The sequence below is a fragment of the Aerococcus sp. Group 1 genome (assembly GCF_000193205.1).
GTDB lineage: Bacteria > Bacillota > Bacilli > Lactobacillales > Aerococcaceae > Aerococcus > Aerococcus urinae_A.
The window spans coordinates 980,416-1,038,086 of the sequence record NC_015278.1; the positions used below are offsets into that span (position 1 = coordinate 980,416).

General features: G+C 40.2%; 50 protein-coding genes, 2 other RNA genes and 1 pseudogene (1 of these 53 running past the window's edge). 43 read left to right on the forward strand and 10 right to left on the reverse strand.

Annotation, left to right across the window (positions count from 1 at the left end; translation table 11 throughout):
• Nucleotides 1-1,935, reverse strand: the 5' portion of a protein-coding gene (locus HMPREF9243_RS04520) for a cation-translocating P-type ATPase (RefSeq protein ID WP_013669860.1). Its footprint begins 810 nt before the window's first position; the window shows 1,935 of its 2,745 coding nt (coding positions 1-1,935); its start codon is at nt 1,933-1,935; the stop codon falls past the left edge of the window.
• 341 nt (nt 1,936-2,276) lie between these two features.
• Here HMPREF9243_RS04520 and HMPREF9243_RS04525 point away from each other — a divergent pair, with 341 nt between their 5' ends.
• Nucleotides 2,277-4,427: a Tex family protein gene (locus HMPREF9243_RS04525; RefSeq protein WP_013668946.1), complete on the forward strand. Its 2,151-nt coding sequence runs from the start codon at nt 2,277-2,279 to the stop codon at nt 4,425-4,427.
• Nucleotides 4,428-4,520: 93 nt separating this feature from the next.
• Nucleotides 4,521-4,964, forward strand: coding sequence for a SprT family protein (locus HMPREF9243_RS04530; RefSeq protein ID WP_013669975.1), 444 nt, complete (start codon nt 4,521-4,523; stop codon nt 4,962-4,964).
• A gap of 49 nt (nt 4,965-5,013) precedes the next feature.
• Here HMPREF9243_RS04530 and HMPREF9243_RS04535 read toward each other — a convergent pair whose 3' ends face one another.
• On the reverse strand, nt 5,014-5,982 hold the full coding sequence (locus tag HMPREF9243_RS04535) for an L-lactate dehydrogenase (protein WP_013669217.1): 969 nt from the start codon (nt 5,980-5,982) through the stop codon (nt 5,014-5,016).
• A 449-nt stretch (nt 5,983-6,431) separates the two neighbouring features.
• On the opposite strand from HMPREF9243_RS04535, the gene HMPREF9243_RS04540 reads away from it, so the two are divergent.
• The 4 genes from HMPREF9243_RS04540 to HMPREF9243_RS04555 all read left to right on the forward strand — a co-directional run bounded on the left by HMPREF9243_RS04540 (nt 6,432) and on the right by HMPREF9243_RS04555 (nt 11,933).
• Complete coding sequence (locus tag HMPREF9243_RS04540; RefSeq protein WP_013669965.1) at nt 6,432-7,622, forward strand: acetate/propionate family kinase; 1,191 nt, start codon at nt 6,432-6,434, stop codon at nt 7,620-7,622.
• A gap of 196 nt (nt 7,623-7,818) precedes the next feature.
• Nucleotides 7,819-9,330, forward strand: coding sequence for a glycerol kinase GlpK (glpK, locus tag HMPREF9243_RS04545; RefSeq protein ID WP_013668610.1), 1,512 nt, complete (start codon nt 7,819-7,821; stop codon nt 9,328-9,330).
• 24 nt (nt 9,331-9,354) lie between these two features.
• On the forward strand, nt 9,355-11,193 hold the full coding sequence (gene glpO, locus HMPREF9243_RS04550; protein WP_013669448.1) for a type 1 glycerol-3-phosphate oxidase: 1,839 nt from the start codon (nt 9,355-9,357) through the stop codon (nt 11,191-11,193).
• Between the two features lie 32 nt (nt 11,194-11,225).
• The gene (locus tag HMPREF9243_RS04555; RefSeq protein ID WP_013669280.1) at nt 11,226-11,933 is read left to right on the forward strand and encodes an MIP/aquaporin family protein; all 708 of its coding nucleotides are present in this window, start codon (nt 11,226-11,228) and stop codon (nt 11,931-11,933) included.
• Nucleotides 11,934-12,030: 97 nt separating this feature from the next.
• On the opposite strand, the gene HMPREF9243_RS04560 is transcribed toward HMPREF9243_RS04555, so the two are convergent.
• From HMPREF9243_RS04560 to HMPREF9243_RS04565, 3 genes are all read right to left on the reverse strand, one after another.
• Nucleotides 12,031-12,507, reverse strand: coding sequence for a universal stress protein (locus HMPREF9243_RS04560; RefSeq protein WP_013669804.1), 477 nt, complete (start codon nt 12,505-12,507; stop codon nt 12,031-12,033).
• A gap of 138 nt (nt 12,508-12,645) precedes the next feature.
• A non-coding RNA gene (gene ssrS / locus HMPREF9243_RS10255) (6S RNA) lies at nt 12,646-12,828 on the reverse strand.
• Nucleotides 12,829-12,922: 94 nt separating this feature from the next.
• Nucleotides 12,923-14,197, reverse strand: a complete 1,275-nt coding sequence (locus HMPREF9243_RS04565) for a replication-associated recombination protein A (RefSeq protein ID WP_013669437.1) — start codon at nt 14,195-14,197, stop codon at nt 12,923-12,925.
• Nucleotides 14,198-14,337: 140 nt separating this feature from the next.
• On the opposite strand from HMPREF9243_RS04565, the gene HMPREF9243_RS04570 reads away from it, so the two are divergent.
• The 27 genes and pseudogenes from HMPREF9243_RS04570 (at nt 14,338) to HMPREF9243_RS04705 (ending at nt 41,959) form a co-directional block, all read left to right on the forward strand.
• The gene (locus tag HMPREF9243_RS04570; RefSeq protein ID WP_013669131.1) at nt 14,338-15,462 is read left to right on the forward strand and encodes a cysteine desulfurase family protein; all 1,125 of its coding nucleotides are present in this window, start codon (nt 14,338-14,340) and stop codon (nt 15,460-15,462) included.
• Nucleotides 15,463-15,493: 31 nt separating this feature from the next.
• Nucleotides 15,494-15,841: a DUF1831 domain-containing protein gene (locus HMPREF9243_RS04575; RefSeq protein WP_013670078.1), complete on the forward strand. Its 348-nt coding sequence runs from the start codon at nt 15,494-15,496 to the stop codon at nt 15,839-15,841.
• 197 nt (nt 15,842-16,038) lie between these two features.
• Nucleotides 16,039-17,163, forward strand: coding sequence for a tRNA 2-thiouridine(34) synthase MnmA (gene mnmA / locus HMPREF9243_RS04580; RefSeq protein WP_013670103.1), 1,125 nt, complete (start codon nt 16,039-16,041; stop codon nt 17,161-17,163).
• A 277-nt stretch (nt 17,164-17,440) separates the two neighbouring features.
• Nucleotides 17,441-19,906, forward strand: a complete 2,466-nt coding sequence (locus tag HMPREF9243_RS04585; RefSeq protein ID WP_013669470.1) for an ATP-dependent RecD-like DNA helicase — start codon at nt 17,441-17,443, stop codon at nt 19,904-19,906.
• 236 nt (nt 19,907-20,142) lie between these two features.
• Nucleotides 20,143-20,961: a formate/nitrite transporter family protein gene (locus tag HMPREF9243_RS04590; protein ID WP_013668525.1), complete on the forward strand. Its 819-nt coding sequence runs from the start codon at nt 20,143-20,145 to the stop codon at nt 20,959-20,961.
• 319 nt (nt 20,962-21,280) lie between these two features.
• Nucleotides 21,281-23,932: an alanine--tRNA ligase gene (gene alaS / locus HMPREF9243_RS04595; RefSeq protein WP_013669948.1), complete on the forward strand. Its 2,652-nt coding sequence runs from the start codon at nt 21,281-21,283 to the stop codon at nt 23,930-23,932.
• A gap of 62 nt (nt 23,933-23,994) precedes the next feature.
• A complete protein-coding gene (locus tag HMPREF9243_RS04600; protein WP_013669229.1) occupies nt 23,995-24,258 on the forward strand; it encodes an IreB family regulatory phosphoprotein in 264 nt (87 codons plus the stop codon).
• A gap of 2 nt (nt 24,259-24,260) precedes the next feature.
• Nucleotides 24,261-24,683, forward strand: coding sequence for a Holliday junction resolvase RuvX (ruvX, locus tag HMPREF9243_RS04605; protein ID WP_013669760.1), 423 nt, complete (start codon nt 24,261-24,263; stop codon nt 24,681-24,683).
• A 1-nt stretch (nt 24,684) separates the two neighbouring features.
• Nucleotides 24,685-24,981: a DUF1292 domain-containing protein gene (locus tag HMPREF9243_RS04610; protein WP_049776749.1), complete on the forward strand. Its 297-nt coding sequence runs from the start codon at nt 24,685-24,687 to the stop codon at nt 24,979-24,981.
• Between the two features lie 339 nt (nt 24,982-25,320).
• Entirely contained in the window at nt 25,321-26,355 is a 1,035-nt protein-coding gene (gene mltG / locus HMPREF9243_RS04615; protein ID WP_269208282.1) for an endolytic transglycosylase MltG, read from the forward strand.
• An 82-nt stretch (nt 26,356-26,437) separates the two neighbouring features.
• Complete coding sequence (greA, locus tag HMPREF9243_RS04620; protein WP_013670092.1) at nt 26,438-26,917, forward strand: transcription elongation factor GreA; 480 nt, start codon at nt 26,438-26,440, stop codon at nt 26,915-26,917.
• A gap of 668 nt (nt 26,918-27,585) precedes the next feature.
• Nucleotides 27,586-28,910 (forward strand): annotated as a pseudogene (locus HMPREF9243_RS04630) (branched-chain amino acid transport system II carrier protein).
• Nucleotides 28,911-29,115: 205 nt separating this feature from the next.
• On the forward strand, nt 29,116-30,168 hold the full coding sequence (gene sctE, locus HMPREF9243_RS04635; protein WP_013668606.1) for a type III secretion system translocon subunit SctE: 1,053 nt from the start codon (nt 29,116-29,118) through the stop codon (nt 30,166-30,168).
• Nucleotides 30,169-30,416: 248 nt separating this feature from the next.
• Nucleotides 30,417-30,779, forward strand: coding sequence for a DUF2187 domain-containing protein (locus HMPREF9243_RS04640; RefSeq protein WP_013669914.1), 363 nt, complete (start codon nt 30,417-30,419; stop codon nt 30,777-30,779).
• Between the two features lie 258 nt (nt 30,780-31,037).
• Complete coding sequence (locus tag HMPREF9243_RS04645) at nt 31,038-32,006, forward strand: beta-ketoacyl-ACP synthase III (protein ID WP_041706034.1); 969 nt, start codon at nt 31,038-31,040, stop codon at nt 32,004-32,006.
• 56 nt (nt 32,007-32,062) lie between these two features.
• Nucleotides 32,063-32,290 carry an acyl carrier protein gene (locus HMPREF9243_RS04650; protein ID WP_013668481.1) on the forward strand — a complete coding sequence of 76 codons (228 nt, stop codon included), beginning with the start codon at nt 32,063-32,065 and terminating at the stop codon, nt 32,288-32,290.
• Nucleotides 32,291-32,331: 41 nt separating this feature from the next.
• The gene (gene fabK / locus HMPREF9243_RS04655) at nt 32,332-33,285 is read left to right on the forward strand and encodes an enoyl-[acyl-carrier-protein] reductase FabK (protein ID WP_013669647.1); all 954 of its coding nucleotides are present in this window, start codon (nt 32,332-32,334) and stop codon (nt 33,283-33,285) included.
• Between the two features lie 112 nt (nt 33,286-33,397).
• The gene (fabD, locus tag HMPREF9243_RS04660; protein WP_315861766.1) at nt 33,398-34,333 is read left to right on the forward strand and encodes an ACP S-malonyltransferase; all 936 of its coding nucleotides are present in this window, start codon (nt 33,398-33,400) and stop codon (nt 34,331-34,333) included.
• 1 nt (nt 34,334) lies between these two features.
• A complete protein-coding gene (fabG, locus tag HMPREF9243_RS04665) occupies nt 34,335-35,066 on the forward strand; it encodes a 3-oxoacyl-[acyl-carrier-protein] reductase (protein WP_013669924.1) in 732 nt (243 codons plus the stop codon).
• A gap of 33 nt (nt 35,067-35,099) precedes the next feature.
• Nucleotides 35,100-36,344 carry a beta-ketoacyl-ACP synthase II gene (gene fabF, locus HMPREF9243_RS04670; protein ID WP_013669127.1) on the forward strand — a complete coding sequence of 415 codons (1,245 nt, stop codon included), beginning with the start codon at nt 35,100-35,102 and terminating at the stop codon, nt 36,342-36,344.
• Entirely contained in the window at nt 36,344-36,826 is a 483-nt protein-coding gene (gene accB / locus HMPREF9243_RS04675) for an acetyl-CoA carboxylase biotin carboxyl carrier protein (RefSeq protein WP_013670054.1), read from the forward strand. Before fabF ends, accB begins: the two co-directional genes overlap by 1 nt.
• Nucleotides 36,827-36,925: 99 nt before the next feature.
• Nucleotides 36,926-37,384 carry a 3-hydroxyacyl-ACP dehydratase FabZ gene (fabZ, locus tag HMPREF9243_RS04680; protein WP_013669679.1) on the forward strand — a complete coding sequence of 153 codons (459 nt, stop codon included), beginning with the start codon at nt 36,926-36,928 and terminating at the stop codon, nt 37,382-37,384.
• A 12-nt stretch (nt 37,385-37,396) separates the two neighbouring features.
• Nucleotides 37,397-38,800, forward strand: a complete 1,404-nt coding sequence (gene accC / locus HMPREF9243_RS04685) for an acetyl-CoA carboxylase biotin carboxylase subunit (protein ID WP_013668817.1) — start codon at nt 37,397-37,399, stop codon at nt 38,798-38,800.
• Nucleotides 38,801-38,812: 12 nt separating this feature from the next.
• Nucleotides 38,813-39,694, forward strand: coding sequence for an acetyl-CoA carboxylase, carboxyltransferase subunit beta (gene accD, locus HMPREF9243_RS04690; protein ID WP_013668972.1), 882 nt, complete (start codon nt 38,813-38,815; stop codon nt 39,692-39,694).
• Complete coding sequence (accA, locus tag HMPREF9243_RS04695; protein ID WP_013669031.1) at nt 39,684-40,493, forward strand: carboxyltransferase subunit alpha; 810 nt, start codon at nt 39,684-39,686, stop codon at nt 40,491-40,493. The genes accD and accA overlap by 11 nt, the downstream gene beginning before the upstream one ends.
• Before the next feature lie 130 nt (nt 40,494-40,623).
• Nucleotides 40,624-41,571 (forward strand): hypothetical protein, encoded by a 948-nt coding sequence (locus HMPREF9243_RS04700; protein WP_013668673.1) that lies wholly within the window; start codon nt 40,624-40,626, stop codon nt 41,569-41,571.
• Nucleotides 41,552-41,959 carry a ribonuclease HI family protein gene (locus HMPREF9243_RS04705; protein WP_041706042.1) on the forward strand — a complete coding sequence of 136 codons (408 nt, stop codon included), beginning with the start codon at nt 41,552-41,554 and terminating at the stop codon, nt 41,957-41,959. The genes HMPREF9243_RS04700 and HMPREF9243_RS04705 overlap by 20 nt, the downstream gene beginning before the upstream one ends.
• Before the next feature lie 128 nt (nt 41,960-42,087).
• Here HMPREF9243_RS04705 and HMPREF9243_RS04710 read toward each other — a convergent pair whose 3' ends face one another.
• A complete protein-coding gene (locus tag HMPREF9243_RS04710) occupies nt 42,088-43,641 on the reverse strand; it encodes an FMN-binding protein (protein WP_041706045.1) in 1,554 nt (517 codons plus the stop codon).
• Between the two features lie 302 nt (nt 43,642-43,943).
• Between HMPREF9243_RS04710 and HMPREF9243_RS04715 the strand changes: the two genes are divergently transcribed.
• The 7 genes from HMPREF9243_RS04715 (at nt 43,944) to HMPREF9243_RS09890 (ending at nt 51,983) form a co-directional block, all read left to right on the forward strand.
• Entirely contained in the window at nt 43,944-44,588 is a 645-nt protein-coding gene (locus HMPREF9243_RS04715; RefSeq protein ID WP_013668614.1) for a TetR/AcrR family transcriptional regulator C-terminal domain-containing protein, read from the forward strand.
• 138 nt (nt 44,589-44,726) lie between these two features.
• Nucleotides 44,727-45,611 (forward strand): mechanosensitive ion channel family protein, encoded by an 885-nt coding sequence (locus HMPREF9243_RS04720; protein ID WP_013669974.1) that lies wholly within the window; start codon nt 44,727-44,729, stop codon nt 45,609-45,611.
• A 113-nt stretch (nt 45,612-45,724) separates the two neighbouring features.
• Nucleotides 45,725-47,542 carry an FAD-dependent oxidoreductase gene (locus tag HMPREF9243_RS04725; RefSeq protein WP_013669255.1) on the forward strand — a complete coding sequence of 606 codons (1,818 nt, stop codon included), beginning with the start codon at nt 45,725-45,727 and terminating at the stop codon, nt 47,540-47,542.
• Nucleotides 47,543-47,730: 188 nt separating this feature from the next.
• Complete coding sequence (locus tag HMPREF9243_RS04730; protein ID WP_013669577.1) at nt 47,731-48,993, forward strand: hypothetical protein; 1,263 nt, start codon at nt 47,731-47,733, stop codon at nt 48,991-48,993.
• Nucleotides 48,994-49,164: 171 nt separating this feature from the next.
• On the forward strand, nt 49,165-50,640 hold the full coding sequence (locus tag HMPREF9243_RS04735) for an alpha-amylase (protein ID WP_013668851.1): 1,476 nt from the start codon (nt 49,165-49,167) through the stop codon (nt 50,638-50,640).
• 25 nt (nt 50,641-50,665) lie between these two features.
• Nucleotides 50,666-51,460 carry an inositol monophosphatase family protein gene (locus tag HMPREF9243_RS04740; RefSeq protein WP_013669409.1) on the forward strand — a complete coding sequence of 265 codons (795 nt, stop codon included), beginning with the start codon at nt 50,666-50,668 and terminating at the stop codon, nt 51,458-51,460.
• 172 nt (nt 51,461-51,632) lie between these two features.
• A complete protein-coding gene (locus tag HMPREF9243_RS09890; protein ID WP_013668781.1) occupies nt 51,633-51,983 on the forward strand; it encodes an AmiS/UreI family transporter in 351 nt (116 codons plus the stop codon).
• Nucleotides 51,984-51,986: 3 nt separating this feature from the next.
• Here HMPREF9243_RS09890 and HMPREF9243_RS10260 read toward each other — a convergent pair.
• A protein-coding gene (locus HMPREF9243_RS10260) for an IS3 family transposase (RefSeq protein WP_101560582.1) occupies nt 51,987-53,413 on the reverse strand; the annotation gives its coding sequence in 2 pieces (ribosomal slippage) (nt 51,987-52,903 and nt 52,903-53,413; 1,428 coding nt in all).
• Nucleotides 53,414-53,451: 38 nt separating this feature from the next.
• On the opposite strand from HMPREF9243_RS10260, the gene HMPREF9243_RS10265 reads away from it, so the two are divergent.
• Nucleotides 53,452-53,814, forward strand: a complete 363-nt coding sequence (locus HMPREF9243_RS10265; protein WP_081456637.1) for an AmiS/UreI family transporter — start codon at nt 53,452-53,454, stop codon at nt 53,812-53,814.
• A 134-nt stretch (nt 53,815-53,948) separates the two neighbouring features.
• Here the strand turns inward: HMPREF9243_RS10265 and HMPREF9243_RS04760 are convergent, their stop codons facing one another.
• From HMPREF9243_RS04760 to gpsB, 3 genes are all read right to left on the reverse strand, one after another.
• On the reverse strand, nt 53,949-55,091 hold the full coding sequence (locus HMPREF9243_RS04760; protein ID WP_013668593.1) for a class I SAM-dependent RNA methyltransferase: 1,143 nt from the start codon (nt 55,089-55,091) through the stop codon (nt 53,949-53,951).
• 103 nt (nt 55,092-55,194) lie between these two features.
• An RNA gene (gene rnpB, locus HMPREF9243_RS10270) (RNase P RNA component class B) lies at nt 55,195-55,550 on the reverse strand.
• Between the two features lie 65 nt (nt 55,551-55,615).
• The gene (gene gpsB / locus HMPREF9243_RS04770; protein WP_013669532.1) at nt 55,616-55,981 is read right to left on the reverse strand and encodes a cell division regulator GpsB; all 366 of its coding nucleotides are present in this window, start codon (nt 55,979-55,981) and stop codon (nt 55,616-55,618) included.
• Between the two features lie 217 nt (nt 55,982-56,198).
• Here gpsB and HMPREF9243_RS04775 point away from each other — a divergent pair, with 217 nt between their 5' ends.
• Together HMPREF9243_RS04775 and prmA are read left to right on the forward strand one after the other, a co-directional pair.
• Nucleotides 56,199-56,696, forward strand: coding sequence for a hypothetical protein (locus HMPREF9243_RS04775; protein ID WP_013668805.1), 498 nt, complete (start codon nt 56,199-56,201; stop codon nt 56,694-56,696).
• A gap of 15 nt (nt 56,697-56,711) precedes the next feature.
• The gene (gene prmA, locus HMPREF9243_RS04780) at nt 56,712-57,662 is read left to right on the forward strand and encodes a 50S ribosomal protein L11 methyltransferase (protein WP_013668980.1); all 951 of its coding nucleotides are present in this window, start codon (nt 56,712-56,714) and stop codon (nt 57,660-57,662) included.
• Nucleotides 57,663-57,671: the final 9 nt, after the last annotated feature.

A 57,671-nucleotide genomic window follows, 5' to 3' on the forward strand; every position in this document is an offset into this window, starting at 1 on the left:
GATATCGGCTTGTTTTAGGGAAGGCGCATCGTTAACCCCGTCACCGGTCATGGCAACGACTTTATTATGGGTTTTTGATTGCCATGCTTTAACAATCCGAACCTTGTGTTCAGGAGCTACCCGGGCGTAAACAGAGAATTGTTCGACCTTATCGGCTAACTCTTCATCGGAGATGGTATCCAAGTAAGCTCCGGTAGTTACAGCACTTTCGTCATTGCTGTCTTCAATAATACCTAAGCGTTCAGCAATGGCTGCAGCAGTGATTTGGTGGTCACCAGTAATCATCACGGTCCGGATACCTGCATCTTTGGCAGTTGCAATGGAAGCTTTGGCTTCTGGACGTTCAGGGTCAATTTCTCCGACCATACCAGCATAAATTAACCCTCGTTCATGTTCTTCACTGGTATATTCAGGAGCTTCTTGGTCTAAGAATTTAAAGGCCATTGCTAAAACACGGAGGGCTTGACGAGCCATGCTGTCATTAGCCTCTAAGAGTTTTTGACGGTAGTCTTCCGTCATTTCCTTGATTTCGCCACTGTCATAGTAATAATCACAGTTAGCAATCAAGACATCAGGAGCCCCTTTAGTCATCACGGTAAATTGACCTCTATCTTGGTGGTCAGGTGCAGTTGGATGGACGGTAGTTGACATTTTACGTTCTGAATCAAAGGGAATTTCGCCAACCCGGGGTTGTTCACTTAATAATGCTTTGACATCAAAGTCCTTATCGAGAGCAAATTGAATCATAGCGGTTTCGGTTGGGTCACCAGAAAGATCGCCATGATTGCTTAGGGTGGAGTCATTATCCATGACCATCACCTTAAAGACCGGTTCCTTGAAATCAATTTGGTCAGAAGCATCGTGGAGTTCACCATTATAGTATACCTTTTCGATGGTCATCTTGTTTTGGGTTAAGGTACCGGTCTTATCGGAACAGATCACTTCGGTTCCCCCTAAGGTTTCCACTGCTGGAAGTTTTCTTACTAGGGCATTGCGGTCAGCCATTTTTTGGGTACCTAAGGCTAAAATAATGGTTGAAATCGCTGGTAAGCCTTCAGGTAGGGCAGCAACAGCAATGGAGATTGAGACCAGTAACATTTCAACCCAGTCATAAGTTTCCATAAAGAGGCCAATCACGAAAATTAAGACAGCGATAATAACAATAGCCCAAGTCAAGAACTTGGTCAGGTCATTCATATCTTCTTTAAGTGGGGTTAATTTTTCGTCGGATTCTTCAATCATGGTTGCGATATGGCCCACTTCGGTATCCATAGCAGTCGCCACCACGATCCCTTGACCACGGCCATAGGTTACATTCGTTGATGAGAAGGCCATGTTTAAGCGGTCCCCTAAAGCGGCGTCTTCCGGAACGGTTTCTAGGGATTTAGTTACCGGGACCGATTCACCGGTTAGGGCAGCTTCTTCAATTTGTAAGGAATTGACTTCAGTTAAGCGCAGGTCTGCAGGAACGACATCGCCAGCTTCTAAGACGACAATATCGCCTACAACGATTTCGCGTGAGTCAATTTTGATCGAGTCGCCATCACGAATCACATGGGCTTGGGGGGATGACATATCCTTTAAGGAAGCAATGGCGTCTTCCGCCTTGTTTTCTTGGATAACTCCCAAGACGGCATTAATTAATACCACTGCTAGAATAATAACAGCGTCCACCATGCCTTCAACACCTTCAAGCACAACAGATAGAGCTGCTGCAATTAAAAGGATAATAATCATGGCATCTTTGAATTGATCAAAGAATTTTTGTAGGGTGGTCCGGTTTTCCCCTTCTTGAATCTCATTAGGACCATTTTTTTCTAAGCGGGATTTAGCTTCGGATGAGCTTAACCCACTTTGCCGTGAGGTTTGTAGAGTATTTTCTACTTGGTCAACTTCTTGAACAAAGAAATTACTCTTATCACGAGTTTCTACCATCAAATTCACTCCTCCAATATAAATATTTATCATAGTAGTAAAAAAGACTTATACTACATTTCTGTAGCATAAGTCTCACCATTTAAGATAGCACCAGCAGGGCCTCTGCTTGATTACTGTTGTTGATACTATCGCAGCGAACTGCTGGTTACTCCCTTATGTGCTTTTACACTAAGCTATGCAATTATTATAAGCTAAAGGTTCCTTTATTTCAATTGCCAGCTCTAGAGAAAGTCTTGAATGATTGGGCTTAGTTTCTCAATGATCGCTAGAGCTGATAAAAGCCATGGACAAGAAGGGTAAGTCAAGTTATAGTAAATAGGTTGAAAAGGGGGAGCTTTATGACTAATCAATTAATCGAAAAGTTGCAGCAAGAACTGCCCGATTATAAAAGCTATCAAATTGAAAATGTAATTACTATGCTTAATGAAGGGAATACGGTACCCTTCATAGCCCGCTACCGTAAAGAGCGAACCGGTTCCTTAGATGAAGTAGCCATTCAATCGATTCAGGAGGCCTATGAATACCAAGAACATTTAGAAGAACGTAAAGAGACTATTATTAAAGCCGTTGATGAGCAGGGCAAATTAACCGATGCCTTAAAGAAGGAAATTCTAGAAGCCGACCAATTACAGGCCTTGGAAGACTTATATGCTCCCTATAAGAAGAAACGACGGACTAAGGCCACTAAGGCAAAAGAGCAGGGTTTAGAGCCCCTAGCGGACTGGTTGAAGACAAACCCACTCTCCGGATCGATTGAAGAAGAAGCTGAAAAATATATCAATGACCAGGTAGATTCGGTAGAAGCAGCCCTAGCCGGAGCCCACGAGATCCTGTGTGAATGGATTAGTGAAGTGGCTAAGTATCGGTCCCATAGCCGGCAATATGTCTGGAAAAAAGGCTATTTAGCTAGTAAAAAGCGGTCCCAAGCCGAAGATGAAAAAGAAACCTATGCGATTTATTATGACTTTGCTGCCCCGCTTAGTGAGCTCAAATCTTACCAGGTCCTAGCGATTAACCGGGCCGAAAAAGAAAAAGTGGTCAGCGTTTCTTTAGATATTAAGACCGAGCCATTGATACAAGCAATCAGTACTGATTTAATTGCTAAAGATTCAATCGCTGTTCCTCTGCTAGAAAAGGCTATCGAAGATAGTCTGGATCGTTTCCTTTTACCGCAAGCCTTTCGTGCCATTCGTACCCAGGTCACAGAAGCGGCAGAAGACCACGCCATCGATAATTTTAGTGAAAACTTACAAAATCTTTTGATGCAACAGCCTTTAAAGGATCAAGTAGTCCTGGGATGGGATCCAGCCTATCGTACGGGCTGCAAGCTGGCCGTATTAGATGAAACTGGTCAGGTTTTGGACAAAACCGTGGTTTATCCTACCCCGCCACATAATAAAAAGGAAGCTGCAGCAAAGACGGTCACAGACTTGATTGAAAAATATCAAATTGGTATTATTGCGATTGGTAATGGGACAGCCAGCCGAGAATCGGAAGAATTTGTCGCCCAAATGATTCAAGATAATCAGTTAAGTTGTCGCTATACCATAGTTAGCGAAAGTGGTGCCTCAGTTTACTCAGCTAGTGAAATTGCTCGTAAAGAATTTCCTGATTATCAAGTAGAAGAACGCTCAGCAGTAAGTATTGGTCGTCGCTTGCAGGATCCTCTGGCAGAATTGGTAAAAATTGACCCTAAAGCAATCGGTGTGGGCCAGTACCAGCACGACGTGAACCAGACCAAACTGAATGACCAATTAGATTTTACTGTTGAATTAGTAGTTAACCGGGTGGGAGTGGAGCTAAATACTGCTTCTGCCTCTCTCTTAAGCCATGTCGCTGGTTTAACCAAGACGGTCGCTAAGAATATTGTGACTTATAGAAACGAAAACGGAAAATTTGAATCCCGTAAGGACCTACATGATGTTCCCCGTTTGGGACCAAAAGCCTTTGAACAAGCAGCTGGTTTTTTACGGATTGCAGAAGGAAAGAATATCCTCGATAATACTGGTATCCACCCTGAGTCTTATGCCGTAACTGAAGCCATCCTAGCTGCTGATAACATTGACCAGAATACTATTAGAGATGATGACATCCATTTAAAAATTAAAAATTGGAATATTAATCGCCTTTGCCAAAAGTATGATATAGGTCGAGAAACCCTAAAAGACATCCAAAAAGCGCTCTTAGTTCCAGGGCGTGATCCTCGTAGTCAAGTGGCAGGCCCAGTGCTGCGCCAGGATGTCGTCCAACTGGAAGACCTCAAGCCAGGTATGGCTTTACAAGGGACAGTTCGTAATGTGGTCGATTTTGGCGCCTTTGTTGATATCGGGGTTAAGCAAGATGGCTTGGTCCATATTTCAAAAATGAGTCATCATTTTGTCAAAGATCCCCAAGCTGTCGTTGTGGTGGGAGATATCGTTGATGTATGGGTGGATTCCGTTGACGTTCAAAAAGGGCGCATTGGGCTAACGATGTTAAAGCCTCAATAACATTTTGATAGGTTAAAATGTTTCTTTAAAGAATGATTCCTTACTAATCAAGAAGGCTTGTTCATCAATAATTTTCTTAGAAAGGAAAGTACAGTGAAAGAGCAAGATTTAGAAAACTTAGTTAGAGAAATTGCGGCCCAAAATTTTGCTTTTTCCTTTCATGGGCAGGTGACTTGGAATCAGCGTTTGCGTACGACAGGAGGGCGTTTCATTCCTCGCCAAGATCGTTTAGAATTCAATCCCAAAGTCATAGAAATTTTAGGGAAAGATACTTTAATAGGAATCATTAAGCATGAGCTCTGTCATTACTATTTATTTCATAGGGGGCAGCCTTACCAGCATAAAGATAAGGCCTTTAAAGACTTACTTAAATCAGTTGATGGCTTACGCTTTACCCCAGCTTTAGGAGATAGTGCTCCCAGATATATTTATCGTTGTAAGCGCTGCGGTCAAAAATATTATCGTCAGCGAAGGATGAATATAAAAAAATACGCTTGTGGGAAATGTCGAGGGCCCATAAGTCTCATCAATCGCTAAAAAAGAGCGTTGGGAAAACCCAGCGCTCTTTTAACTGCTTTGTGAGTCACTACTTATCTTCTAGTTTTGCAAAGGAATCTTCGATAATCTTACGCATCGCATTGGCTGAATTATCCATGAAACCTTGTTCACGTTCGGTTAATTCTAATTCAACCACTTGTTCAATCCCTTGACTACCTATAATCGCAGGGGTACCAATATAGATATCGTCTTGTTGGTAGTTATCTTCAAGCAGGGCTGAAACGGGTAGGGTAGCTCGCTCATTATTCAAAATAGCCCGACAGATACGGTTGATACAACTACCAATCCCATAATAGGTAGCTCCTTTACCGTTAATAATGTCATAGGCCTTATTTCTTACATAGTCGGTGATTTCATCTTGACGAGCTTGTTGATCAAGGCGGTTATCGCTGGTAGCAAATTTCTCAATGGGTTGGCCACCAACAAGAACGTGAGACCATGCACCAAATTCTGTATCACCATGCTCACCGAGGATATAAGCTGTCACATCACGGGGATCAACATCTAGGGCCTTGGCAATTTCAACTCTAAAGCGGGCGCTATCGAGTGAGGTGCCGGTCCCGATTACTTTTTCACTCGGGAAACCAGAGAATTTCCAAGTGGCGTAAGTTAAGATATCAACTGGATTGGAAGCAACTACAAAAATCCCATCAAAACCGGAGTCGACCACTTGACCGACCATGTCTTTGAAGATAGGTAAATTTTTGTCGACTAAGTCGAGACGGGTTTCTCCACCTGGTTTTTGAGGAATACCAGCAGTAAAGACAACAATATCGGCATCCTTACAGTCTTCGTAGGTCGCTTGGAATATGTGTTTACGCGGAGAGAAAGGCGTAGCGTCTTCTAAATCAAGAACATCACCATAGACCTTGTCCTGATTGATATCGATGATACCTAGTTCACGGCCAACACCAGTAATGACATTGTGGTAAGCAAAAGCTGAGCCGACAGAACCATCACCGATTAAAATAATTTTAGCATCATGAATTTCTGACATACAATTCCTCCTATCATGAATTTGTGAATAATATAGCTATATATTATCTAAAATGGTTAACCTACACTTATAATGTAACCGTTTGCAGAATTTTTTACAAGTTTATTTAACTTTTTTATTATTTCTTTCTCAGAATAATGAAAAATACTTTAGCGAGAGCTTGCTCACTTAAGCTATAGAGGCTGCCTTCTTGCTGGATATTGAGCGCTTACCGTCTAGGCAAAATTTCCTTTATTTTCAGGCGGACTTATTTGCCAATTTCAGGCCTAATCGTTATAGTAAACGTGTAGGAAAGCTATTTTTCCTATAATCTAGGCAAATCTGCTATAAGTGTTTAGCTATTGTTCTAGGAGATATTTACTAGGGCAATTCCTGTATTTATAGTAATGTAAGCGCCTATTTTATGATAAAATAAGCTTGTGTAAAATATCTAAAAAAGGAGTTCATATATGTCTAAAGTATTTGCTTTAAATGCTGGATCATCCAGTTTAAAATTTTCTATTTATGAAATACCTAGTGAAGAAGTTGTTTCTTCTGGCGTCATTGACCGTATTGGTCTAGGTGATTCCAATATTACCATTAAATATAATGGTGAAAAACATCAAGATGTTCAAGATGTGATGGATCATGACCAAGCAACGAAAACTTTATTAGATAAGTTAGAAAGCTTAAATATTATTGAAGATTACGATGAAATTGCTGGTACCGGACATCGTGTCGTAGCCGGTGGTGAAAAATTCAAAGAATCAGCTCTGATTGATGAAGAAGGTCTCAAAGCCATCGAAGAACTTAGCGAATATGCACCACTTCATAACCCAGCTGAAGCACAAGTTATCCGTGCTTTCCAAGAATTACTTCCTGGCAAGCCAGCAGTTGCTGCATTCGATACTTCATTCCATACAACTATGCCTGAAAAAGCATATCTTTATGGAACTCCTTATGAATACTATGAAAAATATGGTGCGCGTCGTTATGGGGCTCACGGCACCTCACATAAATACGTTTCTCAACGTGCCGCAGAATTAATGGGTAAACCAGTGGAAGATGTTAATATCATTACCTGTCACATTGGTAATGGGGCTTCAATTACTGCTGTTCAAGGGGGCCAATCCATTGACACGTCCATGGGCTTCACCCCAGTAGCTGGTGTAGTTATGGGAACTCGTTCAGGTGATGTGGATCCTTCCTTACTGGAATTTGTTATGCGCAAAGAAAATCTCAATATGGAAGAAATGCTTTCTGTTCTTAATAACAAATCTGGTTTATTAGGAGTATCGGGCGTATCTTCAGACATGCGTGACGTTGAAGCAGCTGCTGACCAAGGTAACGAACGGGCAAAAATTGCCTTAGAAGTTTATGTCAATGCGGTGAAACGTTATATCGGATCTTACTTATTTGAATTAAATGGGGCAGATGCTATTGTCTTTACAGCTGGTGTGGGGGAAAATTCTCCAGAATTCCGTCAAGCAGTCCTAGAAAACACGGATAAACTTGGTATTGAATTAGATAAGGAACGTAACGAATCTGTTGAAGAAGGTTTAATTTCAACCGATGATTCTAAAGTGAAAGTCTTTGTTATTCCAACAGATGAAGAATTAATGATCGTTCGTGATACAGTTCGTTTAGGAAATATTAAATAAACAAAAGGACTTCAAGCAAGTGGCTCAGGCTGCTTGCTTTTTATTGTCTCTTAAAAAACATTATTGTCTTTAAAGTTTACTTTTATTGGGCTTTCATAAGAAAATTCCAGTGATAAAAACAATTTACTGTACAAAATGTAATCGCTTTCACTATAATGACCTTAGTTGGTGTTTTCAGCTAAAAGGAGGCTGTGAAATGGAAGAATACATTTTAGCAATAGACCAGGGAACAACAAGTACACGAGCTGTGATTTATAATCACCAAGGGGAAAGTATCGGTTCCTATCAAAAGGAGTTTGACCAAATCTTTCCTAAGCCTGGTTGGGTGGAACACAATGCCAATCAAATTTGGAACTCTGTCCAGTCAGTCATTGCCGGAGCCTTTATTGAGACGGGAATTAAGCCGCGTCAAATCAAAGGAATTGGGATAACCAATCAACGGGAAACGACGGTAATTTGGGACAAGGAAACTGGGCGTCCTATTTATAACGCCATTGTCTGGCAATCGCGTCAAACTAGCAGTATAGCTGACCAACTCATCGCTGATGGCCATAAAGACATGATTCAAGAGAAAACAGGTTTGGTGGTTGACCCTTATTTTTCAGCGACTAAAATTCGTTGGATCTTAGACCAGGTCGATGGCGCTCAAGAGCGAGCAGAAAATGGAGAATTACTCTTTGGGACCATTGATACATGGATCGTCTGGAAGTTAACCGACGGTGCTGTCCATGTGACGGATTATTCGAACGCTAGTCGGACGATGTTGTTCAACGTTAAGGATTTAGAATGGGACCAGGAAATCTTAGACTTATTAAATATCCCGCGTGAACTCCTGCCTGAAGTCAAATCCAATTCAGAAGTTTACGGCAAAACGATTCCTTTCCACTTTTATGGTGCGGAGGTTCCGATTGCTGGAATGGCGGGGGACCAACAAGCTGCCTTGTTTGGTCAACTTGCTTTAGAGCCAGGTATGGTGAAAAATACCTACGGCACGGGTGCCTTTATCATTATGAATATGGGGTCTGATTTTCAAGTCTCAGAGAACAATCTGTTGACCACTATCGCCTACGGAATGAATGGAGAAGTCACTTATGCCCTAGAAGGGTCGATTTTTGTGGCCGGCTCAGCGATCCAATGGCTCAGAGACCAAATGGGTTTGATTGAGGACTCCCCTCAGTCAGAAGACCTGGCTAAACAATCTAAAGATGATGATGAGGTTTATGTGGTTCCCGCCTTTACTGGCCTCGGAGCACCCCACTGGGATTCCAGGGCACGGGGAGCCGTATTTGGTCTCACTCGGGGAACGAACCGCAATGACTTTGTTAAGGCAACTTTGCAGTCTTTAGCCTATCAGACTCGGGATATTATCGATACCATGGAAGTAGATACAGGTATTGATATTAACCTATTAAAAGTGGATGGCGGAGCTGCTATGAACGATTATCTCATGCAATTCCAAGCGGATATTCTAGGTATTGAAATTGCTCGGGCTAAAAACCTAGAAACTACTGCCTTAGGTGCCGCATATTTAGCTGGCTTAGCAGTGGACTTTTGGAAAAATACTGATGAATTGAAGAGCTTACAAAGTACTGGACAAAACTTTACCCCTTCAATGAATAATGCCCATAAAGAACAACTTTATCGTGGTTGGAAACAGGCAGTGAAAGCCACCCGGGTCTTTACAGCAGATGAAGAAGAAAGAGACTAAAGCTTATGATGGAGGTATTATCAGATGACATTTTCTGTTAAAAATAGACAACAAGCTCTGACCAAATTACAAGAACGTACCCTAGATTTATTGGTTATTGGTGGCGGAATTACTGGAGCAGGGGTAGCCTTGCAAGCAGCAGCGAGTGGTTTAGAAACCGGTTTAATCGAAATGCAAGATTTTGCGGAAGGCACCAGTAGTCGGTCCACCAAGCTAGTCCACGGTGGTATCCGCTATTTAAAAAACTTTGATGTGGAAGTGGTTGCCGATACGGTTAGTGAACGGGCAGTCGTTCAACAAATTGCCCCTCACATTCCTAAACCTGACCCGATGGTTATTCCCATCTACGATGAAGAGGGCGCTACTTTTACCATGTTTCGCTTGAAAGTAGCTATGGACCTCTATGATTCCTTAGCTGGGGTGAGCGATTCTAGCTATGCCAATACCGTTCTATCCAAAGAAGAAGTTCTCCAACATGTGCCAGGTTTAAAAGAAGAAGGCTTACAAGGTGGGGGCCAATATCTAGACTTTAACAATAGCGATATCCGTTTAGTGATTGAAAATATTAAAAGAGCCCACCAAGATGGTGCCCTAGTGGCTAGTCGAGTAGAAGCGATCGGCTATCTTTACGACCAAGAGGGCAAGATCAATGGCGTAAAGGCACTGGATCACTTAAGTAATGAAAGCTTTGATATTCATGCCCGCTATGTCATTAATACGACCGGACCATGGAGTGATGAAACCCGCAATCTCGATGAAGAAGACAACCGTATCGAAATGATGCGTCCTACTAAAGGGATTCACCTGGTTATCGATGCCAGCCGCCTAAAAGTCAGTCAGCCTGTTTACTTTGATTCGGGTTATGATGACGGACGGATGATCTTTGTCATCCCGCGGGAAGATAAGACCTATTTTGGGACGACTGATACCGACTACACAGGCGATTACAAACATCCTCAAGTAGAAGAAGATGATGTTAACTATCTCATAGGTGCTGTCAACAACCGCTTCCCTGAGGCTAAGATAAGCATCGATGATATTGAGTCCTCCTGGGCCGGTTTAAGACCCCTAATCGCTGGCAACAGTGCCTCTGACTATAATGGTGGAGACTCAGGTAAAATTAATGACCAAAGCTTTGAGGATTTAATTGCTGTGGTTAAGGGTTACTTAAATGAAGAAAAAACACGAGACCAAGTGGAACGTACTGTCGCTAACTTGGAAGGTTCTCTATCAGAAGAAACTCTAGACCCTTCTCAAGTATCACGGGGGTCTAGTCTAGAACGTGATGATAACGGACTAATTACCCTAGCCGGTGGAAAGATTACCGACTACCGTAAGATGGCTGCCGGGGCTATGGAAAAAATTATTAAGCTCCTCAAAGAGGAATACGATAAATCCTTCCGCCTAATTAATTCAAAAACCTATCCTGTTTCTGGTGGGGAAATTAATCCGGCTAATATCGAAGGTGAGTTCTCCTCTTATGCTCAAATGGGGGTAAAAAGAGGTTTATCTAAGGAAGAAGCTTATTATCTAGCAGCCTTTTACGGATCTAATGTGCCTAAGGTATATGCCTTAATTGACCAAGTGCCAGAGATTGAAGGCTTGTCTTTAGCTGAAACCATCATGCTCTACTACGCTTTAGAAGAGGAAATGGTTCTTACCCCTGTTGATTACTTTTTACGTCGGACCAACTACATGCTCTTTATGCGTGACCGCTTAGACCACTTACTTGAACCAGTCGTTCAAGCCATGAGTGATTATTTTGACTGGGATGATCAAAGTCGTCAAGCTTACCAAAAGGAATTAGAAGAAGCACTGGCCAAAAATGACCTAGTTGACTTAAAGAAGAAGGCTAATGGCTAATAAGATAAGGATTTGATAGAGGAGGAAGTAGGATGGCGACAGAAGTTATCGGTGAGTTTTTAGGGACACTCATTCTGGTCCTTTTAGGGGATGGGGTTTGTGCTAATGTCAATTTAGCACGGACCAAGGGACACAATGCTGGCTGGTTAACCATAACAATTGGCTGGGGCTTGGCGGTTATGGTGGCTGCCTATGCTTCAGGTTATTTAAGCCCTGCCCATCTTAATCCAGCAGTGACTATTGCCTTTGCGATTGAAGGTTCGACACCATGGCCCTCAGTGCCCGCCTATATTATTGGGCAAATGCTAGGTGCTTTCTTAGGGGCAGTGATTTTATGGCTTCATTATCGGGATCATTTTAATGTAACAGAAGATCCTGACATGATATTAGGAAGCTTTGCTACCGCTCCTGAGATTTATGCACCAGCTAACAATTTAATCAGTGAGGCGATTGGGACCTTTATTTTAACTTTTGGAATCATGTCCTTTGCTCAAAATGACCTAGCTCCTGGTTTGTCTACTGCCTTGGTAGGAGGATTGATTGTCAGTATCGGGGCTTCCTTAGGAGGACCGACGGGTTATGCGATTAATCCAGCCCGCGACTTAGGGCCTCGAATTGCCCATGCGATTTTACCAATCCGTCATAAAGGTGATTCAGACTGGTCATACGCTTGGGTACCTGTTGTCGGGCCAATTATTGGTGGTGTGCTAGCTGCCATTGTCTTTCAGTGGATCCCCTAATGATTAGTAATAATATTTATAAGGAAAGATTTCATAAGCAGTAAAAAAGGCCTCACTTCAAGGTGTGAGGCCTTTTAATTACTGCTGGCTTTAGTTTTTATGCTTTTTTGCCTTTTTCATGTTTAACATTGTCTAAGTCAGTTCTTACCACTAAGACATCACAATTAGCGTTACGGATGACGTATTCTGAAACAGAACCAATGAAGAGGCGTTCCACAGCGTTTAGTCCCGTTGCACCAATCATGATTAAATCAGCATGGTATTCTTTAGAAAGTTCTTTAGCAATTTGAACCTTTGGTGAACCATAATCAATGACGGTTTGGATTTCTTTTACGCCTTTTTCCGATGCATATTTCTTGTAGTCATTAAGTAATTCTTTAGCTTGTTTGACTAATTCATCGGATAGGGTGCCTTCGTAACCAGTAGTTGTTTGAATCGAGCGTGTATCAACGATATGAGTAATGATTAATTCAGCGTCATTACGTAAGGCAACTTCTACTGCTTTTTTGAAGGCTAATTCAGCTTCATCGGAACCATCCACAGGTGTCAATATATGTTCGTAATTCTTATACATAAGGATCCCTCACTTTCTTTTTCTCACTATAGCTATTATAGCATGAAAGCGGATAAAAAATTAACTTTAAATAATATTCCTATTGAAAAAACCTAGGCTTTCACACCTAGGTTAAAAAATAATTCGATTATTTTTATGTAAGCCTCCAATGATACCGTGGAAATTCTATCTGTCTGAACCCGCGATATAGCAGGTGGGTTCCGGTATCCAACTTCAGTTGTCCACGTAATAGAGGCGTAACATCCATTGGAGCTCGCAGATCCCTAGATAGTAGTTGTTCGGTCAGCACATTTAAAAGATGCACGCATATCTTAGAGAACTTACATTACTATAAATTTAGCATGTCTAGGGCTTTTTGGCAAGCAAGAAAGCTTGAAGTGACAACATTTCATACTGGACTTATCGCTTATAAAAATTATTTTTGCCTTTCTCGCATTTGCCGCATTTGCTCTAAGGCTTGCTCATATTTGCCTGTTTGGCAGGCTTGGTAGTATTGCCTGTCAGACAAGGTTTCTGGTAAGTAATCTTGAGCAATCCAATGGTTGGGGTAATCGTGGGGGAACTTGTAAGCAATTCCTCTTCCCAATTTCTTAGCACCACTGTAGTGGGCGTCACGGAGATGTTTGGGGATGACGCCAGCTTTTCCTGAACGAATATCTGCTAAGGCTTGATCAATGGCCTGAATGGCTGAATTGGATTTAGGGGATAGGGACAGGTCAATAATGGCGTGAGCCAAAGGAATCCTGGCTTCCGGCAGTCCAATTTTCTGGGCAGCTTGGCAGGCAGTGACCGCCCGCTGACAGGCTTCGGGGTTAGCCAAGCCAATATCTTCATAGGCGCATACCATTAAACGCCGGCAGAGGCTGTTCAAATCACCAGCTTCAATTAAACGGGCGGCATAATGAAGGGCAGCGTTGACATCACTGCCACGAATACTTTTCTGAAAGGCAGACACCACATCATAGTGCATGTCACCATCTTCATCATGGTCAAAGGCCTTCTTTTGTAAACATTCCTCTGCTACGCTTAAGTCGATCAGAATTTGGCCTTCAGCATTCTCCTCAGTTGATAAAGCCGCTAGTTCTAATGCATTGAGAGCTGACCGTAAATCGCCATTGGAGTAATTGGCTAAGTAGTCCCTGGCCTCATTACTTAATTGAATAGGGTACTTGCCGAGGCCCCGTTCTTTATTTTCGAGGGCATGGTCAATAGCTACTTTGATTTGATCAGCCTCTATAGGGTGAAGCTCAAAAATCTGTGCCCGCGAGCGGATAGCAGGATTGATATTGATATAAGGGTTTTCGGTCGTTGCCCCGATCAGAATCAATAGCCCGCTTTCTAAATGCGGGAGGAGAAAGTCTTGTTTTGTTTTATCCAGGCGGTGAATTTCATCTAACATTAAAATAAGACTGCCGGAAAACTTTGCTTCAGCCACGACTTCTTGTAAGGCCTTTTTATTATCTGTTGCCGCATTCAATTGCCGAAAACTTAACTTAGTGGAACCGGCAATAGCGCTAGCTATTGATGTTTTACCAATACCAGGAGGACCGTATAAAATCATTGACCTTAACTGCTTCGCTTTAACCATCCGCCAGATGATTTTACCGGAGCCAACTAGGTGTCCTTGACCAACAACTTCTTCTAGGGTCTTCGGGCGCATTCTGTAGGCTAGGGGGGCTTGTTTATTCACACTGAAACTCCTTTCTAAGTGCTTGATAACGTCAATCAGTATAACACATCCGTTTTTAAAAAGAGCGCTTTTGGCTTTTCCTCTGTTGTCTAGGACCAGATAGTGATACAATAGTGAAAAACAAGGGGGTAAGCGAACGAATGATCTATCTTGATTATGCAGCAACCACACCGATGACCCAACCAGTTATTGAGGCCATGAACCAGGCCATGCGTGAAAATTATGGCAATGCATCAAGTACCTACCGAATTGGTCGCCAATCACATGAGCAATTGACTCGAGTAAGAGAGAATATAGCGGAGACGATTAATGCTCAGGCCGACGATATTATTTTTACCAGTGGGGCAACAGAATCGACTAATAGTGCCCTGATACAAACCGCAAAACGGTTAGCAAAGCAAGGCCGTCATATTATTACCACCGAAGCTGAACATCCTTCAAGTTACAAGACGGCAAAATATCTGGAAAAACAGGGCTTTGAAGTAACTTTTCTGCCTTTCGATGAATATGGTCATATCTCAATTGATGAGTTGAAGGCAGCTATCAAAGATGATACCATTATAGTTTCGATTATCGCAGGGAATAACGAAGTCGGCTCTGTCCAAGATATCCAAGCTATTGGAGACATTTGCCAAGACCACCACTTATTCTTCTATACAGATGTGGTCCAAGCCTATCTCAACGTCCCTATTGATGTTGAAGCCATGCATATCGATGGCTTATGCGTCTCCGCCCATAAATTCCATGGGCCCAAAGGGGTAGGATTCCTCTATTACCGTAATGCAGTGAGTGATTTTACTCCTTACTTAAGAGGGGGAGGCCAAGAACATGGCCATAGGGCCGGTACTGAAAATGTGCCTGGAATTGTGGCCATGGGTAAGGCCATTGAAATCGCCTACCGGGCTAGGAATGACCATCATCAAAAGCTGCTGAATTTAAGGAAATATTTTCTTAAAGAAGCCAAAGAACGGGGCCTAGATTTCAAAATCAATGGTCCTAAGGAAGCTGAACTAGCCCATATTTTAAATATCTATTGGCCTAATCATCCTAGTGATCAAGTACTGATTAAATTAGATTTAAAAGACGTTTATGTATCGGCTGGGTCAGCCTGCTCAGCTGGGTCGCTAGAACCGAGTCGGATTTTAGTGTCGATGTTTGGGGAAGCAAGTCCCCGGATCAGTCAAAGCATTCGTATATCATTCGGTCAGCTGACCACAATTGAAGAAATCGATAAATTCTTAGACATTTTGTTAAGCATTGCTTAGTAATAGTGTAAACAAATTAAGGAGGAATGAAATGGCTTTTAAAGAAAAAGAACAATTAAAAGGGAGTCAAAAAACCTATCAAGTCCATCCTAACTGCAAGGCATATACTTTGCGGGACTATGGATTTACTTCTACTAAGGTAGGTAATTATCAAATTGAAATTCCTATTCGTCCAGAATTTCAAGCCAGTCACTATCTCTTATTAAAAGTTCAAATTGATAAATCAGTGGATAAATTGCAAATGAACGTCACTAATAAGACGGGGCTGAAGGCAGTTAATGTTTACCAAAATTCCGACATGGCAGATTTAGCTAAACGCTTAGAGGAAATTTTAGCTGATTTAGTTGAAAATCAAGTCTTAGCAATCAATGAAGACTAAAAATGGATATATAATCATTCTCAAAACTCAAGGACATTTGAAGATTTAATAAAAATTCAATCAAATGACTTGAGTTTTTTATGTAAATTGGTATGATTACTACCTGGATAAGGCGTTTGAGGCCTATCTAAGATTATCAACACAACAAAACGTGCGACCTTCAATCGTAAATTTTGTTTAAGAAAGATGGTGATGTTGTGAATGATAAGAAAAATAAAAAAGTTGTTTTAGGCATGAGCGGGGGAGTCGATTCCAGTGTTTCTGCGCTCTTACTGAAAGAACAGGGATATGACGTCATTGGTATCTTTATGAAGAATTGGGATGACACTGATGAAAATGGTGTTTGTACAGCAACCGAAGATTACCGGGATGTACAAGCTGTAGCTAGTCAGATAGGTATTCCTTATTATTCAGTCAACTTTGAAAAAGAATATTGGGACCGGGTCTTCGAATACTTCCTCGATGAATATCGTCATGACCGTACCCCCAATCCAGACGTCATGTGTAATAAAGAGATTAAATTCAAGGCCTTCCTCGATTATGCTTTGGACTTAGGAGCAGATTACGTGGCTATGGGCCACTACGCTCGGGTGAGAACAAATGACCAAGGCGAAGTGGAGTTGCTTCGTGGGGTTGATAGTAATAAGGATCAAACCTACTTCTTAAACCAACTGTCACAAGAACAATTACAACACGCGCTATTTCCAATTGGCGAATTAGAGAAATCGGAAGTGCGAAAAATTGCCGAAGATCATAATCTAAAGACGGCCCATAAAAAGGACTCCACCGGGGTCTGTTTTATTGGTGAGCGCGACTTTAATGCCTTCCTTTCCAATTACTTACTAGCTAAACCGGGTTTAATGAAAACCTTAGACGGCCAAGTAATGGCTGAACACCATGGGCTGATGTATTATACCATCGGTCAACGTAAGGGCTTGGGAATCGGAGGAACCAAGGTTGGTAATAATGAACCTTGGTTTGTTATCGGGAAGAATCAGGCTAAAAATGAACTCTATGTCGGCCAAGGATACCACCATCCCTTGCTTTATGCTGACTACTTATTAGCCAGTGAAGTTTCCTTTACCAGTGACCATTTCCCACCTGAAGACTTTACCTGCACCGCTAAGTTCCGTTACCGGCAAAAAGATATCCCAGTGAAAGTCAGCTTTTTGTCTGATGATCACTTAAGGGTAGACTTTGAAGAGCCAGTTCGGGCTATTACACCAGGACAGTCGGTAGTTTTCTACAAAGATGAAGTTTGTTTAGGGGGAGCAACCATTGACGCTGCCTATAAGGATGATAAAAAGTTACAATACCAATAATAAAATAGATTAATCATTTCTAAAAGCAGGCTATAAATTAGGATGATTTAAAGATACAGCTGTAACTCGTTTTTGGCTTATCCAGGAAGACCTTATCTAACTTGGAGGCTAGAAGCTAAGATACAGCTTTTTTCTTTATTAAGGGTGTGAAAGAGCGAAAATGGTATAGTTATTTTAATAGAAGAAAGGCGAGCAGAAGGCAGACTGGGGGGGAGGATAACTCCACTGAAATTCTGTGATATAATAGCCAAAGATTATGACTAGGAGGGATAAGGGAATGGCAGCTACAGAAGATTATTTCATCGGCGAGGTTGAAGCTACCTTTTTTTCTAATCCAGATAATTATTATCGGGTGATGCGGATTACGGTTGATGATACCAACACCCTTTACTCCGAAAAAAATATTGTCGTGACTGGAAATTTTGGGACTATTCAAGACGGAACCACATACCAATTCTTCGGTAACTTGGTTGACCATCCTAAGTACGGGGTACAATTTAAAGTCTCTCATTATGAAGGGATAAAAATTACCAGTAAAGATGGATTAATCAAATATTTATCCAGTGATGAATTCCCTGGAATTGGAAAAATACTGGCTGAACGTGTGGTCAATACCTTAGGTGAGAAGACCATTGACTTAATTGTAAATCAACCCGAACGTTTGAAAGAAGTTAAGGGCCTGACGAAAAATAAACAGCAAATGCTACATGAGAAAGTAAAGGCTAATCGTGGCAATGAGGATACCTTTATTCAATTATCGGAGATGGGTTTTTCCAACCATTTAGCAGGGAAGATCTATGCTAAATACCAAGATGAAGCGGTTGAATTGATTAAAGAAAACCCCTATTTCTTGGTTAAAAATATTCAGGGTTTTGGTTTTCAAAAGGCTGATTTACTGGCTCAACGTTTAGACTTTGCCTATGACTCGCCTTTACGCATCCAAGGGGCGATTACTTTTTCATTAGAAACAATTTGTTATAGCAATGGGGATACTTATGTTAAGAAGGAAGAACTATTCCACCAGGTTCTCAATCTATTAAATAAAAGCCAAATGAATCTACAAATGGTTGACATGCAGCAAGTGGCTGATAGCTTGAGCGACTTGGTAGATACCAATGAAGTGATTGCGACTGAAGAGGGTTATTTTCTTCCTAGTCTCTATTATGCAGAGAAGGGGATTGTTAAACGTTTAAAACGTATCAAGAATGAAAGAACTCAGCCTAAATATGAGAATGATAATTTGGCTAATGAAATAGAGGAAACCGAAGCAAAATTAGGTATTCAATATGGACCCGCTCAAAGGAAGGCAATTATCGAAGCCCTAGAAGAGAAATTATTTATTCTTACCGGGGGACCGGGTACGGGAAAAACCACCGTTTTAGAAGGGATCATTGATATTTATTGCCGGTTAAATAATATCCGCCTAGGGGATTATGATCCAAGTGACTTTCCTATTCGTTTGGCAGCACCAACTGGACGCGCTGCCAAGCGGATGAGTGAAACTACTGGCCTAGTAGCAACCACTATTCACCGTTTAATAGGTCTCACCGGTGAAGAAGATGAAAATAATATCATAACTTCTGATAAAGAGACTATTGAAGGGGACTTACTGATTATTGATGAAATGTCCATGGTAGATACCTGGTTATTCTTTCAGTTATTAGAAGCGGTTCCTGATGATATGCAAATTATCTTGGTAGGGGATAAAGATCAACTGCCCTCAGTTGGTCCAGGACAAGTGCTTTCTGACCTCTTGAGAAGTCAGACAATCACCTGGCGTGAGCTCGACGAAATATTTCGTCAAGATGCTAATTCAACTATCACTCTATTGGCTCATGATATAAAAAATGGGCAAATGCCAGTCGATCTGACCCAAAATAAGGCTGATCGGTCATTTTTCCGGGTGGATTATTTCCACTTAGCTGATTTTATCGCAGCGGTGGCTAAACGCGCTCTTGAAAAAGATTATGATGTTAAAGATATTCAAGTTTTAGCTCCCATGTATAAGGGTCAGGCCGGCATCGATCAGATTAACCAGAAATTGCAGGAAAGCTTAAATCCAAATACTGATGGAAGTAAGCGCCAACTTAGCCACTTCAACCGTCTTTTTCGCTTAGGTGATAAGGTCTTACAGTTGCAAAATCATGCTGAAATGAATGTTTTTAACGGGGATATGGGAGAAATCGTGGCGATATTCTTTGCCAAGGAAACGACCAGCCAAAGCGATGAAATAGTGGTTGATTTCGACGGCAATGAGGTCACATACAACCGGCAAGATTTTAACCAGTTAACCTTGGCGTATTGCGTCTCAATTCATAAATCGCAGGGAAGCGAATTTCCTATCGTTATCCTCCCCTTAATCAGCCAATACCAACGCATGTTGCAACGCAATTTGCTCTATACAGCGATCACCAGAGCTAAGCAATCCTTAATTCTCTGCGGTGAAGTCCAAGCCTTCCAATCTGCCATTCAAACCCAGGCCAGCCAACGCCATACTAACCTTTACCGCTCCCTACTTGAAGAAGACGAATTACTTCCTAAACTGAACTCGCAGCCAAGTGAAGTAAGTCCTAGTCAGGATCAAAGTACCAGGTCTCAAGGAGATGAGTCAGGGGGCCAACAAGGGGATCTTGAAAACTCGGGAATGAATGTAAAAGTCGATTGGTTAACTCCTGCCTTACTTGAAAGTGGTCAGATCGATCCTTTAATTGGTATGGATGGCATCAGCCCCTATGATTTTTAAGGAATGAAATCAGCCATCATTTTTTCTCTTTTACTGCCCACGTGCAAAAAGTACCCTAAAAAGCCTAGTTAAAGCAGATAGAGGCTAAATTTGCTGATCCTGAGTTTATAAATACTAATAAATTTATTCAAATATTGCAAAAATCTTGTTTATTTCTTAAAATATCGATAAAATGTGAGTATTGGATATATTTAGTTAGGCTAGAAATTTAGCTCATATAGAAAGGACTGACGGCAATGGCTTATATTAATGGCAAGCGCCCTGAGAAAGGAATTCTAGGCCCTTTAACTTTTGATAATGTGGAGAAGAAGACAGAACTTTTTGATAAAAGTTTTTGGAGATACGCGCTAAGGAGTGTATACGCCACTTTATTCTTAACTTTTGGGACAGCAATCGCTATGATGACCGCCCAACAAGCGAACTTAGTAGCGCCAGGTTTAGGGAAATTTACTTTTGCCTTCTTTTTTGCATGGTCATTGGTACTTATTATTTATATGAATGGTGAATTAGCGACTGCTAATATGAACTTTTTGGTAGTTGGAGCACGAAAAAAATACATCAGCTGGCAAAAGGCTTTTACGATTTTAATGGTTTGTGTTTTATTTAATTTTATTGGTGGCCTTGTTTGTGCTTATATTTTCTCAAAAACCACGATTTTCCAAGATTTACCTGCTGATCATTATTTATTTACAGCAGTTTCAGGAAAATTTGTTAAATCAGCGCTTACCATTTTTATTGAGGGAATTTTAGCTAATATTATCGTTAATAGTGCAGTGGTTGCTAGCAATCGGATGGTCAACGCTGATGGCCGGGTTTATGCGATTATCTTTATTATTTTTATTTTTGCCTTCTTAGGTTACGAACACGTGATTGCTAACTTTGTTTCCTTCCCATTAGCTTTCTTCTCCAATGGAGGCCCTGTTGACGGGATGACCTTGGCTAATGTGCTTAAGAACTTTGTCTTTACTTTCTTAGGTAACCTTGTTGGTGGTGGCTTTGTCATTGGCTTTGTTTATTCCTGGTTAGGAGATAAAGAAACTTCCTATGTAGACTAATTTTCTTATTCGCTAGGAATCATTAATAGTTGACAAATGAAAATTAAAAAGCGTATAATAAATTCGCTTAAATGATTGAAAAGGCCATGTTTCTATTTAGCTTATAGAGAGAGTGCATCTGTGGTGAAAGCACTCAGTAATAGAAATGCTCCCTTTTGACAATGCAAATGAAAATTTGCCGCTACTCGCGTTATCCAGTATGTAATGAAGACATAATATCGCACGTTGATGTTATAAATGAGGTGGTACCGTGCTACGGCGCCCTCATCTAATAACATCAGGGTGCTTTTTTTATTTTATTAGGAGGTTTTAACACATCATGAAGAAATTAACGGGTGAAGAGATACGCCAAATGTGGATAGATTTTTGGAAGGGCAAGGGACACGATATCTACCCTAGTGCTTCCTTAGTTCCAGACAACGATCCTACTTTACTTTGGATGAACTCCGGGGTTGCTGCCCTAAAACATTACTTAGATGGGTCAGAAGTGCCGGAAAATCCAAGAATTGCTAATGCGCAAAAATGTATTCGGACTAACGATATTGAAAATGTTGGAGTGACCGCTCGTCACCAAACCTTCTTTGAAATGCTCGGTAACTGGTCAGTAGGGGATTACTTTAAAGAAGAGGTTATTCCTTGGGCTTGGGAATTCTTAACTGATGAAAAATGGTTAGGACTTGATCCAGAACTACTCTATATGACCTACTATCCTGATGACGATGTTTCCCATGGATTATGGCAAAAGGTGACTGGTTTATCAGAAGATCACTTTGTTTCTTTAGAAGATAACTTTTGGGATTTAGGTGCCGGTCCTTGTGGTCCCGATACGGAAATTTTCTTTGACCGGGGGAAAGCTTATCAAGATCTTGACGATGATGATCCAGAAATGTTTCCTGGGGGAGAAAATGAACGTTATCTAGAAATCTGGAACATCGTTTTCTCTGAATTTAACCACATGCCCGATGGTAGCTATGAAAAATTAAAACAACATAACGTGGATACTGGGATGGGACTGGAACGGATCTCCTCTGTCCTACAAGAAACTCCAACAAACTTCGAAACCGACCTCTTATTCCCACTGATTAAAGAAGTTGAAAAATTATCTGATGGTAAAAAATATGGGGAAAGTAAGGAAACTGATACCGCAATGAAAGTTATTGCTGACCATATCCGCGCCGTTAGCTTTGCTGTGGGGGATAATGCCTTACCATCCAATGAAGGTCGGGGCTATATTTTACGTCGCTTAATCCGTCGTAGTGTCATGTACGGCCGTCGTTTAGGCATCCAAGGGAGTTTCTTGGCCAAATTAGTTCCAATTGTGGCTGATAAGATGGAAAAACACTATCCAGAATTAAAAGAAAAAGAAGCCATTATTCAAGAAGTCGTTGATCGTGAGGAAAAACGCTTCCAAGAAACCATCGCTGACGGTGAAAATATTATTAAAAACAAAATCGCTGAATTAGAAGAATCTGGTGAAAATTCACTTGACGGCCAATCCGCCTTCAAATTATACGACACTTATGGGTTCCCATTAGAATTGACTGAGGAATACCTGGCTGAAACAGGTTTTTCTGTTGATATTGATGGCTTTAATCAGGCAATGGAGGAACAAAAGGAACGGGCACGTGCGGCTAGAAAAGACCAAGGTGGCCTAGCGGTTCAATCAACAGTGCTCGGTGAAATTGATGTGCCTTCTCACTTTACCGGTTATGAAGAAGATGTTACTGAAACTAAGATTAACGCCATAGTTTACCAAGATGAAATCAGTCAGGAAGCACCAGCCAATAGCAAGGCCTATTTCATTGCTGAAAAGACACCATTCTACGGTGAACGTGGTGGACAAGTTGGTGACTCAGGTAAGCTTTACAATTTGGATGGTGAATTATTAGGTTATATTCGTGATACTAAACACGCTCCTAATGACCAAAACTTGCATTATATTGACACCGTTCAACCAATTAGTGTGGGCCAAGAAGTTCGCTTAGAAGTGGACAGCGCTCGTCGTCGCTTAATCCGTAATAATCACACCGCTACTCACTTATTACACCGGGTCTTAAAAGATGTCTTAGGTGAACAAGTTAACCAAGCGGGTTCCTTACTTGATGAACATTATCTCCGTTTTGACTTCACTTATTTTGGACAAGTGAGTTCAGACCAACTTGAAGAAGTTGAAAGACGAGTTAATGAAAAAATTTGGGAACAAATCCCGGTTGAAACCATCTTTACCACGGTTAAGGCGGCTAAGGAACATGGGGCTATCGCGCTCTTCGGCGAAAAATACCTTAAATTACATGATGAAATTCGTGTCATTAATATTGATGACTGGTCCATGGAACTTTGTGGTGGGACCCACGTTAAGAATACCGGATTCATTGGCCTCTTTAAGATTATTTCCGAATCAGGGATTGGTTCTGGAGTACGTCGAATTGAAGCATTGACTTCAAAAGCTGCTTATGAATACTATGAAGCTAAGTTAGGTCTCTTAAACCAAGTTCGCGATGATTTGAAGGTTAAAAAAGCGGAAGATGTACCACACCGTCTCCAACAATTGGAAGGTGAGCGTAAGAGCCTAGAATCTGAAGTAGAATCTCTCCATGCTAAGGCTAACCAAATGGCTGCTAGTCAAATATTTGATGCCGTTAAAGAAAGCAACGGGGTACGCTACATTGCTGAAGAACTTGACCATAAAACCATGGATGATCTGCGGGCAATTAGTGATGAATGGAAACAAAATAACTATTCAGATGTCCTCGTTCTCGCTACAGCTAACGGGGATAAAGCCAACATGTTAGTTGCTGTTTCACCTGACAAGGTTAAAGAAGGCTTAAAAGCTGGTGACATCATTAAGGAACTTGCTCCATATATTAATGGTGGCGGGGGCGGTCGTCCTGAACTTGCCCAAGCAGGTGGTAAGAACCCAGCCGGTATTCCTGATGCGCTTAAGGCTTTAGAGGAAGTTCTGAATAAATAAAGTGCTTGTTAGTCGCTAGATTTTTCGTTACAATAGATTCAAAATGATGTGGAGGTGTCTAAATGAGTGGAAAAGATGAAACAGTACTCTTTCGCTTCGATGAAAGTAAAGAAAAAGATGTAAAAGAGACACTTGAAATAGTTTACGACGCCCTAGTAAGCAAGGGCTATAATCCAATCAATCAAATTGTAGGATATTTATTATCTGGCGATCCTGCGTATATCCCACGTCACAATCAAGCTAGAAATCTTATTCGTTACCATGAACGCGATGAGTTATTAGAAGAACTTGTTAAAAGCTATATGAAGCAAAGTGGTCGAGAATAAGCATGCGTATTATGGGTTTGGATGTGGGTTCTAAAACGGTTGGCGTAGCCATAAGTGACCCTTTTGGCTGGACTGCCCAAGGAATCGAAACCATTAAAATTGACGAAGAGGCAGGGAAATTCGGGTTTTCACGCTTAAGGCAATTAATTGAAGATTATCAAGTGGAAAAGATCGTTATTGGATTGCCTAAAAACATGAACAACACCGAAGGCCCTCGAGCTGAAGCATCGCGTCACTATGGAGATATGGCTATTGAATTATTCGACTTACCAGTTTTTTATCAGGATGAACGGTTAACTACTCAGCAATCGGAACGCTTTCTGATTGAGGCGGCAGATGTGAGCCGGAAAAAACGTAAAAAGGTAATCGATAAGTTAGCTGCTGTTCTCATTTTACAGAACTATTTAGATAGTCATTCACATTAGTATGAAGGAGCATTGTATGGCTGAAGATTTAGATAATTTAATTACTTTATATGATGAAGAAGGTAATGAGCGTTTATATAAAATTCTCTTTAGTTTCGACTCGAAAGATCTTAATAAATCTTATGTCTTAGTATACCCAGCCGAAGAGGAAGGCGAAGAATTAAATATCGAAGCTTATGCCTATGAAGAGGGCGAAGACGGAGAAGGTAGCTTATTGCCAATTGAAAGTGAAGAAGAATGGGATATGGTAGAGGAAGTGTTTAACACTTTCGTTCAAGACCCAAACTTAAATCAATAAGCCAAGTAAAGAGAATATGATATGAGGTCATATTCTCTTTTATTATTAATGGCAGTTGACACACGGGGCTGTGACTTTGGTCACCGCCTCTTTTTATGTGATGATAGGATAAATGTTTCATTCTGGTTAAATTTTTGGCTCTAAGTTTACAAATAGCATCTTTATCAGTAAAATGCATAATAGCTTATTTTGTTCAAAGCAGAGTCTTTTTATTATGAAATGAGGAAGCACGATGTTTAATGATGAAGAAAAGAAAAAAGAGTAAAGCGAGACCAGGCTAGGGTCAATGCTTTAGAAAAACAAGAAAATGTTCAGGCTAATCGGATTATCCGCTGGATTATTATTACTTTGCTCCTTATCTGTATTGTCTTTGCTCTACTAATGGGAATCCTAGTAGCTACTGGTGGCTTTGGAGAGGAAAAAGAAACTCAGGTGACCATTCCTCAGGGAGCAAGTGCTAGTCAAATTGCTCATATTCTTAACGAAAATGATGTCATTTTTAATGAAAGCCTCTTTAAGATCTACCTCCGTCTATCTAATCATGATCCAATTCAGGCAGGAACCTATCAATTGAAAACCTCGTCTGGCTTTGGTGAAGTCATGAATCAACTCGCACATGCCCAAGGTCCGGCTACCCAAGCGGTCTTAGTCAAAGAGGGCATGAATGTTGAAGAAATTGCTCAAGTAATGGCAGATTATTTTGGAATTACTCAGGAAGAAGCCTTGAAGCGGATTAATTCGGAGGACTTATTGGCAGAAGAAGCGACTAAGTACCCAGAATTACTCAAAGATGTGGTGAATAATGACCAATTACGCTATCCTTTGGAAGGTTACCTTTTCCCGGCTACCTATGAATTAACTCAATCCGATACCGTAGAAAGTTTTGTCGACAAAATGCTGGCAGCTAGTGAGAATATCCGACAAAAGTATAGTGATGCTTTAAAACAACAGAGCCTTTCTTGGCATGAAATTTTAACTCTAGCTTCAATTATTGAGAAAGAAGCTTCCACTGACGAAGATCGTAAGATGGTATCAGGAGTCTTCTATAACCGTTTAGCCGAGAATATGCCCCTACAATCGGATATTACCTTGAATTATGCCCATAATGAGCATTCTACCTATGTGACTATCGAAGATACCATGATTGATTCGCCATATAATCTCTACCAAAATACTGGTTTAGGACCTGGTCCCTTTAATAACCCAAGTGAAAGTGCTATTCAAGCAGCCTTAAATCCAACCCCTAATGATTATATGTATTTCGTAGCTGATTTAAGCACTGGGAATGTCTATTTCTCAAAAACGTACGAAGAACATGATCAATTAGTCAAAGAATACGTTAGTCCAGAGGATGCTAAACTTCAAGAACAATAAAAAGCCATATTTACATTGCTAAAAAGTTAGTAATATGGTATTATTTTGTATATTTTAATCGTATGTGTTAGGAGAATGTTAGATGTCAGAACAAACTTTCCCAATGACCGTAGAAGGTAAGGAACGTTTAGAAGCGGAATTAGAAGATTTAAAATTAAATAAGCGCCCTGAAGTGATTAGCCGAATCAAGGTTGCGCGTTCATTTGGGGACTTATCAGAAAATTCAGAATATGAATCCGCTAAAAATGAACAATCCATTTTGGAAAGTCAAATTGCTAAAATCGAAAATATGATCCGTTATGCTGAAATTGTTGACCCTGATGCCTTGGGTAAGGATACGGTAAGCATTGGTAAACGGGTTAAATTTCAAGAGCTTCCTGATGGGGAAGAGGAAGAATACGAAATTGTCGGTAAAGCTGAAGCAGATCCCCTTGGTGGTAAAATTTCAAATGAGTCACCGATAGCTAATGCCTTAATTGGTAAAAAAGTTGGCGATGAAGTGGAAATTGAAACTCCTGGTGAAGCTTTCAGTGTTAGAATTCTCGCAGTAGAAACTGCTTAATAAAGTTAATCGAAGGAGGCTGGACGAGAGGTTCAGCCTCTTTTAATTTGTGCGCATTCGAAATAAAGCCTGTCAAATAGTTGATCTGAAATATTTTAAAATGACTTTTTAAACTATAACTGTTCAAATCGTCCACAAGTTAGGAAATAGCTGGCCTTGTCATTCAAGTATTTAGTGACGTTTTCACATCCGTACTTTATTGTATATAAAATTATTAAATAAAAATATTTCGCTACTTAGCAAAAATGGTATAATAATAGAATAGGTTGTTGAAGGCGACTTCTTTATAAGAAGAAGTCGCTTTTCCTATTGGTAAATTGGAGATTTAGTCTAATTAATTTATGTGAAAAACAACTTTAGATGAAATATTTTATTTGTGAATAGCGATTTTATGGCGCTGAGATGTAGACTTTATAATAGATAATACCTGCGTATAAAAAGCGCAAATCTTTATTATTTCACAATAAATAGCGTTTTATACATTTCACATGAAATAAAAATACTAATAGATATAGGGAACTTTTAAAGCGACCTGGGCAAATCGATATGTTAAATTTTGTCCTTAAATCAGCCTTTACTAGGTGAATAATGCTTTTAATCGTTCTTCTTTTGACAGCTTTATATGAGTTGACGATCAGCCCTATACTTATACTGAAAGGTTTGGTTTTATGAAAAATAGGCGCTTCATTGTAGATACGATCGTAGTAGGTTTTACCTTGTTTGCTACATTTTTTGGAGCGGGTAATTTGGTTTTTCCTCCTTATATGGGAATTATTGTTGGAGAAGATTGGTCTGCCAGTGTTATTGGTTTGGCTTTGACCGCTATATTAGTACCGGTATTATCGATGGTAGCTATTGTTAAGGGGGGAGGATCGGTAAAAGCAGTTTCCGAACCAATTGCTCCCTGGTTTTATAAAGTCTTTAATTGTATTACCATGTATTTAATTGCCCTATTTATTTTAATCCCACGTACTGGTGCAACGACTTATGAGGTGGGCTTTCGTTCCTTATTCCCTTGGTTACCTAACTATGTCGTTTTAATTGTTTTTTTACTGTTGTTTACTTCCTCACTGTTGATCAATTGGGCGTGGTTGATAAGATTGGACGCTATCTTACTCCTGCTTTGATTGCAATGGTCATTGGAATTATTATTTTTGGCATGATTAACCCAGTCAGCCCCAATATGGCGGCTGCTCAGGTCGATAATAGCTTTGGTTGGGCTTTTACCGAAGGCTATCAAATGGGGGATTTAATCACTGGCTTACTCTTTTCTAGTGTCATGATTATGACGATTAGACATAAAAAATATAACCACCAAGCAGGGATGCGGATGACTATCTGGGCATCTGTCATAGCTAGTGGCTTGTTATTGTTCATTTATGGTAGCTTGTTATGGCTAGGGGCTACAGCGTCAACGATTTACAGCCCTGATATAGAAAGAACCCAGTTATTAATTGCCATTGTTGAACAAACTATTGGTGGTGCTGGAAAAATTATTCTTTCCATCGCTATTACCTTAGCTTGCTTAACGACTGCTACGGGATTATTAGCTTCAGTGGCAAACTTTACCCAAGAGCTTACTCATCAGAAATATCCCTATACCTTTATTGTTTTGGTCTTTTGTATTTTTTGCGTGGTACAAGGGACTGTTGGGGTAGAGAAAATTGTTGGATTGAGTGAGCCCTTGTTTGCAGTTGCTTACCCATTAGGAATTATTGTTACTTTAATTGGTTTATTTAGAAAATATATTCCTAATGACGGAACGACTAAGGGAGCAGTCTTATTAACCTCTATCTATACGGTGGTTGAAGCGCTTATTCAATTAGACTTTGCTCCTAAAATCTTCGAAGATATTGTACGAATAGTTCCCTTTGGACCCCAAGGTTTTGGCTGGGTGACTATGGCACTTTTGGGAGCGGGTATCGGTACTCTGGTGTGGAAAATTCAGCATGGCAGTTACCGTGGAAAGATCATTAAAGGTTATGCAAAATAAGCGAGAAGGCTGGATTTTTCTCTGGCCTTTTTGCTTTGTAGGTAATTATTAAAATTATTTGCTTACTAGTTTTTAAACTGTTTATAGATATTTAGAAATGATAATACAATATTTTTAATTGATTGTATGAATATTAGTTATTTCAAGGGCTTTTGCTTGCTTTGTATAATACAATATTATATATTATTTTAAAAGGAGTGATTTTATGAGAAATCGTTTTAGAACCTATCTAGGTGCTAACGATGCAGAAGCCGGGTATAACTTATCTTGGGGAGCTGTATTTGCTGGCCTAGTAACTTTTGTTGCTTTATTAATTACTTTTTCCTTAATTGGAAATGCCATTGGATTTGGTATGATCCAACCGAGTGCACAAAATCCGCTTGATGGTGTCGGTACCGGTGTTATGGTCTGGTCAGTTATTTCATTAGCACTATCATTTTTAGGATCAGGCTTTGTTGCTGGGGTAACTGCACGTCGAGTAGGCGCAGTCCATGGCTTTTTATCATGGGCAATTTCCCTAGTCGTAACAGTTGTATTATTAGGACAAATTGTTGCTTCTGTTCTAGGTTTTGCAGGTAATGTTATTGGTCAAACTGCTAGTGTTGCTGGTGACGCTGTGACAAGTGTTGCTTCAAACGCTGGAGATGCTGTAAGTGAAGGCGTAAATGCTTTAGCAAACAACATTGATGTGAACGATCAAGATATTCAAAATCTTAACCAAGACGTTCAAGAAGTCTTAAGAGATACTGATATTCGTGAATTACAACCAGAATATTTATCTGACCAATTAAATGGCGCGGTAAATGATATTGCTAACGCAGCTCGTGAAGTTGTCGTTAATCCACAAAATTCTGAACAAGTATTTAACGACTTGGCAGATTCATTAACCAGCCGTGTTGACAATATTTCAGAAAACGTAGACCAAGAGGCTGTTTCTAACGCTATTGCTTCTAACACTGATCTAACTCAACAAGAAGCTGAAGAAACTACTCAAAATATTATTGATGGTTATAACCAAGCTGCTAATGAAGCACGTAACCAAATTGAAAATGCTAATAATGCCATTCAAAGTACCCAACAACAACTTGACAGTAATATTCAACAATTACGTCAAGATGCTGATGATGTTTCAGATGGCATCTCACAAGGCTCAATCTGGGCATTTGTTGGTGTCTTACTAGGCTGTGTTCTATCATGCCTTGGTGGTTTATTAGGTACTAAATCAGTTACTGGTAAGGTTGATGAAACTAATATGTAGTTTGATCTAAAGACGCCATGTCCTTAGAATAAAATGATATTAACAACTAACAGATCACTACTCCTTTATTATTAGAGGAATGGTGATCTGTTTTAATAGTAAGCATTTAAGCTGGTTTTGTAATAAATATGGCTTATGCTTAATGAATTAACAGCTATAAATTGTGCCGCAATCGATAGTATGTTAATATTATTCATATATTTAATTTCATAGCCAGCCAGCTTGTATTAGATGGGAGAGACGAGCGTATGGGTCGTAAACCAAAAATAACGGCGGAAATGCAGTCACTAGTGGAAACTGAACTTCGGCGAGGAACCAGTAATTCACGGATAGCTAATTTATTAGATATGCCTTATGAACAGGCAAATGAAATCATTGATACTATTAAGGAATCTATTCGTCCTAATATAGGTGATGTTGTAAAGTTTCAATTCAGAACCTATACAATTATTGGAGAAATCGAAAAGCTTCTTACTAACTCTGCCATTTTAAAAATTGATTGGAGTCTGTCAAGTCGTCCAGCTAGAGATATCCTTGAAGAAAGAACTGTAGTCAATTTTAAAGATATTGAAGAATACGTGTCGATAGCTTCTAGTGACGATGACAAATAATTGATAACAAATAACTATAAAAATTATTTTTGAGAAATCAAATTGATTTCTCTTTTTTTATTTTTTATATTTTTACAGAAAATTCTTTTAAAATAAGGTTTATTACATACAAAAATAAATGATAATCACTAACAAAATAAATAGTAACACCCATAAAATAGCGAAAAATGTTTGACAATTAAATTTGTATAGCTTATTATCAATACATGTTGATCTTTGATTAACTTAAATTTAAAAATTAAGAATGATGTGATTGCTATGAAAATAGTTGAAACGGCATCCGCCCTACCGCGAAAAGTTATGTCGAATGTGGACTTGGAGCAGTTCGTAGATACTAGTGACGAATGGATAAGCAAAAGAACGGGGATTAAGCAACGTTATGTTGCCCTTGAGGAATCTTGTATTTCTTTGGCCCAAGCAGCTGCGCAAAAATTAGTAAATAAAACTAATATTTCTCCTAATGAAATTGGCTTAATCATTGTTGCTAGTATGTCACAAGAGCATTCTTCACCAAGTATAGCTAGTCAAGTTCAAGCTAAAATAGGAGCAACTAAGGCAGTCTGTTTTGACATTTCAGCTGCTTGTAGCGGATTTGTCCAAGCTTTCTCCCTAGCTGATAAATTAGAGGCTTATTACCGAAACGGTTATGCCATAGTCATTGGTGCGGAGAAAATGACCAATCTCATGAATTGGAAAGACCGCTCAACTTGTGTTTTGTTTGGTGATGCTGCTGGAGCTATTCTGGTTCAAGCGAATGGCCATTCAGCTATTATCCAAGAATCACTCGCTTGTGATGGCAGTCAAGGAGCGGCGATAGTTGCTGGAGGCACTAGTCTAGCTCGATCAGTCAGTTCTGATTCTTATTACCAAGACCCTAGTTTAAAGATGAAGGGCAGGCAAGTTTATGACTTTGCTACTCGGCAAGTGCCAAGGCAAATAGAAGCGGTTTTAAAATCTGCCAATCTGACTATTAATGATATCGATTATTTTGTCTTACATCAGGCAAATGCAAGAATATTAAAAGTTTGCCAGCGTAAGCTAAAAATACCAGAGGAGCGCCTGGTCCAAAATATTCAAAATTATGGGAATACTTCCGCTGCATCGGTAGCCCTTGTTTTGAATGATTTACGGAAATCAGGAGCGCTTAAATTGGATGGCAGTCAGAAGGTACTATTATCAGCTTTTGGCGGTGGCCTGACTTGGGGGACTTGTATTGTCAATTGTTGAGCGACAATGTTAGTATTGAGGAAGACACTATAAAAAAATCAATGGAGGAATTTATAATGAGTACATTTGAAAAAATTCAAGAATTAATTTGTGACCAGCTTGATTTAGATAAGGAAGAAGTTACTCCTGAAACTAAATTTCAATCGGATTTAGATGCTGATAGCTTAGATTTATTCCAAATTATCAATGATATTGAGGACGAATTTGATGTCACTATCGATGAAGATGAATTGAATATGGAAACAGTCCAAGACCTAGTTGACTTTGTTGACAACAATAAATAATCCTTACTAATGTTATGGGATAATGAAGGAAGTGAATCGCTTTGAACACTCTATGGAAGCAAATGGGAGTTAAATATCCTATTATTCAGGGAGCCATGGCTTGGGTGGCAGATCCAGATCTGGCATCTGCCGTTTCAAATGCTGGTGGTTTAGGAGTTGTAGGGACGGGGAATGATCCTGTTGAAGTGGTGCGAGAAAAAGTCGAAACCATGAAAGCAAAAACAGATAAGCCTTTTGCAATTAATGTGATGTTACTCAATCCACATGTTGAAGAAGTTGTTGACTACCTATGTCAATCGGGTATTTCAACAGTCACTACTGGAGCAGGATCACCTGGTCGCTTTATGAAGCAATTTCGTGAAGCAAATATCAAGGTTATCCCAGTTGTTGCTTCCGTAGCACTTGCTCGACGCATGGAAAAAGAAGGCGTTGATGCAGTGGTTGTCGAAGGGACGGAATCTGGTGGTCATGTAGGTAAAACAACGACCATGGCTTTACTTCCCCAAGTAGTCGACGCGGTTAATATTCCCGTTATCGCTGCAGGAGGAATCGGTGATGGTCGGGGAATGGCAGCAGCATTGATGCTTGGAGCCTGTGGGATTCAAGTGGGTACACGCTTTGTTTGTGCTAAGGAATCCAATGCCCACCCTAATTTTAAGGAAAAGATTATTAAAGCTAAGGATATTGATACCGTCACAACAGGAGAAGCTACAGGTCATCCAGTTCGGGTTTTGCGCAATCGTTTGACCAAAGAGTATTTACGAGTTGAGCGAATTGAAGCGGGCAAAGAAAATCCAGACTGGGAGCGCTTAGAAGCTTTGGGAAGAGGAGCTTTACGGCGAGCAGTTGTAGAAGGGGATACCCAAAATAGTTCCCTGATGGCTGGTCAGATTGCTGGCTTAATTAATAAAGAAGAGAGCTGCCAGAAAATACTCCAATCCTATATGGATGTATGCCAGACAACGATCCGAGAAAAAGCTAGTGAATGGCTATAATTAAATAAGATGCAGTGAAGAAAAATATTTTTTCACTGCTTTTTTTACCCCAATTACTTTATTTAATGATAAAAATTAAAACCTTATTAAGGAAAGGGCAAAGAATGAAAAAATTGCTTATCTTTTTTCTGGCCAAGGGGCACAATACCCTGGTATGGGAAAAGATTTATTTGAACATCATGCTGAAGTTATGGAGCCATATTTTGAAACGGCTGAGAAAGTTCTTGGCTATGATTTAAAGGCCATGTGCTTTGAAGAAAATGACCTGCTTAATCAAACAGAATATACCCAAGCTGCCATCTATACAGTCTCATTAGCTATTCTAGCCGTCTGGAAAAAATTATTTCCTGAGAACCCTGCCTATTTAGCTGGATTAAGTTTAGGCGAATACACTGCCTTAGCTTATAGTGGTGTCTTTTCCTTTGTTGACGGGTTAAAACTACTGAGAAAACGTGGCTTATATATGAGCCAGGCAGTCGCTCCCGGTGAAGGAAAAATGCTAGCTGTCATGAAAACTGACCGCAAGTTGATTGAGAGGGTCTGTGAAAATATTATGGACCATCATTCTGGCTATGTCTATCCGACAAATTACAACTCTCCCAAGCAAATTGTCATCGGGGGGAATAGTGATTTAGTCGACCTCGCTAGGGATGAATTGAAGGAAGCGGGGGCTAAGCGTTTAATTCCTCTAAAGGTTTCCGGGCCCTTTCACACCCAGCTGATGCATCCTGCCTCTCTACGATTAACCCAAGTACTTAAAGATGTGGAGTTTTCACCTCAAGAAATTCCAGTTGTCGCTAACACAAGTGGACAAGTTCATGAAGATGGAAAGATTAAGCAAGATTTACTTCAACAAATCCAATCACCGGTCAAATGGGCGGATTCGATTGAGTATCTCATTCAAGCAGGCGTGGATACCTTTATAGAGATTGGACCTGGAAAAACACTCACCAGCTTTACTCGGCAAATTGATAAGTCGGTGACAGCCTTAAATATTGAAGATGAAGCCACATTAACTAAAGCATTGACTATTTTACAAGGAGATTAAAATGACAGAAAAACCTACAGCAATCATTACCGGCGGAAACCGTGGTATCGGAGCAGCCATAGCTAGAGAATTTGCCAATAAGGGTTACAATTTGGCCTTGGTAAGCCGGTCTGGATCCAGCCAAGCTCATCTTGATGACTTAAGTGAAAGGGGGGCTAAAGTACTTGATTTGAAATCAGAAGTCCAAGATTTTGACCAGGCTCAAGCGATCATAAACCGCTGTAAAGAAGAGTATGCTCACATTGACGTATTGGTTAATAATGCTGGGATTACCCGTGATACCTTACTCATGCGTATGAAGGAAGCTGATTTCGATGCAGTAATTGACGTTAATTTAAAAGGCTGTTTTAACCTCATGCGTCATGTTTCAAAAGTGATGTTAAAACAAAAAAGCGGCAATATTATTAACATTGCTTCTTTATCTGGACAAATAGGTAATGCTGGTCAAATTAACTATGCTGCTGCTAAGGCAGGTGTGATAGCCATGACTAAGACGGCTGCGCGCGAATTAGCTAGTCGTGGCATTCGGGTCAATGCCGTTGCCCCTGGTTTTATCGCTAGTGATATGACGGACAAATTATCAGATAAGGTTAAAGAGCAGATGATTGCGCAAATTCCTTTAGGGGATTTTGGGCGAGTAGAAGATATTGCTGATGCCGTTTACTTCTTAGTCAAGAACCCATACATCACTGGAACCACTTTAAATGTTAATGGTGGCTTATATATGGAATAAATGAAAGATTGAGAAGGGTGAAGGAGGAACTTAATGAATACTAGAAGGGTAGTTGTTACGGGCTTAGGAGCGGTAACACCAATTGGAAATAATGTCAGTGATTTTTGGGAAAATTTAAAGGCAGGCAAACATGGATTTGCTCCCATCACACAATTTGATGCCAGCGATACAGGAGTGACTTTGGCGGCTGAGGTTAAAAACTTCGATCCCAAAGACTACCTTGATCGTAAATCGGTTAAAAGAATGGATCCCTATGCTCATTATGGGGTGGTCGCTTCTATGGAAGCAGTAAAGGATGCTGGTTTAGATACTCACGACATGGACACAAACCGCTTTGGGGTATATTTTGGTACCGGTATCGGTGGTGTTCAAGAAATTGAAAGAGGGGTAAGAAAATCAGTTGAACGTGGTCCTAAACGGGTTAACCCTCTCTTTGTCCCAATGGCTATTTCCAATATGGGAGCAGCAAACATTTCCATGCAACTCGGTCTACACGGGCCAGCCTTGACCATGGTTACTGCTTGTGCATCAGCCAACAATGCTATCGGAGAGGCCTTCCGCTATATAAAACATGGTTATGCTGACTATATGCTTGCTGGTGGAGGTGAATCCGCTATTTGTGAGATCGCAATCGCTGGATTTGCTAATTTAACGGCCCTATCCCTTTCCACAGATCCTGATCGTGCCTCCATTCCTTTTGACAAGGAACGCAATGGCTTTGTTATGGGTGAAGGTGCTGGCATGTTAGTGTTAGAAAGTTTAGAAAGTGCTCAAAAACGGGGGGCAAAAATTTACGGTGAGATTGTCGGCTACGGTCAAAGTTCTGATGCCTATCATCTTACTGCGCCTACTCCAGAAGGACTAGGAGCTAAAGCTGCTATTGAACAAGCCTTAGCTGAAGCAGCTTTATCTGTGAACGATGTGGATTATATTAATGCCCACGGGACCTCAACCCCAGCTAATGATCGAGCTGAGACTATGGCAATTAAGTTAGCATTTGGGGAAGAATTGACTCATAAGATTCCGGTATCCTCAACGAAATCAGCACTAGGGCACTTATTAGGTGCAGCTGGAGCAGTTGAAGCAATTGCCTGCTTGAAGGGCATGGAAGACTCCTATATTCCTGCAACCTTAAATTATCAAGTTAGTGATCCTGATTGTGATCTTGATTATGTACCTAATCAAGGACGTTCACAAGCAATCAATGTAGCGATTAGCAACACGCTCGGCTTTGGTGGCCACAACACAGTTTTATGTATGAAAAAGGTGAGTGACTAATGACCCCTGAAGAAATTAAAGAACTTATCCATTTAATTGACCAATCAAGCCTAAGAGAATTTGAATTTGTTGATGACGATTTCAAGCTTCACCTATCTAAAAATGAGCAAGCATCACAAGTGTTTACTAATGAAACTCAGCCAGCTATTACAAAAGCAGAAAAGCCTGTTCCTGCTGATCAAGCTCAAGAATCCACCGAAGCTTCCAGACAAGCTAATCAACAAGTCAGCCAAACTGATGAAGTTCAGGGGGAAATCGTAGAAAGTCCTCTGGTCGGAGTTGCCTATTTAGCACCAGCTCCAGATAAAGACAACTTTGTGAAAATTGGCGACCATGTTGAAAAAGGTCAAAGTCTATGCATCATTGAGGCTATGAAAATAATGAATGAAATTCACGCCACCACTTCAGGAGAAATTACTAATATTTTTGTCAATGATGGTGATGTGGTTGAGTACGGCCAAAAGCTTTTTGAAATTAGTTAAAGGCTGTCCCTGTTTTAGAACATAGGCGTGGTAAAGGATTTAAGGAGAGATTCCTTTCTTCCTAGCTGATGACAACTACTAGTGTAAAAGGAGAAAAAAATGGAAAATCAAGAACCAATTTTAAACGCCCAAGAGGTTATGGATATTATTCCTAACCGCTACCCCATGTTTTTAGTGGATGCGGTTTACGAACTTGAGGTCGGCAAGCGAATCGTTGCTCGTAAAAATGTGACAATTAATGAACCTTTCTTTGTGGGGCATTTTCCAGGAGAACCGGTAATGCCAGGAGTTCTTCAAGTTGAATTAATGGCCCAGGTCGGTTCAATTGCTTTACTTAAGGGCTTAAATACTGAGGACAAGAAAATGACCGGTTATCTAGCGGCTGTAGACAAGGTAAAGTTCCGTCAAAAAGTCGTCCCAGGGGACGTTTTGACTGTTGAAGTCAATATTTTAAAGATGAAAAAATCGATAGGAACCGCAAAGGCTGAAATCCGTCGCGAAGATGGTAAGGTGGTTTCTTCCTGTTTAATGACTTTTGCCGTTGGAGAAGCGAAATAGAGCTGGTGACTTATGTTTTCAAAAATTTTAACTGCTAACCGGGGTGAGATAGCGGTTAGGGTAATTAGAACCTGTAAGGAAATGGGCATTGATACCGTGGCGGTTTATTCAACTGCTGATAAAGATGCCTTACACGTGCAATTAGCAGATGAATCCGTTTGCATAGGAGGGCCTCAATCCAAGGATTCCTACCTAGATATGCAAGCCATTTTATCTGCTGCCTACGTAACTAATGCTGAAGCCATCCATCCGGGTTTTGGTTTTCTCTCAGAAAATAGTAAATTTGCCAGGCTCTGTCAAGAAATGAATATCACTTTTATCGGGCCTAGTGCTCAAGTCATTGACAAAATGGGTGACAAACAACACGCCAGACAAACCATGATGGCAGCCAATGTTCCGGTTATTCCTGGCTCTAAGGATTTCATTCACAGTGCTAGTGAAGGTTTAGCTGAAGCCGATCGAGTAGGCTATCCAGTTTTACTGAAAGCCACTTCAGGTGGTGGTGGTAAGGGGATGCGTCAGGTTGATTGCCCAGAAGACTTACAAAAACAATTTGATGAGGCTAGTCGTGAGGCCCAACAAGGCTTTAACGATGCTAGGTTGTACCTAGAAAAAGTGATCCATCCGGCCCACCATATTGAAGTTCAGATCCTGGCCGATCAAAATGGCCATGTTATCCATTTGGGGGAACGTGAATGTTCCTTACAAAGAAATCATCAAAAAGTGCTTGAAGAAACTCCAAGTCCCTTTATCAGTGATAAAACCCGCCAAGCCATTTGCCAAGCGGCTGTGCGTGCTGGAGAAAATGTTCAATATACTGGGGCGGGGACTATTGAATTTTTAGTTGATGACGATGAAAACTTTTATTTTATGGAAATGAATACCAGAATTCAAGTGGAACATCCTATTACTGAATTAGTTACCGGTATTGATATCGTAGCTGAACAAATTCGTGTGGCTTATGGTTACGACTTGTCTTATCAGCAAAGTGATGTCCATTTTTCGGGACATGCCATTGAATGTCGTATTAATGCTGAACAACCCGAAAAGAACTTTCTCCCTTCGATGGGCAAATTTGATTTTATCCATTGGCCGCTTGGGGGGTTAGGCTTAAGGGTCGACTCAGCCATCCTATCTGGCAGTGCTTTGCCCGCCTTTTACGATAGTATGATTGCTAAGGTTATTGCCTATGGTGATGACCGCCAGTCAGCCTTATTAAGAATGAAGCGGGCTTTAGAAGAATTATGCATCGAGGGTGTTAATACTAACCAGCAATTTCTCTATGATCTGTTAGCAGCTCCTGCCTTTCAGCTAGGGAATTATAATAATGAATACCTGGAAAGTCAATTTCTTCCTCAATGGTTGGCCGAAGTTCAAGCGGAGGCCAGTGAAGAAGATAGGCAAGGAAAAGTCTAGGAGGTGAGCCTTGTGCGGCTGTTAAGACGAAGAAAATATTTAAGTGTACCTGAAAAAGAAAGCAACAATGAAAAGGATCAGACTCATAAACCCCATATTCCTGATGGAATGTGGCAAAAATGTCCTGATTGTAAGCAGACCGTTTTAAGTGCTGATTTGGCTGAGACTAAGATTTGCCCACAATGCTCTTATCATTTCCGGATTTCTCCTAAGCAACGCATTCAATTAATTTGTGATCATGGTCAGCTAGAAGAAGAACTTTTTTATCAAGATGAAATGACTAATCCAATTGATTTTCCTGACTATGAAGCTAAAAAGCGCTCCAATCAAGAACGAACGGGTTATGACGAAGCGGTCACTTGTGGACTTGCAAAAATTAAAGGTCAACCACTTGCCTTAGGAATTATGAATCCTTTCTTTATGATGGGGTCAATGGGTAGTATAGTTGGGGAAAAAATTACGCGTTTGTTTGAATATGCCAAAGAACATGCTTTACCCGTCTTGCTTTTTACGGCCAGTGGTGGAGCTCGGATGCAGGAGGGAATTATTTCTCTGATGCAAATGACTAAAATATCAATCGCCGTCGAACGACATAGTCAGGCGGGCTTATTTTACCTCACGGTACTAACCGATCCGACTACGGGCGGTGTTACGGCTAGTTTCGCTATGCAAGGCGATATCATTATAGCTGAACCAGGAGCGACTATAGGATTTGCGGGCAAACGAGTTATTGAGCAAACTATCCATCAAAAGATTGAAGAAGGCTTTCAAACGGCAGAGCATCAATTGGAACATGGTTTTGTCGACCGAATTGTCCCCCGTCAGCAATTGCGAGATGAGATAGCTGATCTACTCTTACTTCATAGCCGGGAAGGGGATATTCATGACTACTAGTATTAAAAGAAATTTCTTAGCTAAGGAAATTTTAACTGAAGCACGTTCATCCGACCGTCCCACAGCACGGGAAATCTTTACTGCTTTAGCAGATGATCATAAATTTTATGAACTTCATGGTGACCGCAAATATGGCGATGATGGAGCTATATGCGGGGGGATTGGACAAATCAATGGTCAAGCGGTTAGCTTTGTTGGTACCCAAAAGGGTCACGATGTTGAGGAAAATATTACGGCTAATTTTGGTTCCCCCCATGCGGAAGGTTATCGTAAGGCCGTGCGTTTGTTTAAACAGGCTGAAAAGTTCAACCGACCCATTATTACTCTTATTAACACTGCAGGAGCCTTTTGTGATATTGAAGCTGAAGACCGGGGAATCGGTGAATCCATTGCCAAATCTATTCAAACTTTGGCAAGCCTTAAAATCCCAAGTATCGCTATCTTAATGGGAGAGGGCGGTTCTGGTGGGGCTCTCGCTTTAGCTTCAACCAATCAAGTCTGGATGTTAGAAGATGCTATGTATTCAATCCTTAGTCCAGAGGGATTTGCTTCCATACTCTGGCGTGATGCTAGCCGTCGTGATGAAGCCTGCGAAGTCATGAAAATGACTGCCTATGATTTATTGGAAAATGAAGTGATCGATAAGATGATTCCTGTCTTTGAAGGGGAAGAACATTTATCTTGGCAGGCCATTATTCAAAACATCCGCCTGGAATTAGAAAAACAATTAAGCGCATGGCAAGCTATTGACAGAGAGGTACTAGTTCAAGAACGTTATGATCGCTTTAGAAAATTTTAAATCTAAATAATTAAGTAAGAAAAAACAGGCGAAAATTCGTCTGTTTTTTACTTTTATAATTTGTTACAATTGTGAATGAGCTTTAGGACTGTATATGGTCTATTTTTTAGTCTCGGAAAGAGGTAATCGTATGGGGAAATCCCTATCATTTCCTAAACAAGAACAACGGTATTTACGCCTAGCTGTAGATGCCTATCTCAACGACCGCAATAACGATGCGGTCGATCTCTTTTACCAAGCGCGACAAATTGCTAATACATTGACTGACCTGCAAGAATCAGCTTTAGAAGTTTTTTGTGAAAAAGCCTGTTACCAGGAAGCTATCGATCTTTTTGATGAGATAATTATTAAGCAAGATTGTATCAATGCAGCCAATAATTGGATTCAATATTTTGAGGATCTGGCGGATAGCTATAGTGGGTTAGAAGAGGCCTATAACAATGAAAAGGCTAGTAAAATTCCTTATGAATTTTTAGACCTTTTAACCTCCGCTGATTTTTCTCCTCTAGCTGATGACTTACCTATTTCGCCTGAGGAATTTGCTGAGAAAATAATGAGTACTGACTTATTAAACGCTAAAGAACAGACTTTGATTTATCAAAACTTACAGAGCCTCCCTTTTGATGAAGCGAAAGAGTTGATTTATATTCTCCTCCAATCCATACGAATTCATCTTATTTTTCAGACGGACTTAATTCATCTTCTGGTAGAAAACCAAGAAAAAGGTTCTTATTATTTAAGGGACTGGCAAGGAGAAAAACGTCTAGTTGATTTTGCTGATTTGAAATTAGCTACAGATGAGCCGGCTTTTAAGGCAGGGGTTGGTTATATTGATAAGCTTTATCAAGACGATCCTTTTTTGATGGAAATTATGCACCAAGAGTGGCTACTCTTTTATTGTGCGGTTTACCCCTTTTTTGATACTTTAAACATGGAAGTAAAGGAAGTTATCAAGGGACTAAGTGAGATTATGGGGCATGTTAATGCAGCAAATGATATGAAATATCAAAAAATTCGGACCATCCGAAACTTAATTTATGATGGTATTGGAGGTCAAAATGATCCGCATAACCATTGATGCATCCGTTGATGTAGAAACGGGACATGCAGGTATAGGTTGCGTATGGCTCGAAAATGGTGAGCAATACCAATTAAAATATAGCTTGACGGAGAGAATGGATAATCATTTGGCTGAGTTTTACGCCTTACACTATGCCTTAAATGCTCTGCTCAAGAAGGGGAGAGAGGCGGAGTGGATTCTTTGCCAAAGTGATAGCCGTATTGTAGTGGATTCGGTGAATAAACAATATCACAAACGTGATCCCTACAAGACTTTGTTAAAAGTTTGCTTAAAGCAAATAGATAAATTTGCAAATTTTACTTTAGTCTGGGTCCCTGAAAGCCAAACCAAGGGAGCCGACCGCTTGGCTCGACAAGCCATGCGCCAGTCTAGAGGCCAAAAATAGCAAATTAATTATCTTGCAGTAAAATGATAGTGCTTGACATAAGTGCTAAATTCTTAACAAATCAAAAGGCGGCCAGGAATAGATTTCCCGGTCGCCTTTTGATTTGTTCCTAGTCGCGTAAAATGAGTTTAATAAAGGGTTGAAGGTGAGGAATTAGCGTCTGTTTGCTTATCGTCCTTTTCTTTATCTTTGCTTTGACTTTCTTCAATTTCAGCTTTTCCAGCTTTGACTTCATCTGCTTTTAAGGAGGCACTAGAGATAGTGTCTTCGTTAGGACTTGCCTTGGCTTCCTCATCTTTGCCACTCTTCTTGACAGTTGGGCTTGACATGCTATCAAGATTTTCGCCGTCCATAGCCGCCACCCGATCTAAGCGTTTTAATTCTCTTACCGTGTAATCGCGGCCAGGGTCATTTTCAACCTTAGTTGCATAGTACTCTTCTAATTCTTCTTCCGTTTCATTTAATAATTTGTTTGGAATATTTGGATCGCCAAAGCTGCCGCGACGAACAGGTTCATCGATCGTATCAAGGATACCTTGTCCATTATAGGTCCAACCTAATAAACCAATGTATTTTCCTTGACTATCAAACAAGGCCTGGTAGGTAATAAATAATTTATCACCATTGCCGTCGACATACCAGAATGAATAACTTTTTCTTTGTCGGGTTGCTAATTCATAGGTTAATTTTCTGGAAACGCCACGGGCTTGTGGTGGGTGACAGTCTGTATAAAGTTCGCCTAGGTGAGAAGTTGAATAGGTATATGTCTTAGCATCTTCGTTAAAGTATTGGAAGCGTAAGTCTGGTCCAACAAAGATCAGTTCTTCTCCAATGGCATTCAAAATAGCGTTAATTTGTTCGAGGGTCAAACTACCATTTTTAAAGTTAACCCGCATCTCATCTTTGATAGGGGATTCTGATAGGCGGTCTTCATAAGTGATATCAGAAGCATCTGTTAAGATATGCATGGTATTTTGACGCATTTGTTGGCTAGATTGACTAGCCCCTGAAATCGAGTCAAATTCAAACTGTTGTAGATCGAGAATTTGTTGGCGCATTTTATCAATGGCAGGTTTTTGATCCATCAATTTATCGCTAGTTAAGTCATACTGTAGGTCCTCAATGGCGTTTTTCGAGAAAGTCATGGTCACACGCATGTCATCACTTTCAGAAGTATACTTGCCGGCCTTGTATTTAGCTAAAGGTTCACGTTGACCACTAGCTACCTCTAAGGCAAAGTTAACGGCATTTTTAATCCCGTTTGAGGAGAGGGAAGCCCCGGAAACGCCATCAACTTCGGTCGAATTCGCTTCAAGAATTCGTTTAATGACTATCGGCATGGCTCTCCCACCAATTTCAGCCGTGTCATATTGTTGGGTAACTTCAATGTCTTCAATTTTATCTTTTGAAACAGTGACATTGACTTGAATGTGGGCTGAGAACCCCTTGGCTTCACCGGCATAGGTTCCTGGGGTATAGGTGATTTCTTTTTCTTCAATGCCTTGCGCCCGGTTTAGGGCCTTACCGACCGCCTTCTTAAAGGCCTTAGTTGTTCCTGAAGCCCCGGAAACCCCATCAATATCCACAGAATTATTTTCTAGAGCACGCTCGATAAGAATAGGAAGTGCTTTGCCGCCGACATTAGGCGTTTCCTTTTGAATAATGACATCAATTTTTTTCAATAGCCTCTTCACTAACTGTAACATTAACCTTTAGTGGCCCAGCAAAGCCCTGGGCATCGCCAGAATAAACTCCTGCTTTATATTTAGCCATAATCGATTCTCCTTTTCTTAGATTATGATCTTTGTCATGAAAATCACTACTTATCTATTTGTTCACAATATCTATGATTCCTTGCCCCCTAATTCTTTAGTTTACTTATAATTTATCATAAAGCGATGACTTCTTAGCGATACAAAATATTTCCTTTGTTTTTATTAGCTCTTACTTATAAAATAAAGGCTAGTGAGGGGAGAGTCCGCCAATGAAAATTAAGAATCGAATTACTAATGCTTTTAGTCATTTAATGGTTGAGAAGGGGTTTGATCATATTGTTGTTGAAGATATATTAAAGGAAGCCGGCGTTGCCCGGTCGACTTTTTACCGCCGCTTTCATGATAAGTATGATGTGATGAATTATTATTTTGTCAGAGAATTAGCAGAGAACAGTTCACCCTATGAAAAGAGTTTAGAATTCTATGCCAGGTCAGTGGCTGAATATTATTATATTGTGGCTAAGGATCCGCTTTATTACCAGGAAGCCTTTAAAACAGTAGGACAAAATTCCTTTTCACATTTCATTTTTGATAATTTTTATCAATGGCTAATTAAAATGAAACAAGCAGCCAGTGGCAGTGACTATGTGTCTACTGAAGATCTCTATGCTTTTTCCTTTGCTTCAGCGGGATGTTTGGAGATGATCAGTCGTTGGGTAAAGGAAGAGATGCGGATTCCAATGATCGAGATTACTCAATGGGAACTCAGGAATGCGCCTGGGGCGGTTCTAGAAATGTTTCAAGATTCAGACCTAGCCAGTCGTCAATATATTACTAAGGAAAAGATTCAAAAGATTTTAAACGATGTTCAGCTAGAAGTCTCTGAACGACCGGACTACTTCAAAAGCAAGTAAATATTTTAGTCCGATCTTTTCTTTGCTTGGAAAACAGGTAAAATAGGTCTGCTAGATTGGACGGTACAAAATTATAAATACATGCTAAACTAGGCATAAGAAGTGTGACTAATTTTTTGTTGTTTAAAGGATGAGGGCATGCATCAATTCTTAGATTACTTAAACAGTGACCAATCTGATTCCGATTTATTTGTCAAAAATGTTTTGATTTCTTTAGGACTTATTTTAATTGGGTTTTTATTTATGAAGGCCTTGGGTTGGTTCTTACCCCGCTTATTTAAACGAGACAGTACAGCGCAGGCCTTTATCCGGGTTACCCGTTTAATTTTGATCCTCTTAATTAGCTTTTTTATTTTAAGTATTTGGTTTACCCGAGTGGAATTATTCGGTGTAATGATAATTATCGTGGTTGGTTTTGCGGCTTTAGCGTCTAAAGACATTATCGTTGACTTGGTTGCTTATATTTATATCTATGTTCGCTCGCCCCTGAGAATAGGTAGTGCAATCGATATTAATGGCGTTTCCGGTGAAGTAGTCGATTTTGACTTTTTACAAATTAACTTGGCTGAGATTGGCAAGTTAACTGAAAAACGCTCCTATACCGGACGCTATGTTTCGGTACCTAACCGTTGGATATTTGACCACGCTGTATATAATTACAATCATGACAGTCCTTTTGTTGTGGTTGACGTCATGGTGCCGGTTGATTTCAAAGAAGATACTGAAGAAGTGATGAAGATTACCGCCCGGGTAGCTTATGAACAATACAGCAAATTTATGGATAAATGCGACGATGAATCCTTAGAAATCTTTGAACGAAAAATGGAAAGTTTAGGAGCTGATAAAAAGCCTAAGATTCGTATCGAGGTAGGAAATAGCGCCTATAAGGTTTTTGTTGAATTCTTTACTAGTTATGATGCTATTGGTCAAAATAAGATGTTGATGCAGAACGCTCTTTACCAAACCTTTATGAATAAAGGTATTGAGGTGCCAATTATTCCAGTGGTTAAGGTTGAAAATTAGATTTAGACTAGTTTTTCTTAAGCCGTTCTTAGTTTGCTTTAGTAGGAAAGTGCTTTCATGGTACACTAGCAATAAGAAGATTTTCCTATTAAAAAAGAAAGGGTTATGTGATTATGAGTAATAAATTTAAAGCGGTGGTGGAGGGCTTCCATGGCCCGATTCAAGTAGAAGTAGGCATTGATCCAAAGCTAGGAAAAATCGATTCGCTTGATGTAGATTATAGTGACCAGGCCCTGGTGGGAGGTCTAGGAATTGAACAAATGAAGAAAAATATCCTAGCCAAGGGATCGAGTAGTGTTGACGCCATAACTGGAGCTAGTTTTTCAACTCGGGCTTTGCGATCAGCGGTTGAAAAAGCGGTTGCACTCGCTCAAGGAAAAATATCAACAGCTGATGCCTTGGACCCTAGTATATTTGCTAAGGTTGAGGATGGAATAGATGCGACTTCGTCGGCTAGTCAAAAATCGAAATCCGGGCCTAAGAATACTTCCCCAGTGGAGCCAGCCATCCCATACCGTGATGACCTTGATCCAGCTGAAACTTATGATGTCATTGTGGTTGGGGCTGGAGGAACTGGGCTAGCGGCTGCTTGTGAAGCCAGTCAAGCGGGCCTCAAGGTCTTAATTTGTGAAAAAGCAGGCATTGCCGGCGGAACTACTAATTATTCAGGCGGTGTAATACAGGCTGCTGGTACTGACCAACAAAAAGAATTTACCGAATTTACTGATGACAGCCCAGCAAAACATTATCAGTTATGGTTAAAGGCAGGCGAAGAGAGTCTTGACCCTGAACTGGTTAAAGATTTGGCCCAAGGCGCTCCAGACAATATCAAATGGTTAGAGCGTTTAGGTATTCACTGGACCTCTGTTTATGGGCATAGCCATATCCCTTATATTGAAGAAGACCTCCATGCGGATCGGATCCATGTCTATGAAGGGGGCGGTGCCGGAGGCCAAGGGGTGGTCTTAACTCAACACCTCCTCCAAGCGGCCTTAGCAGCGGGAGCTGAAATTAAGTATAATACCACAGCAGTTTCTTTAGTTCATCAAGGGAAAAAAGTTGTCGGATTGCTGGCTAAATCGGCAGGAGAAAGACAGTTTTACCTGGCTAATAAGGGGATTGTCTTAGCAACGGCTTCCATTGACCATAATCCAGCCTTAGCCCGTGACTTAAGCCTCCAACACTATCATGATTTAAAATATAATACTTGTCTTTCAACAGCAACCAATACTGGGGACGGAATTCTCTTAGGCCAGTCTGTAGGGGCCGCTATTGGTGGATTTGGAGGATGTATTGATTTTTGTGGAAAAACTGGTAACGCAACGGATAACCGGGTCCCTACTTTTCCAATGATTATGGTTAATGGACAAGGCGATCGTTTTGTTTGTGAAGATGCAACTTATGCCTATCACTACCGGGCAATTTTCCAAGAAGAGAAAAAATTATTTAAGCCAACCTATATGATTTTTAACCAGGGAGCTTTAGGCGCTCCAGGAAGTCCTTGGACTGAAGAAAATATCCAGGCAGATATAGAATCCGGTCTGGTGATTAGTGGAGATAGTTTGGAAGACTTAGCCCAAAAGCTAGAGATTCCTTATGAGAATTTACTCGCTACGATTGAAGAGTGGAACCGTTTTGCTCAAGATGGCTTAGATCCCTTATATGGAAGAAAAACTGGCGTGCAAGCCCTTGATCAAGCGCCTTACTATGCATATCAAAATTCAGCAAGTAATCTGGGCTCGCTTGGGGGACTAAGGATTAATACCGATGGCCAAGTACTGGATGTTTTCGGCCAGGTGATACCCGGCTTATATGCAGCGGGGCTTAATGCCGGTGAGTGGATTGGTCCTTACTATCCTGGCTCTGGTACAGCAATTTCAGGGATCATTCACCAGGGGCGTAAAGCAGCCCAGGCCATGGCTAGGGCTTAGTCCAGTCAATAATTACATTTTACGGGCAGAAGTGATGGTTACTTTCTGATAGCCATTAAGACTAAGGAAAGGAACGATTACTTCTGCCCTTTATTTCTAGAAGGAGAAGGGATTGGTTAACAAAATAGCGAGCAAAAATTCATCAAGTTAATGAAAGAAAGCAAGCGAAAATAAGAAAGGATTTAGCAATGCAAAATCAGAAAATTAAAAATATGGTCCATATTGGGCTTGCTTATTTAGGAGTAATTATCGGTGCCGGTTTTGCTTCTGGAAAGGAAATGTTACAGTATTTTGTTTCTTTTGGTAAGTGGGGAATAGTCGGTCTCTGCCTTTCAGCGCTTTTATTTATTGTGGGTGGCGTGATTCTCCTTCAATTTGGATCCTACTACAAGGCTCAAGAACACAGTGAAGTCTTTAACAATATTTCTTCTCCCTTTGTTTCTAAAGTAATAGACTTTATTATTAACTTTAACCTCTTTTGTACTGGATTTGTAATGATTGCTGGGGCAGGGACTAACCTCAACCAGCAGTTCGATTGGCCGATTTGGATTGGGGCGTTACTCTTGTCCATTTTGGTGATTGCGACAGCTTATTTGGACGTCGATAAGGTGACCACCTTGATTGGTGCTATAACACCCTTTGTAATTATTTTTCTAATCGCACTTCTCATTTATACCCTTGTTCAACAACCGCTTAGCTTTGATGAAGCGATGGCTATTTCTTGGGCCCAGGAAACGACCTTACCGAATTGGTTTATTTCCACTATTAATTACTCTTGTTTAGCCCTTATGCTAGCTATGTCGATGGCTATGGTCATCGGAGGTGAGCAATATAGTCCTAAACAAGCTGGGGTTGGCGGATTCTTTGGGGGAGCCTTGGTCACCTTATTACTCTTTGCTTCCTTCTTTTCTATCAGTTTAAATATTAATAGCGTTGCAAGCAGTTCTATGCCTCTATTGGAACTATATAACAAGGTTCATCCGATTTTGGGAACGCTCATGGCCTTGATTATTTTCGGCATGATTTATAACACAGCTATAGGGACCTATTATGCGCTTGCTAAAAGGGTGGTTCGTACTAAGCCACAATATTTTTCAAAAGCAATGATTATCTTAGTAGTCCTTGGCTTTGCTCTTTCATTTATCGGCTTTGAAACCTTGGTGGCCTATCTCTTCCCCTTAATTGGTTATTTAGGTATTTTTGTGATGGCACTATTAATTATTCAATGGCTATTACGCTACCGTAAAATTCATCGCGAAAATAAAATCAGAGACCGATTGATAAAACATGAAATTGATCGCATTGATGAGGAATATGACTTTGATACTCGCGATAAGAAACATATGGAGCGCTTATATGATGAATCTAATGTTGAAAATAAACAGTTGAAAGCAGAAGTTCAAGAGCTAGGTAAAACCATCTATGAAGAAGAAAATAACACGGAGGAATAAGCCCTTAACCATATTAAACGAGTACAATATTTTAAAGTTTTCACTTAAAATTTCAATCTTTTATCAAACTTTCTTTTTTCACAAGGGGTTTTATCCTAATATTTCGAAAAGATTAAGTATAATTGGGTTGATGCCTTGCTATTTAGGTCATTAAGGAAATGAGGATATAATATGAACGGAACCATGATGCAGTATTTTGAATGGGAGCTTCCTGATGATGGGAAACATTGGCAGCGTCTAGCTAGTGATGCTAGTCATTTGGCAAAAAAAGGCTTTAGTCATGTGTGGATGCCACCAGCATGTAAGGGAACTGGAAGGAATGATGTAGGTTATGGCATCTATGACTTATATGATCTGGGAGAGTTTGATCAGAAAGGAAGCTTGCGGACGAAATACGGTAGTAAAGTGGATTATTTAGCTGCCATTCAAGCCTTGAAAGACCAACAAATTAGCCCCTTAGCTGATGTGGTTTTAAATCATAAAGCTGGCGCTGATCAAACAGAAAGCTTCCAAGCCTATGAAGTAGATCCTAACAATCGACAAAGAAAAATCAGTCAGGCTCATGAAATTGAGGGCTGGACCAAGTTTACCTTCCCGGGGCGAAAGGGAAAATACAGCGATTTTACCTGGAATTGGACCCACTTTTCGGGAGTTGATTATGACCAAACTAAGGATCAAAAGGGCATATTTATGATTAAGGGCCTTAACAAAGGTTGGTCAAATAATGAAGATGTCGATGATGAGAATGGTAATTATGACTATTTAATGTATGCAGATATTGATTATGATAATCCTGAAGTGAGAGCAGAAGTTCTAGACTGGGCCTTATGGTTTATCAAGGAAACTGGGGTTAGCGGCTTTCGTTTGGATGCCTTAAAGCATATTGATGATGATTTTATTGACAGGCTTTGCGACAAAATACTTAATGAATTTCCTAATTTCTACTTTATTGGCGAGTATTGGAAGGGTGATTATCAAAGTTTAGAAAATTATTTAAAGGAAACGGAACTCAATATCGATCTCTTCGATGTTAAGCTCCATCAGAACTTTTATGCAGCATCAACTTCTTGGGATCACTTTGATATGTCTACTATTTTGGAAGATACATTATTGAAAAATAACCCGACCTTGGCCATCTCTTTCGTTGATAACCACGATTCCCAACCGGGACAGTCCCTTGAATCTTGGGTGGAAGATTGGTTTAAGCCTATAGCCTACGCCCTCATTCTCCTACATGAGAATGGCTTACCCTGTGTTTTCTATGGCGATTATTACGGTATTCAAGGAGACCAGCCTATCTCAAATAAGCGAGCCATGTTAGATACCTTGTTAGACTTACGTCGGGATAAAGCCTATGGCAAACAAAATAACTATTTTGACCATCCCAATTGTGTTGGCTTTACCAGGCAGGGAGACCAAGACCATCCTAGTGGTTTGGCTGTATTAATGTCTAACGGGGAGGGCGGCTATAAGGAGATGAATGTAGGGGAAGAACATGCCCAGGAGCAGTGGGGACTCGTCTTTTCATCAAAGGATATGGATCAGTCTGTAGTTACTATTTCTGAAAAGGGCCTGGCTTGTTTTACCTGTCCAGCCGGAGGAGTTGCTGTTTGGAGCAAATATGAAGAAGACGAAGCTAGCGAATGATCATCAAAATGAAGGAGTGATCACTATGAATATTAACCAATTAGACCAAGAAGTAAAGTCTTGGTTTCCTGAAATCAAAGCCCTCATTCAAGAAAATACCAGCTACAAAACCAAAGAAAAACGTGATTTTCGTGACTTAGCCACTGAAATCGATATAGCCGTTCAAGAATTAATTGAAGATCATATTGAGCAATTACCTGGCCAGCATACCATTATCGGAGAAGAAACTTATGGCCAAACAAAGGTAGATCCAAAGGCTAGTCATCTATGGATTATTGACCCGATTGATGGCACAGCAAACTTTGTTAAGCAAAAAGAAAATTACGCCACGATGGTCACTTATTTTTCCCATGGACAGGCTAAATTAGCTTATATTTATGATATTTTTCGAGATGAATTATACTCTGCCAGTTTAGGGGACGGGGTATATTGTAATGGCAAGCGCTTAGAGCCAGTAGCTGACCTTAGTCTAAGAGACTCTCTTATTGGTATTTCTCCCCAACATAATATCAAACGCGACTATTTCTATTATATTGCTGAAAATGCCTTCGATATCCGCAATTGTGGCTGCTCTTCATTAGATGGAATCAGTGTGATCAAGGGTCAATATGGCGCCTTTGTCAACCCTGGTGGGGGACCCTGGGATTATGCGCCTTTCATTTTGATGGCTCAGGAGATGGGGCTTCATTTTTCAAATTTTTCTAATCAAATGCCTGATTACACTAGGCCCTCTAATTTTATCATCGCTAGTCCAGCTTGTTTTAATGAGCTTGAGCCCCTCATTCAGTCTTATACAGATACGGGCAACTATAGTATTTAAAATTACCCCTAACAGAATTCGCTCCAATAATTAAATAAAATATACTTTAAACGAAGATTCAATAGATACAATATCATTAGAGTGTACGCCCCTGGCAAATTATCAATTGAAAGTTATTGGCAAATTGCTATAGTTAAGTTAAATACATTAACAAGCAAAGGAGAATGTCCAAATGTCAGGGATAACATTAATGTTTTCTGGAATTGTTCTAATTTCCAATGGGTTAAACTACCTTGATAAGGTTGAAGATAATTCCAACGCACTGATTAATATTTTTACTGGGCTCTTGTATATCTTTCTAAATGTCATGATATGTGTCCATGGAATTTTTGCTGAAAAAGACTCAACCTATTATGGTGACCCCAATAAGTTGGACTTTATATATAGTGAGTTGGCCTTTGGCCAGCTCTTTTTTGTTGCTTACAGTTCTTGCTTATTTCTTGCCGACACATTTACTCAGAAATTTAAACTTGTCAAGAGGAAGAGCGTAGCGGCTCTTGATAAGTTTAAAGTTTATGTGTAATCATTAAGCGGCGAAAGAAGCGTGATGAAGACGAAATTCTATAGGACTCCTAAAATCTAATTTTTCTTTGATTCTTTCACCATTGTAATAGATTATAAAATCTTCAATCGCTTGTGCTAATTCTTCAAAGGAATGATAAGTCCGACCATAGTAGACTTCTTGTTTTAGTAGACTAAAGAAATTCTCCATTGGCGAATTATCTAAGCAATTTCCTTTACGAGACATACTTTGAAAAATTCGGTGATCCTTCAAGAGCCGGGTGTAACTTTTCATTTGATAGGCCCAGCCCTGATCAGAATGAAAGGTTCTTCTGTATGGACATAATTTACTTGCTTCAATGGCAGCTTGTAGCCCCTCCAACATGCTTTGTCCATTAGGCTGATGTGTTATCTTAAAAGAAATAATTTCTCGATTAAATAGATCCATGTAAGGATCTAAATAGAGTTTTCCAGTTTGATAATTCCCAGAATCATCGGCATAGTAGTATTTAAATTCTGTTGTGTCTGTTGTTATTTTTTGATAAGGAATGGTCGAATCAAACCGCCGGTTGATACGATTTGGCGCTATCTCTCCAATCGTTCCTTTGTAGGAATTATATTTTCTTGTCTTTCTAGTATAGCTAGTGACCTGTATCCCCATAATTTTCATTAGGCGTTGAACTTTGTTTTTACTGACCTTATAACCACGGGAAAGCAGTTCAGCTCGCATTCTTCGATAACCATAATCCTTATGGGTTTCTCTGATGTCTTTCATTTCCTCTTTTAAATCGGCATCCTTATCAATTTCCTCATCTTTATTTTTCCAATAAAAGTAGGTCGATTTAGGAAACTTTAAAACGCTAAGAATATCTTTTAAAGCATATTTTTCATCATGGAGACGTGTGATTTCGGTCACTATTTCTTCTTTTCTCGCTTGACTCTTTGAGCCACACGTCTCCTCAATCCTTTTAAAAATTTGTTCTCAATTTCTAAATCCGTAATCCGTTGTTCAAGTTCCTTTATTTTTGCTTCACTTAACTGATTGGTTTCGCTGCTATCCTTTATTTGATTGATTTGTGATTTCTTTTTAGACACTTTAGGTGGCCTTCCTTTCCTCGCGGAAAGGCCATCAAGTCCTCTTTCATGATAAGCTCTTCGCCAATTAGCGATTAGACTTGGATTATTCATGTTTAATGAATTGGCCAATTCGCGATAACTCATTTCCGTACTTTCATACAATTCTATCGCATTTAATTTGAATTCAACAGTATAAACCTGTTGAGTCCGCCTTTTCTTTAAACCATCTACACCAAATTCATAATAGTTATTAACCCACCTTCGTAAAATAGAAGGATCTATTCCTGCTTTATTAGCTAAGGTTCGATAACTTCCTTTTTTCGCAATATAGTCTCCTACTAAATTCAGTTTAAATTCTAATGAATATTTAGACATAAAAATAACCCCCAAAAGTTGAATTCTTAGTCCAACTTTTGGGGGTCACTACATATTATTATACAGCGATTTCAGGTCTTTTATTTGGCTACACCTACTTATCCTATGGTGTTAATCGGATAAAACAGTGGGATAACAAAAATCTGGGTTACTTTTCCATATTTGTTACCTTTAACTCGATTTTCTTTGCTGTCTGGATTCTAATGGGGAATGGCGGTAATTATTGGGATGTCTTTAACTGGATCATGTGGGGTTATCTATGGGCAACTAACTATTTTAGTCACAATCTAGGTCGTAAATACGGCGATTGGTTATATTATTTGACAATTTTTGCCGGGGTGGTGACTTGCTGGATTCCAGCCTTGCTCATTCTCACCGGAAACTGGCCAAGTACTTTATAATTTTAGGGTAAATAGGCATGGCCTGACTTTAAAAGAAAATTAATGCATATAAAAAGACTGTGATTAGCAATCTTATTCACCTAGTCAATTTTACTAAGTGAAGAGAAAGCGGTAATGACAGTCTTTATTAGTTTTTATGCTTTGTTACGAGGACGTTTTTCGCCCCAGTATTGGTAATAGTCCACCTTAAGGGCCCCATTGTAGAGCTTACGTTTTTTAGTAGCTTTTTGGCCATAGTAACTTTCGAAATTTTCATCACTGGTTAAAATATACTTACTCCAAGTTTTGAGTGGTCGGTAAATTTCTCCCATCTTTTCATAAAGGTCATGGACATAGTCCTCATCATTTAGACGTTCACCGTAGGGTGGGTTGGAGATAATAATGCCATAGCTTTTTTGGGTGGTAAAATCAGCTAATTGCATTTGTTTAAAGTGGATCTGGTGACTAACACCCGCTGCTTCAGCATTTTTCTGAGCGATCTCGATCATGCGATGGTCAATATCGCAAGCGAGAATTTCTAATTGAATGTCATGGTCAATAGCAGCCCGCGCTTGGTGTCTGACCTGGTCAAAGACTTCTTTAGGAAAAATATCCCAGTCCTCACACACAAATGACCGCTTAAGACCAGGTGCAATATTCATCCCTTTCATAGCCGCTTCAATGGCGATGGTTCCAGAGCCAGTGGTTGGATCATAAAGTGGGCGGTCCGGAAACCATGTGGTTAAATCAACCAAGGCTGCCGCTAAAGTTTCCTTTAGAGGAGCTCCGCCTTTTTCTTGACGGTAACCTCGTTTAAAGAGACTAGTTCCTGAACTATCCAAGGTTAGCAGGGCCTTATCCTTATGAATACTGATCTCAATGGGGTAGCGAGCACCGGTCTCTGGTAAATGACCACGACGATGGTAGACCTCACTCAAGCGGTCAACGATTGCCTTTTTAACCATACTCTGACATGTCGGCACATGGTGGAGTTTAGATTTTACTGATTTCCCTGAAACGGGAAATTCAGCGTCGAGGGGGAGGATGTCCTCCCAGGCAATGGCTTTGGTCTGTTCATAAAGTTGGTCAAAAGTAGTCGCTTTAAATTCTCCCATAACAATTTTTATCCGGTCAGCAGTTCTTAACCAAATATTAGTCTTAGCAACATCACTAAGATCACCTTGAAAGCGAACTCTGCCATTTTCATTTTCCCTTGAGTAACCCAGATCTTTTAATTCTTTGGATACTAAGGCCTCAATCCCGCTAGCGCAGGTGGCAATTAAGGAATATTGTTTCATAATGGTCTCCTTTATTAGTTAGTCTGTTACATCTTAACATGAAAATCGCTATGATAAAAAGGCTGGAACCTTGTCCCAGCCTCTTATGTTGCCTGATGTAAATTTCTATAAGCCATGTTCTGTTCACAAGTAGGTCAGGAAGCTACTTGATCGGTAATCATCTATCTGCATTACTGCCCCGACGAATTCGTTCATTTCCGATTCGTCAAGTGCCCCTACCAATGTTTGGGTTGCTCGCTCGAGGGGTTTACCGCGTTCCACTTGAATGGTTTCCCATTCAACTTCGTCACTGTGGCACTTTTCAGGATGACTCAAGCCTAGACTAAGTCCTTAGCTTTTTTGTCCGCCGTCTGAGCCTTAGCTTATGGTTTTGCTAAGCACGATCACTACAAGCCTCTCAGCTTGTGCGAGCATGGACTTTCCTCAGATACCTCTTGGTACCCGCGATTACCCGAAATTTACAATGTTCAACTCTAAAATTCTACCGTAAATATGATTAAATTGCTAGTGTTTTCTGTTGACTTTTATTCGCTACGGTAAATACGTGTTTCTTCAACAGGATCTTCTTGATAGTTCTCATTTTGTTTGCGAATGCTTTGTCCGTAGACCGTTTTTTCCAGTTTAGAAAGGCGCTTGAGTATATCGTAGTTAGTCGTTGCCGCTTGACTAGAACTCCTACTAGTCGTGTTCGTCTGTTTGCTTTCACTTTCGATATTTTGTTTTAAGCGATTATTTTCTTGGCGTATAAAGGCTAGTTCCTTTTCATAGGATTCATAGTCACGAATAATTAAATCTAAAAACGCGTCAACTTCTTCGGTATTAAAGCCACGCAAAGCTGGTTTAAATTCTTTTTGTAGTATATCTTTGGTTGTTAAGTTACGAGCAGACATTCCAGACACCTCAAATTAGTAATAATTGTAATAAAACCATTATAGCATAAAAGAACTTTTATTAAGACTTGGTCTCTTGGGTTTAAGGAAATTATTAAGAAATTTTTTTGAATCGGCAATTACTGCTATAATAAAACTAATACAAAAAATTGCTTTCGTCTTTGAAAAATAATTTACTTAAATCAGGAAGCAAGGGATAGTTAAAAAGGAGATTGACATGCCAAATACACGTTTTTATTCCTTAGCAAAGTACCTTCAAGAACAACTAGAAAAAGAACCCAGCGCTTTTCCTTGGCGCCTAATTGAAGATGGCCAGCGAGGAGAACTATTATTACAATTTTTTATTGCTAATCCAGCTGGTGAATATCGTACTGCGCCAGTGACTTTTGAGGATCATTTTGGCCAATATTATAATGACCTCGATTATTATGCCTTGAGTTTTTCATTTTCTAAGCATGCAAGGAAGAATGATAGCCAAAGTAATCACATTGTCATTCCCGCTAATCAAGCGCCTAATGCTTTTGAAAAGTCATATATTGACGCTTGCTTGCAACTTATTCACCAACTTGTTAACGAAACCGCTCACCAATTACGGGGCTTAGAAGCCAATGTGCGTCAACAAATGACGATTCATTGGTCCGATAAGGCCTTAGCAGCAATTATTGATAACTTGAAGGTAGCCAATCGTTATGATGCTTCCTTACTCAGTTTCTAGATGGGGAGTGAGATTATGGACTGGTTAGAAATCATTATACATTGTCAAAATATTCCCTCAGACTTGGTATCGGATTGTCTAATGAACCTTGGCTCTAATGGGGTAGCTATTCAAGATATTGAGGATTATTTAAAGCTTCCCTCCGCTTTTGGGGTTTTTAAAACAGATGATTTTCTTGAAAAATATGGGGACTCACCCATTGTAAAAGGCTATTTTTCAGCCGAAACGGACCAATCTGCCTTAAAAGAAGCGGTTGCCGGAAAATTACAGGCCCTGGATCCCGATTGGTCTATCCAAGGCCTCAGCATAAATCGCTTAGAAGACCAGTCTTGGGCCAAAAATTGGCAAGACTATTATCAACCGATTCAAGTCAATCATTGGTTATCCATTATTCCAGTCTGGGAAAAAGACAGCCATCAATCGGATAATCATGCGATTTATCTAGATCCTGGTATGGCATTTGGAACTGGGGACCATCCAACTACCCAGTTAGCCATACATTTAATGGGACTCGTCCTCAAAAAGGGCGACCGGGTGATTGATGTGGGGACCGGTTCAGGTATTTTAGCGATTACGGCAAAACGTTTAGGCGCTCAAAGTGTCGCTGCCTATGACTATGATGAGAGCATTATCGAAACTGCTAAGGCTAATATCAACCTCAATGCTGGCATGGATCAGGTGACGGTTCAGTCTAACGATAAGCTCAACGGTATCCACGACCAGGTAGATGTGATCACTGCCAATATTTTAGCGGATATCCTCCTGCCGCTCATTCCCCAGGCCTATGACAACTTAAAAGACAATGGATCCTTTATCTTATCTGGCATCTACTATACTGAAGTTGACAAGCTAAAGGATGCATTAATCGCTAAGGATTTTTATTTACCTTGGATTATGCGAGCTGGGGATTGGTTTGGAATCCTAGCCAAGAAAGGTAGAGAGCATAAGACTAAAAATAGTTTGTAGGTAAGTAAT

Coding starts and splice junctions, on each gene's coding strand:
- sctE (WP_013668606.1), top strand. CDS start 29,116: ATGAGAAATCGTTTTAGAACCTATCTAGGTGCTAACGATGCAGAAGCC.
- gpsB (WP_013669532.1), bottom strand. CDS start 55,981: ATGTCTGCTCGTAACTTAACAACCAAAGATATACTACAAAAAGAATTT.
- accA (WP_013669031.1), top strand. CDS start 39,684: ATGACTACTAGTATTAAAAGAAATTTCTTAGCTAAGGAAATTTTAACT.
- fabF (WP_013669127.1), top strand. CDS start 35,100: ATGAATACTAGAAGGGTAGTTGTTACGGGCTTAGGAGCGGTAACACCA.
- HMPREF9243_RS04555 (WP_013669280.1), top strand. CDS start 11,226: ATGGCGACAGAAGTTATCGGTGAGTTTTTAGGGACACTCATTCTGGTC.
- HMPREF9243_RS04740 (WP_013669409.1), top strand. CDS start 50,666: ATGAATATTAACCAATTAGACCAAGAAGTAAAGTCTTGGTTTCCTGAA.
- HMPREF9243_RS04600 (WP_013669229.1), top strand. CDS start 23,995: ATGAGTGGAAAAGATGAAACAGTACTCTTTCGCTTCGATGAAAGTAAA.
- HMPREF9243_RS04725 (WP_013669255.1), top strand. CDS start 45,725: ATGAGTAATAAATTTAAAGCGGTGGTGGAGGGCTTCCATGGCCCGATT.
- alaS (WP_013669948.1), top strand. CDS start 21,281: ATGAAGAAATTAACGGGTGAAGAGATACGCCAAATGTGGATAGATTTT.
- HMPREF9243_RS04700 (WP_013668673.1), top strand. CDS start 40,624: ATGGGGAAATCCCTATCATTTCCTAAACAAGAACAACGGTATTTACGC.
- HMPREF9243_RS04735 (WP_013668851.1), top strand. CDS start 49,165: ATGAACGGAACCATGATGCAGTATTTTGAATGGGAGCTTCCTGATGAT.
- HMPREF9243_RS04645 (WP_041706034.1), top strand. CDS start 31,038: ATGAAAATAGTTGAAACGGCATCCGCCCTACCGCGAAAAGTTATGTCG.
- HMPREF9243_RS04730 (WP_013669577.1), top strand. CDS start 47,731: ATGCAAAATCAGAAAATTAAAAATATGGTCCATATTGGGCTTGCTTAT.
- HMPREF9243_RS04585 (WP_013669470.1), top strand. CDS start 17,441: ATGGCAGCTACAGAAGATTATTTCATCGGCGAGGTTGAAGCTACCTTT.
- HMPREF9243_RS04535 (WP_013669217.1), bottom strand. CDS start 5,982: ATGTCAGAAATTCATGATGCTAAAATTATTTTAATCGGTGATGGTTCT.
- fabZ (WP_013669679.1), top strand. CDS start 36,926: ATGGAAAATCAAGAACCAATTTTAAACGCCCAAGAGGTTATGGATATT.
- HMPREF9243_RS04650 (WP_013668481.1), top strand. CDS start 32,063: ATGAGTACATTTGAAAAAATTCAAGAATTAATTTGTGACCAGCTTGAT.
- HMPREF9243_RS04560 (WP_013669804.1), bottom strand. CDS start 12,507: ATGTATAAGAATTACGAACATATATTGACACCTGTGGATGGTTCCGAT.
- glpK (WP_013668610.1), top strand. CDS start 7,819: ATGGAAGAATACATTTTAGCAATAGACCAGGGAACAACAAGTACACGA.
- accC (WP_013668817.1), top strand. CDS start 37,397: ATGTTTTCAAAAATTTTAACTGCTAACCGGGGTGAGATAGCGGTTAGG.
- HMPREF9243_RS04720 (WP_013669974.1), top strand. CDS start 44,727: ATGCATCAATTCTTAGATTACTTAAACAGTGACCAATCTGATTCCGAT.
- ruvX (WP_013669760.1), top strand. CDS start 24,261: ATGCGTATTATGGGTTTGGATGTGGGTTCTAAAACGGTTGGCGTAGCC.
- glpO (WP_013669448.1), top strand. CDS start 9,355: ATGACATTTTCTGTTAAAAATAGACAACAAGCTCTGACCAAATTACAA.
- HMPREF9243_RS04715 (WP_013668614.1), top strand. CDS start 43,944: ATGAAAATTAAGAATCGAATTACTAATGCTTTTAGTCATTTAATGGTT.
- HMPREF9243_RS04775 (WP_013668805.1), top strand. CDS start 56,199: ATGCCAAATACACGTTTTTATTCCTTAGCAAAGTACCTTCAAGAACAA.
- HMPREF9243_RS04575 (WP_013670078.1), top strand. CDS start 15,494: ATGGCTTTTAAAGAAAAAGAACAATTAAAAGGGAGTCAAAAAACCTAT.
- HMPREF9243_RS04570 (WP_013669131.1), top strand. CDS start 14,338: ATGATCTATCTTGATTATGCAGCAACCACACCGATGACCCAACCAGTT.
- HMPREF9243_RS09890 (WP_013668781.1), top strand. CDS start 51,633: ATGTCAGGGATAACATTAATGTTTTCTGGAATTGTTCTAATTTCCAAT.
- HMPREF9243_RS04705 (WP_041706042.1), top strand. CDS start 41,552: ATGATCCGCATAACCATTGATGCATCCGTTGATGTAGAAACGGGACAT.
- accB (WP_013670054.1), top strand. CDS start 36,344: ATGACCCCTGAAGAAATTAAAGAACTTATCCATTTAATTGACCAATCA.
- HMPREF9243_RS04540 (WP_013669965.1), top strand. CDS start 6,432: ATGTCTAAAGTATTTGCTTTAAATGCTGGATCATCCAGTTTAAAATTT.
- HMPREF9243_RS04590 (WP_013668525.1), top strand. CDS start 20,143: ATGGCTTATATTAATGGCAAGCGCCCTGAGAAAGGAATTCTAGGCCCT.
- HMPREF9243_RS04525 (WP_013668946.1), top strand. CDS start 2,277: ATGACTAATCAATTAATCGAAAAGTTGCAGCAAGAACTGCCCGATTAT.
- HMPREF9243_RS04610 (WP_049776749.1), top strand. CDS start 24,685: ATGAAGGAGCATTGTATGGCTGAAGATTTAGATAATTTAATTACTTTA.
- prmA (WP_013668980.1), top strand. CDS start 56,712: ATGGACTGGTTAGAAATCATTATACATTGTCAAAATATTCCCTCAGAC.
- greA (WP_013670092.1), top strand. CDS start 26,438: ATGTCAGAACAAACTTTCCCAATGACCGTAGAAGGTAAGGAACGTTTA.
- HMPREF9243_RS04760 (WP_013668593.1), bottom strand. CDS start 55,091: ATGAAACAATATTCCTTAATTGCCACCTGCGCTAGCGGGATTGAGGCC.
- fabG (WP_013669924.1), top strand. CDS start 34,335: ATGACAGAAAAACCTACAGCAATCATTACCGGCGGAAACCGTGGTATC.
- HMPREF9243_RS04640 (WP_013669914.1), top strand. CDS start 30,417: ATGGGTCGTAAACCAAAAATAACGGCGGAAATGCAGTCACTAGTGGAA.